At 64.3% G+C, this 55,905-nt stretch carries 52 protein-coding genes (2 of these 52 cut by a window edge); 32 read left to right on the top strand and 20 right to left on the bottom strand.

Translation table 11 applies throughout. The annotated features are described in order from the left end of the window. A protein-coding gene (locus tag BM408_RS14700) for an SDR family oxidoreductase (RefSeq protein ID WP_092130606.1) crosses the window boundary here: on the bottom strand, positions 1–619 show its 5' portion. 125 nt of this gene lie to the left of the window's left edge; the window shows 619 of its 744 coding nt (coding positions 1–619); it begins with the start codon at positions 617–619; its stop codon lies off the left edge, out of view. A gap of 102 nt (positions 620–721) precedes the next feature. Here BM408_RS14700 and BM408_RS14705 point away from each other — a divergent pair, with 102 nt between their 5' ends. From BM408_RS14705 to BM408_RS14720, 4 genes are all read left to right on the top strand, one after another. Further along, the gene (locus BM408_RS14705; protein ID WP_092130607.1) at positions 722–1,633 is read left to right on the top strand and encodes an AraC family transcriptional regulator; all 912 of its coding nucleotides are present in this window, start codon (positions 722–724) and stop codon (positions 1,631–1,633) included. Between the two features lie 78 nt (positions 1,634–1,711). Then, positions 1,712–2,014, top strand: a complete 303-nt coding sequence (locus BM408_RS14710; RefSeq protein WP_092130608.1) for a hypothetical protein — start codon at positions 1,712–1,714, stop codon at positions 2,012–2,014. Positions 2,015–2,083: 69 nt separating this feature from the next. Further along, positions 2,084–2,527: a hypothetical protein gene (locus BM408_RS14715; RefSeq protein WP_092130609.1), complete on the top strand. Its 444-nt coding sequence runs from the start codon at positions 2,084–2,086 to the stop codon at positions 2,525–2,527. A gap of 116 nt (positions 2,528–2,643) precedes the next feature. Next, positions 2,644–2,907 carry a hypothetical protein gene (locus tag BM408_RS14720; RefSeq protein WP_092130610.1) on the top strand — a complete coding sequence of 88 codons (264 nt, stop codon included), beginning with the start codon at positions 2,644–2,646 and terminating at the stop codon, positions 2,905–2,907. On the opposite strand, the gene BM408_RS14725 is transcribed toward BM408_RS14720, so the two are convergent. From BM408_RS14725 to BM408_RS22965, 7 genes are all read right to left on the bottom strand, one after another. Beyond that, positions 2,876–3,478, bottom strand: a complete 603-nt coding sequence (locus BM408_RS14725; protein ID WP_092130611.1) for a hypothetical protein — start codon at positions 3,476–3,478, stop codon at positions 2,876–2,878. The genes BM408_RS14720 and BM408_RS14725 overlap by 32 nt on opposite strands. A 24-nt stretch (positions 3,479–3,502) precedes the next feature. Beyond that, positions 3,503–4,279 (bottom strand): DUF899 domain-containing protein, encoded by a 777-nt coding sequence (locus tag BM408_RS14730; protein WP_092130612.1) that lies wholly within the window; start codon positions 4,277–4,279, stop codon positions 3,503–3,505. 32 nt (positions 4,280–4,311) lie between these two features. Continuing rightward, entirely contained in the window at positions 4,312–4,923 is a 612-nt protein-coding gene (gene gstA / locus BM408_RS14735) for a glutathione transferase GstA (protein WP_092130613.1), read from the bottom strand. Positions 4,924–5,079: 156 nt separating this feature from the next. Continuing rightward, a complete protein-coding gene (locus tag BM408_RS14740) occupies positions 5,080–5,757 on the bottom strand; it encodes a Vgb family protein (RefSeq protein WP_092130614.1) in 678 nt (225 codons plus the stop codon). A gap of 46 nt (positions 5,758–5,803) precedes the next feature. After that, entirely contained in the window at positions 5,804–7,024 is a 1,221-nt protein-coding gene (locus tag BM408_RS14745; RefSeq protein ID WP_092130615.1) for a helix-turn-helix domain-containing protein, read from the bottom strand. Positions 7,025–7,033: 9 nt separating this feature from the next. Beyond that, positions 7,034–7,882, bottom strand: a complete 849-nt coding sequence (locus BM408_RS14750; protein WP_092130616.1) for a YhjD/YihY/BrkB family envelope integrity protein — start codon at positions 7,880–7,882, stop codon at positions 7,034–7,036. Positions 7,883–7,922: 40 nt separating this feature from the next. Next, on the bottom strand, positions 7,923–8,063 hold the full coding sequence (locus BM408_RS22965; RefSeq protein ID WP_175541804.1) for a hypothetical protein: 141 nt from the start codon (positions 8,061–8,063) through the stop codon (positions 7,923–7,925). A gap of 205 nt (positions 8,064–8,268) precedes the next feature. Between BM408_RS22965 and BM408_RS14755 the strand changes: the two genes are divergently transcribed. Next, positions 8,269–8,844: a TetR/AcrR family transcriptional regulator gene (locus BM408_RS14755; protein WP_175541805.1), complete on the top strand. Its 576-nt coding sequence runs from the start codon at positions 8,269–8,271 to the stop codon at positions 8,842–8,844. A gap of 1 nt (position 8,845) precedes the next feature. Here BM408_RS14755 and BM408_RS14760 read toward each other — a convergent pair whose 3' ends face one another. Further along, positions 8,846–9,442 carry a flavin reductase family protein gene (locus BM408_RS14760; RefSeq protein ID WP_092130618.1) on the bottom strand — a complete coding sequence of 199 codons (597 nt, stop codon included), beginning with the start codon at positions 9,440–9,442 and terminating at the stop codon, positions 8,846–8,848. A gap of 106 nt (positions 9,443–9,548) precedes the next feature. On the opposite strand from BM408_RS14760, the gene BM408_RS14765 reads away from it, so the two are divergent. The 8 genes from BM408_RS14765 to BM408_RS14800 all read left to right on the top strand — a co-directional run bounded on the left by BM408_RS14765 (position 9,549) and on the right by BM408_RS14800 (position 15,277). After that, a complete protein-coding gene (locus BM408_RS14765; RefSeq protein WP_092130619.1) occupies positions 9,549–9,896 on the top strand; it encodes a winged helix-turn-helix domain-containing protein in 348 nt (115 codons plus the stop codon). A 206-nt stretch (positions 9,897–10,102) separates the two neighbouring features. Continuing rightward, positions 10,103–10,786: a molybdate ABC transporter permease subunit gene (gene modB / locus BM408_RS14770; protein WP_092130620.1), complete on the top strand. Its 684-nt coding sequence runs from the start codon at positions 10,103–10,105 to the stop codon at positions 10,784–10,786. Positions 10,787–10,803: 17 nt separating this feature from the next. Beyond that, entirely contained in the window at positions 10,804–11,553 is a 750-nt protein-coding gene (gene modA, locus BM408_RS14775; protein ID WP_092130621.1) for a molybdate ABC transporter substrate-binding protein, read from the top strand. Further along, positions 11,550–12,329 (top strand): ABC transporter ATP-binding protein, encoded by a 780-nt coding sequence (locus BM408_RS14780; RefSeq protein ID WP_092130622.1) that lies wholly within the window; start codon positions 11,550–11,552, stop codon positions 12,327–12,329. The genes modA and BM408_RS14780 overlap by 4 nt, the downstream gene beginning before the upstream one ends. 70 nt (positions 12,330–12,399) lie before the next feature. Continuing rightward, positions 12,400–13,065 (top strand): glutathione S-transferase family protein, encoded by a 666-nt coding sequence (locus tag BM408_RS14785; RefSeq protein WP_092130623.1) that lies wholly within the window; start codon positions 12,400–12,402, stop codon positions 13,063–13,065. 597 nt (positions 13,066–13,662) lie between these two features. Further along, on the top strand, positions 13,663–14,187 hold the full coding sequence (gene lspA, locus BM408_RS14790; RefSeq protein ID WP_092130624.1) for a signal peptidase II: 525 nt from the start codon (positions 13,663–13,665) through the stop codon (positions 14,185–14,187). Between the two features lie 44 nt (positions 14,188–14,231). Beyond that, entirely contained in the window at positions 14,232–14,621 is a 390-nt protein-coding gene (locus BM408_RS14795; RefSeq protein WP_254774827.1) for a disulfide bond formation protein B, read from the top strand. After that, a complete protein-coding gene (locus tag BM408_RS14800) occupies positions 14,618–15,277 on the top strand; it encodes a DsbA family protein (protein ID WP_092130626.1) in 660 nt (219 codons plus the stop codon). The genes BM408_RS14795 and BM408_RS14800 overlap by 4 nt, the downstream gene beginning before the upstream one ends. An 82-nt stretch (positions 15,278–15,359) precedes the next feature. On the opposite strand, the gene BM408_RS14805 is transcribed toward BM408_RS14800, so the two are convergent. The 3 genes from BM408_RS14805 to BM408_RS14815 all read right to left on the bottom strand — a co-directional run bounded on the left by BM408_RS14805 (position 15,360) and on the right by BM408_RS14815 (position 19,159). Beyond that, complete coding sequence (locus tag BM408_RS14805) at positions 15,360–16,886, bottom strand: DegQ family serine endoprotease (protein WP_092130627.1); 1,527 nt, start codon at positions 16,884–16,886, stop codon at positions 15,360–15,362. Between the two features lie 120 nt (positions 16,887–17,006). Further along, a complete protein-coding gene (locus tag BM408_RS14810) occupies positions 17,007–18,389 on the bottom strand; it encodes an ATP-binding protein (protein ID WP_254774828.1) in 1,383 nt (460 codons plus the stop codon). A 110-nt stretch (positions 18,390–18,499) separates the two neighbouring features. Further along, positions 18,500–19,159 (bottom strand): response regulator, encoded by a 660-nt coding sequence (locus BM408_RS14815; protein WP_092130629.1) that lies wholly within the window; start codon positions 19,157–19,159, stop codon positions 18,500–18,502. 424 nt (positions 19,160–19,583) lie between these two features. On the opposite strand from BM408_RS14815, the gene BM408_RS14820 reads away from it, so the two are divergent. Continuing rightward, positions 19,584–20,882 carry a tetratricopeptide repeat protein gene (locus BM408_RS14820; RefSeq protein WP_092130630.1) on the top strand — a complete coding sequence of 433 codons (1,299 nt, stop codon included), beginning with the start codon at positions 19,584–19,586 and terminating at the stop codon, positions 20,880–20,882. A 12-nt stretch (positions 20,883–20,894) separates the two neighbouring features. On the opposite strand, the gene BM408_RS14825 is transcribed toward BM408_RS14820, so the two are convergent. Further along, positions 20,895–22,358: a rhomboid family protein gene (locus tag BM408_RS14825; protein ID WP_092130631.1), complete on the bottom strand. Its 1,464-nt coding sequence runs from the start codon at positions 22,356–22,358 to the stop codon at positions 20,895–20,897. A 20-nt stretch (positions 22,359–22,378) separates the two neighbouring features. Beyond that, positions 22,379–23,788: an argininosuccinate lyase gene (argH, locus tag BM408_RS14830; RefSeq protein WP_092130632.1), complete on the bottom strand. Its 1,410-nt coding sequence runs from the start codon at positions 23,786–23,788 to the stop codon at positions 22,379–22,381. Between the two features lie 229 nt (positions 23,789–24,017). Between argH and BM408_RS14835 the strand changes: the two genes are divergently transcribed. The 6 genes from BM408_RS14835 to BM408_RS14860 all read left to right on the top strand — a co-directional run bounded on the left by BM408_RS14835 (position 24,018) and on the right by BM408_RS14860 (position 29,395). Further along, a complete protein-coding gene (locus BM408_RS14835) occupies positions 24,018–25,082 on the top strand; it encodes a sensor histidine kinase (protein ID WP_092130633.1) in 1,065 nt (354 codons plus the stop codon). Continuing rightward, a complete protein-coding gene (locus tag BM408_RS14840; RefSeq protein WP_092130634.1) occupies positions 25,079–25,828 on the top strand; it encodes a LytR/AlgR family response regulator transcription factor in 750 nt (249 codons plus the stop codon). Before BM408_RS14835 ends, BM408_RS14840 begins: the two co-directional genes overlap by 4 nt. Before the next feature lie 96 nt (positions 25,829–25,924). Then, positions 25,925–26,668: an FkbM family methyltransferase gene (locus BM408_RS14845; RefSeq protein WP_092130635.1), complete on the top strand. Its 744-nt coding sequence runs from the start codon at positions 25,925–25,927 to the stop codon at positions 26,666–26,668. Continuing rightward, positions 26,665–27,840: an AI-2E family transporter gene (locus BM408_RS14850; RefSeq protein WP_092130636.1), complete on the top strand. Its 1,176-nt coding sequence runs from the start codon at positions 26,665–26,667 to the stop codon at positions 27,838–27,840. The genes BM408_RS14845 and BM408_RS14850 overlap by 4 nt, the downstream gene beginning before the upstream one ends. 180 nt (positions 27,841–28,020) lie before the next feature. Beyond that, positions 28,021–28,794, top strand: a complete 774-nt coding sequence (locus tag BM408_RS14855; RefSeq protein ID WP_092130637.1) for a TerC family protein — start codon at positions 28,021–28,023, stop codon at positions 28,792–28,794. Next, positions 28,754–29,395, top strand: coding sequence for a tRNA-uridine aminocarboxypropyltransferase (locus tag BM408_RS14860; protein WP_092130638.1), 642 nt, complete (start codon positions 28,754–28,756; stop codon positions 29,393–29,395). Before BM408_RS14855 ends, BM408_RS14860 begins: the two co-directional genes overlap by 41 nt. 12 nt (positions 29,396–29,407) lie before the next feature. Here BM408_RS14860 and BM408_RS14865 read toward each other — a convergent pair whose 3' ends face one another. Next, positions 29,408–30,025 carry an ABC transporter ATP-binding protein gene (locus tag BM408_RS14865; RefSeq protein WP_092130639.1) on the bottom strand — a complete coding sequence of 206 codons (618 nt, stop codon included), beginning with the start codon at positions 30,023–30,025 and terminating at the stop codon, positions 29,408–29,410. Between the two features lie 117 nt (positions 30,026–30,142). Between BM408_RS14865 and BM408_RS14870 the strand changes: the two genes are divergently transcribed. From BM408_RS14870 to BM408_RS14885, 4 genes are all read left to right on the top strand, one after another. Then, positions 30,143–30,613, top strand: coding sequence for a group II truncated hemoglobin (locus BM408_RS14870; protein ID WP_092130640.1), 471 nt, complete (start codon positions 30,143–30,145; stop codon positions 30,611–30,613). 42 nt (positions 30,614–30,655) lie between these two features. Beyond that, a complete protein-coding gene (locus BM408_RS14875; RefSeq protein ID WP_092130702.1) occupies positions 30,656–31,024 on the top strand; it encodes a glyoxalase superfamily protein in 369 nt (122 codons plus the stop codon). Between the two features lie 12 nt (positions 31,025–31,036). Next, complete coding sequence (locus BM408_RS14880; protein ID WP_092130641.1) at positions 31,037–31,531, top strand: thioesterase family protein; 495 nt, start codon at positions 31,037–31,039, stop codon at positions 31,529–31,531. A 174-nt stretch (positions 31,532–31,705) separates the two neighbouring features. After that, a complete protein-coding gene (locus BM408_RS14885; protein ID WP_092130642.1) occupies positions 31,706–32,041 on the top strand; it encodes a hypothetical protein in 336 nt (111 codons plus the stop codon). Positions 32,042–32,142: 101 nt separating this feature from the next. Here the strand turns inward: BM408_RS14885 and BM408_RS14890 are convergent, their stop codons facing one another. From BM408_RS14890 to ppc, 4 genes are all read right to left on the bottom strand, one after another. After that, on the bottom strand, positions 32,143–40,296 hold the full coding sequence (locus BM408_RS14890; protein WP_092130643.1) for a glycoside hydrolase family 94 protein: 8,154 nt from the start codon (positions 40,294–40,296) through the stop codon (positions 32,143–32,145). A gap of 4 nt (positions 40,297–40,300) precedes the next feature. Continuing rightward, positions 40,301–40,528: a hypothetical protein gene (locus BM408_RS14895; RefSeq protein WP_092130644.1), complete on the bottom strand. Its 228-nt coding sequence runs from the start codon at positions 40,526–40,528 to the stop codon at positions 40,301–40,303. A 304-nt stretch (positions 40,529–40,832) separates the two neighbouring features. Beyond that, positions 40,833–41,246, bottom strand: a complete 414-nt coding sequence (locus tag BM408_RS14900) for a hypothetical protein (RefSeq protein WP_092130645.1) — start codon at positions 41,244–41,246, stop codon at positions 40,833–40,835. 41 nt (positions 41,247–41,287) lie between these two features. Further along, a complete protein-coding gene (gene ppc / locus BM408_RS14905) occupies positions 41,288–44,173 on the bottom strand; it encodes a phosphoenolpyruvate carboxylase (RefSeq protein ID WP_092130646.1) in 2,886 nt (961 codons plus the stop codon). 70 nt (positions 44,174–44,243) lie between these two features. Between ppc and hemC the strand changes: the two genes are divergently transcribed. From hemC to BM408_RS14925, 4 genes are read left to right on the top strand one after another with little or no spacing between them, the layout of a single operon-like run. Continuing rightward, entirely contained in the window at positions 44,244–45,242 is a 999-nt protein-coding gene (gene hemC / locus BM408_RS14910; RefSeq protein ID WP_175541806.1) for a hydroxymethylbilane synthase, read from the top strand. After that, positions 45,242–46,117, top strand: a complete 876-nt coding sequence (locus tag BM408_RS14915) for a uroporphyrinogen-III synthase (protein WP_092130648.1) — start codon at positions 45,242–45,244, stop codon at positions 46,115–46,117. The genes hemC and BM408_RS14915 overlap by 1 nt, the downstream gene beginning before the upstream one ends. Beyond that, positions 46,114–47,295 (top strand): uroporphyrinogen-III C-methyltransferase, encoded by a 1,182-nt coding sequence (locus tag BM408_RS14920; protein WP_092130649.1) that lies wholly within the window; start codon positions 46,114–46,116, stop codon positions 47,293–47,295. Before BM408_RS14915 ends, BM408_RS14920 begins: the two co-directional genes overlap by 4 nt. 21 nt (positions 47,296–47,316) lie before the next feature. Next, the gene (locus tag BM408_RS14925; protein WP_092130650.1) at positions 47,317–48,606 is read left to right on the top strand and encodes a heme biosynthesis HemY N-terminal domain-containing protein; all 1,290 of its coding nucleotides are present in this window, start codon (positions 47,317–47,319) and stop codon (positions 48,604–48,606) included. A 274-nt stretch (positions 48,607–48,880) separates the two neighbouring features. Here the strand turns inward: BM408_RS14925 and BM408_RS14930 are convergent, their stop codons facing one another. Next, a complete protein-coding gene (locus BM408_RS14930) occupies positions 48,881–52,039 on the bottom strand; it encodes an Rne/Rng family ribonuclease (protein WP_092130651.1) in 3,159 nt (1,052 codons plus the stop codon). A gap of 741 nt (positions 52,040–52,780) precedes the next feature. On the opposite strand from BM408_RS14930, the gene BM408_RS14935 reads away from it, so the two are divergent. The 4 genes in view from BM408_RS14935 to BM408_RS14950 are tightly spaced (at most 41 nt apart) and all read left to right on the top strand, a layout consistent with a single transcriptional unit that may run on beyond the window. Then, entirely contained in the window at positions 52,781–53,854 is a 1,074-nt protein-coding gene (locus BM408_RS14935) for an RluA family pseudouridine synthase (RefSeq protein ID WP_092130652.1), read from the top strand. Between the two features lie 41 nt (positions 53,855–53,895). After that, positions 53,896–54,555, top strand: coding sequence for an HAD family hydrolase (locus BM408_RS14940; protein ID WP_092130653.1), 660 nt, complete (start codon positions 53,896–53,898; stop codon positions 54,553–54,555). Between the two features lie 24 nt (positions 54,556–54,579). After that, positions 54,580–54,945, top strand: a complete 366-nt coding sequence (locus BM408_RS14945; protein WP_092130654.1) for a Rieske (2Fe-2S) protein — start codon at positions 54,580–54,582, stop codon at positions 54,943–54,945. Between the two features lie 21 nt (positions 54,946–54,966). After that, positions 54,967–55,905 carry the 5' portion of a S49 family peptidase gene (locus BM408_RS14950; RefSeq protein WP_092130655.1) on the top strand. The gene runs 120 nt beyond the window's last position, so only the first 939 of its 1,059 coding nucleotides appear in the window; the start codon lies at positions 54,967–54,969; the stop codon falls past the right edge of the window.

Raw genomic sequence — 55,905 nt, forward strand, 5'->3', positions numbered from 1 at the left:
TGCCCAGCCCGGCAAAGATGGCTTGCGCAAAGGGCGCATAGGCTTCAGGAATCAGCCCTTGCATGCGTTCCGCCCCATTGGCCGTGAAGCGTGTGTTGGGCCCATAACCCGGCTCGACCAGCTTTACACCCACATTGAAAGGCGCCAGCTCCAGCGCGAGCGATTCGGTAAAACCTTCGATTGCTGTCTTGCTCGCGGTGTAGGCCGCCACCAGCGGCATGGGCGCCAGCGTCACGGTCGACGTCACATTGATCAGCAGCCCTGACTTGCGGGCCCGGAACTGCGGCAGCACGGCCTGGGCCATGGCCATCATCCCGAAAGTATTGGTGTCGAAGATCTCGCGCACCGTGGCCATGGGCGTGGCCTCGAAGGCGCCGAAGAGGCCCAGGCCCGCGTTGTTCACCAGGACATCGATGGGCCCGGCAGCCTTGACGGCGGCGGCAATGCTGTCGGGCTGGGTCACGTCCAGCGGCAACAGGCACAGGCGCTCCGAGCGGGGCAGGATGCCTTCTTGCGGCGTGCGCATCGTGGCAATCACGTTCCAGCCCTGGGCGTGAAAGTGACGCGCGGTTTCCAGGCCATAGCCAGACGAGCAGCCAGTGATCAATACGGTTTTCATGTGCTTTCCTTGAGTCAGTGAAGTGGAGGTGCTGTACGATATCGCCGATAGTCAGGACTTAAAACAATCAATAGTCCGTATTTAGTTTGCAGGAGTCCTGTAATGGTGGATCCACTCGCAGAGGTCATCACACTGCTCAAGCCGCGTGCCGTGTACTCGAAGGTGATCAGCGGCGCCGGCGCGTGGGCCGTGCGCTATTCAGAATTCGGCCAGCCCAGCTTTTGCACCATGCTGGAGGGCGAGTGCGTTCTGGCTGTTGACGGGCAGGAGCCCATCACGCTGCTTGCCGGTGATTTTTTGCTGATGCCGGCAACCCCGGGGTTCACCATGTCCGGCGTGGCGTCCGCAGCTCCCGTGTTCAAGGATCCGAAACTTATGCCTGCGCCTGAGGGTGAAATCCGCCATGGCGATCCGGACGGCCCGCCTGATGTGCGCATGCTGGGCGGCTACTTTGCTTTTGATTCACCCGATGCGGCCTTGATGGTGTCGCTGCTGCCGGCCTTGTTGCACGTGCGCGGCGTTGGGCGGCTGCCGATGCTGGTGCAGCTCGTGAGGGAGGAGTCGATTGAAGAGCGGCCCGGCCGGGAGCTGGTGCTGGGGCGGCTCATTGAAGTGCTCCTGATCGAAGCACTGCGCGGCGCGCCCACTGAAGGCGCGCCGCCGGGGCTGCTACGCGCCTTGGCAGATACGCGGCTGGCTGCCGCGATGCGGCATCTGCACGGGGACCCGGCACGTGCATGGACGGTGCTTGAGCTTGCGCAGAAAGCGGCGCTCTCTAGGTCAGCATTCTTTGAGCGCTTTTCCCGTGCCGTAGGCTTGCCGCCCATGGAATACCTGCTGGCCTGGCGCATGGCCATGGCAAAGGATTTGCTCAGGCGCAAAGACGTCGCACTGGCCGAAGTGGCCGAGCGCGTGGGCTACAGCTCGGCCAGCACCTTCAGCACCGCCTTCAGCCGCCATGTGGGGCAGGCGCCTGGGCAGTATGCGCGCCAGCAACAGCCCGTCTTTGCGTAGCCTTCTTTGGACGCGTGGTTTTCGTGTTGACGGCTATAGTGAAGACAAGAACGCATACGCCCAAGGAGGTTCTGTGGCATGAAAGCGATACTGGTTTTTTTCAAAGCCTGGCTATTTCTCTGTTTCGTGCTTACCTTCTTTGTGGTGCCGTTCTACCTCATGGCAATCTACCCAGAAGTTCCGGAACCTTACTATCGCTTCATAGGAAGCATCGGTTATAGCGTTCTGCATGTTCCACCGTCTCCCATGGCCTTTGCATACCGGTTTGCGAGTTGCGGCTCGGTGGTGCTGATGGGAATGTTCGTTGTATGGATATGGTTACGAGACGCCAGAAAAATCGAAGGCGAAAGCAAAGACAAGGAGAAACGCAATGAAAAATGACCTGTCACTCGAAAGCAAATCAGCTTCGGCGTTCGTTCAGTTTCAATGCCTGAATGCTCAGGCCCAGGCATGAAGCCAGGCATTTATTTCACCAAAATCTGGTTCGACGACGACTTGGTCGAACTGAAAATCCAGGTGTCCGACGGACAGTCCGTGTTCGTCAATGAGGTCCATGTTGGGCACCAGCAGCTTGCAGAGCTGGTGGTGGAGCTGAATCGCTTCAAGACCCATGTTCATTGGGGCATCCACGATATCGCTTTCGGGGCGTTTGGCCCGGAGTACGCCGGCGGCGCATTTCATGCCCGCCTGCATTTTCAGGAGCGTGGGATTCTTTTCGTGACTGTTAGAAGCCAGTCCTGCTTTGAGGATTTCGGAAAGAAGAACGTCGCAAGCGAGGCGACGCTCTATTTGAGAAGCGAACCTGCATTGTTTGACAACTTCGTTGAGCAAATGGGGCAGGTGCGCGACCGGAAACGAGACGATATGCTGCTTGAGGCCATCTACTCAAATTAGCATACGCCGGAGTACATGTTATGCACCAACTCGCGAAGCAAAAAAAACCCGCCATCCAGGGATCTGTGCTTACCCTATGTCAATGCTTATCAGCGCCACTTTGAAAGCCGGGCGGCATGAACAAGGCAACGCGCTATCTCGTCGGAATTCTTGCTTTGGGATTCTTCGTCGCGGGCGTCATTGCCTTCCTGCGAACCCTGACGGGCGAGCGTATCGACTCCTATGTGTTTCCTTGCGCGCTGATCGGTGGCGGTCTGCTGGCGGGAGGTCTTGCCTGGAGCTTCGGCTCGGGCGTCGACACCGACGGAAGTTGCACCATCGAAGGCGAGGATGGCGATAACCTTTCTTTCATGGAAGGCGATGGTGACGATGCCGCTTAGCATGGCTGACCGTGCTGACGCCCAGCCAACGGGCACCGGTGCTCAGGCCACGGCAAACACTGGTAGCGACAAGGCCGGTGACGGCCAGCATTGCCGCAGTGTGAAGGCCAACGGCTGCGAACGCCAATATCAGCGGACCTGATCCGGTCATCCCCAAAGCCGATCCGTCCCCTGCACAAAGCGGAACCAGCGCCGGCACCAGCATCAAACCGGCGCCGTGCGCGGTAGACATCATGAAAGACCAGAGCGTCAGGCCGGCATGCCCCACCGGCACGCGCGCCATCTTGGGCAAGCAGCCCGATAGATGGGCAATCACTGCGGCAGCAAACAGTCCGCCTGCCAGGATCTGCAGCCATGTGCGGTCCATCGAAAGGCCCCATAGCACAGCGCCGGCCACCAGTGCAACCGATGCAATATGCCCGACCGCGATAGGCAGCAAAGCCCGCAGTGCCTGTGTACGGTCACCTGAGCGCACGCCCCAGGCGGCGGCCCAGACCCAGCCGCTGGCAGGGTTCAGCCCGTGAAGGGCTCCAACGCCGGCCACCGCCAGCCACGGCCAAAGGCTTGACATGATGGTTGCGTCCGGCGGGCCCGCTCAGGCCTTTTTGCCGCAGCACGAATCAGCTTCGGGCGCGGGGGTAAATACCGCCTGTGACTCGTAGCGGTCGTGGTGGCGCATCCACTCCATCTTGTAGAAAACGTCCTGCTCGTCGCGGCCTTTGGGTGCGAGGTCGAGCATGTTGTAGGTGCCTATCATTACCTCCACACCGCGCCCATAGGTCGAGTAGGTGTGAAAGACCTGGCCTGTGCTGTCTTTGTAAAACAGGCTGATGCCGGGCGCTTCATCGGCCGGGAAATGTTGCAGGGTGTAGTTGTAGGGCACATCGCCCTTGGCGCGCTCTTCGGGCGTAAAGCTCACGTGGAAGTCGTAGTTGAAGTCGTTGCCGTTTGATGACACCCACTTGAACTGCCAGCCCATACGCTGGCGAAAGCGTTCGATCTCGGGCAGCGTTGCGCGCGACACGGCCACGAATGTGATGTCGCGATGCTCAAGATGAATCTTCATGCCGTCGGTGTGGTCAGCCATGAAGGAGCAGCTGGGGCAACCCTGCTCCCAGCCCGGGCCGAACATAAAGTGCTGCACCATCAGCTGGCGGCGGCCTTCAAACAGCTCGGCCAGAGAACGTTTGCCTTCGGGCGTGTCGAAGACGTAGTTTTTCTCGACGTGGACCCAGGGCAGGGCGCGGCGTTCGCGGGCGATCTGGTCGCGCAGGCGGGTGAGTTCTTTCTCTTGCGCCAGCAGCGTTTTGCGCTCGGCCAGCCATTTGTCTCTGGGCACGACGGGGTGGTTCAGGGTGGATGTTTCGCTCATGGTGTTCTCCTGGGGGTGATGGGTGGTTTTTCTCAGGCGCTTGCCGGTTGCTCACGGCGCATCGCCGCCTGCACGGCCGGCCGCGTAGCGATGCGTGCCTGGAAGGTCCGCAGATTGGGGAAGGCCGACAGGTCCAGCTTGACGAACTCTGCCCAGCGCGTGACCACAAACAGGTAGGCGTCGGCCACCGTGAAGCGCTCGCCCAGCAGAAATGGCGTGCGGCCCAGCACGGCTTCCAGCAGGCCGTATTGTTTTTGCAGATAGGCCATCCGTGAGCTCCGAACGTCATCGCTGCAGGCCGGGTCGAACAGCGGCATGTAGCTCTGGTGCAGCTCGGAGTTGATAAATCCCAGCATCTCTTGCAGGCGATAGCGCGCCATGCTGCCGTTGGCGGGTGCGAGCTGTGCGTCGGGCTTCAGGTCGGCCAGGTATTGCACGACGGCGGGGCCTTCAGTCAGCACAGTGCCGTCGTCCAGCCGGAGGGCCGGCACCCGGCCTTTGGGGTTGACGGCGAGATAGTCTTCACCGTGCTCGGTGCGTTTGGTGGCCGGGTCCATCTTCACAAGCTCGATGGTGAGGCCAAGCTCAATGGCCACGATGTGTGACGACAGCGAGCAGGCGGACGGGATGTAATACAGCTTCATGGTTCACTCCTTGGCTCGATAAGCCGTTTTTGCACAGGTTTGCCTTGCATGAGTCAATGCGCTGCCCGACCCGTGCTGGTAACAGGTGCGCTTGTTCTCGGCCGGTGGGCCGAATGGGGTTTCAGCGCAAGGGCGTTGTGCCTTGCGCGCTGCGTGCTATGCCGCCTTGGCCGCTTTGGGCCGCCTGACGGCGCGGACTTTGCCGCTCTTGCCTCCGCCCGCGTAAAAAAGGTCCGCGCCGTCAGACTCCAGGCCGCTGACACCGGCGCCGTGCGGCATCTCAAGCCGCTCAATCACGGCGCCGCTCTTGGGGTCAATGCGGCGGATCTCGCTCTCATCGCCCTCCCAGGTGCCGTGCCATAGCTCACCGTCTACCCAGGTCACGCCGGTGACGAAGCGGTTGGATTCAATCGTGCGCTGGATGGCGCCTGTCTTGGGGTCGACCTGGTGGATCCTGCGGTCGCGGTACTGGCCTACCCACAGGCTGCCTTCGGCCCAGGTCAGGCCCGAGTCGCTTCCGCTGCCGGGCGCCGGGATGGACGCCACCACCTTGCCGGTGGCGGGGTCTATCTTGTCGATGCGCGTCTCGGCGATCTGGTAGAGGTGTTTGCCGTCAAACGCGGTGCCGGCGTCGCAGGCACGTTCCAGCGTGCGGGTCTGCTCGCCGCTGGCGGGGTCAAAGGCGATGAGCTTTGCGCCTGTGGCGGCCCAGACGCGCTGGCCGTCGTGCGTGACGCCGGCTACGTCATCGACGCCGGGGAAGCTGTACTCGCGAACGATCTCGGCGGGGCGCGCCTTGGGCTCGGACGTTTTCTTGATGGCCTTGCTTGTCATTGCTGCTCCTTGTGTTGCACCGTTCGTTGGTGCGATGGAGTCAACTCTATCCAATCGGCAGCGAAGCGGGGAGTAACAAGATCGTCGTGAATCCGGCCAGCGGCGGCGCCAGCCAGCGCTGCGCCCGTGCGCGGCCTATGGAGCGCACCCTTCCGTAATCCTCAAGATCGGCCAGCGCCCGCTGCACGGTGCGCTGGCTCGCTCCCAGGGCCAGCGCCAGGGCGGAGGTAGACCAGGCCGCGCCGTCTGACAGCAGCGCCACCAGCGAAGCCTGCTCACCATCAATGGGCGGCGCCAGCACGGCCACATCTCGCCCGGCCCGCGGTTTCAGGATAAAACCGCGTTCGGTGGCTTCGATGGTGGCGAGTGTTTTGACCAGCGCGCGCAGGCGGCCTATCTCCACCCTCAGGCGCGCCCTATGCGTTTCGTCAGGGCGCCGGGTGCGAAAGGCGGATTCGATCAAGGCTTCCCGGCTGATATCGCCAGGCCAGGCTTCAGCGAGTGAACGCGCCAGCGTAAACAACACAGGCCGGCGCGCCAGCGGCCGCCATTGGTCGCCTGCACCCAGGCCGCGGCGGCAGGCGTCGATGACCAGCGCGTCCGAAGCCAGGAGCGCCGAGACCTCGTCAAGGCGCAGCGCCTGTTCACCGTCGGCCGTGAGTCGCCGGGCGGCGGGGTTGTCGATGGCAGCGCGCGCTTCGGTGACTTCGGCCATCAGCGCCGGCACCTGTGCGCGCTCGGCCGCCGCATGCGCGCGCGCCAGTGCCATGCGTGCTTCGCCCACCCGCAAAGACCGCAAGGCAAGTTCAGCCGCAGTGAGTTCTGCCACGGCGCGCAGCGAAGGCGGCAGGCCGCGTGCGTCCAGCTTCGCCAGCGCCGCTGCCGCCTCGTCAAGCCGGCCCAGTAGCAACAATCGGCGCGCGGTGATCAGCCACGCCTGCAGCGCGTTGGCCGTATCGGCATGCGCCTCCAGCGTGGTAGCCGCTGCCGCCAGCGCGCGTGGTGAGCCGGCAAAGTCGCGCATGGCCATCGCCACCTCGGCCTCGGCCACCACGCAGCGCGCACGCGCCAGCTCTTCATGGGCGCCAAAGCCGCGGGCGGCGCGCTTGAGCAGTTCACGGGCGCGCGGGTGTTCACCGAGCTGCGCCATCGCGATGCCGCGCAGGGCCAGTGCCGGTGGGTCGTCGCGCAGCGCGACGCGTTTAAGGGCGCCCAGCGCATCGCCCGCAGCCAGCGCACGGGCGGAAGCGGCGATCAGTGAATCCATGGCGAAAGCTCAGGCCCGTGACAGCCGCCGCGCCGGCTGCGAACCGCCGCGCGGCAGGCTTGCGCTGAACAGCGCTGCGGCCAGCGTGACCAGCCACGAGTAATACACCCACACCAGGAAAGCCAGCAAAGGCGCGAAGGCGCCATAGATGGTGCGGTAAGTGGGCACGTTGGCCAGGTAGATCGCAAACCCGTATTTGCCCAGCTCGAATGCCATGCCGGCAAGTACGCCTCCCACGATGGCATGACGCCATCGCACAACGGTGTTGGGCACAAAACGGAACAGGCAGGCGAAGCCGATGGCACTCAGAATGGCGGGCCCCAGGTTAATGGCATGCGGCACCCAGGCAGGCCGCGCACCCATCAGCCCGCCGGAGGCCGCCACCAGGTATGACGCGGCCCACAGGCTGGCGCCTATGAGCACCGGGCCGGTGAGCAGCATGCCGGCGTAAAGCGCCAGTCGGCGCAGCACCGGGCGCGGTTTTTTGACCTGCCAGATGCGGTTCAGCGTGTTCTCCATGCTCAGCAGCAGCGACAGGGCCGACACCAGCAGCACCGCAAAGCCCACCAGTGTCAGGCCGCCGGCATTGCCCGCGAACTGCGCCAGGTGCTTGAGCACCGTCTTGGCGATGTCCGCCGGCAATAAGCCGCGCAGCAGGTGCTCGCGAATCGTGTCACCGGTGGCATGCAAGGCCGGCGTTCGTGCAAACAGCGCGAAGCTCACCGCCAGCATAGGCACCATGGACATCACCATCGTGAAGGTGAGGCCGCCGGCCGCCTGGGCCAGGCGTTCTTCCCGGCCGCGCCGCAAGAGGCGGGTGATCAGGTTGCCCTGGTTTCGGCTTGAAGTGTTTGCCATGGAATGAATGGATGTGCGCCCCGGTCAGGGCGCTCGACGTTTAGCCCAGAAGGCGAAACAGACCGTAAAGGGACAGCAGTCCCGATGTCACCAGAAGTCCGGTCTTGACCGAGCGGGCGCCGACCAATGTGCCGATGATGCTGCAAGCCAGGATGGCGCCGAGGATGTAGGTTGTTTTCATGGCCGCAATGGTAAAGCTTTGCCCGGCGTATTCGCGCAGTTGATCGACAGATGTGGGTTGAAACCGACGCTTGACGGGGCGACTTGCGCACAACTTTGCCCTTGACACCACCACTGCGTTGAAAGCCCCTGGATTCATAGAAGGGCATAGCCCTTGGGCTGGGAAGCCATCGATAGAATAAAAAAAATCAATACGGAAGATGCATTTGCCCACCGCCCACCTACTTGCAAAGCAGCCCGAACTGGTACGCCACAGCGTGCTCGACGCAGCCTTGCAGTTCGTCATCGAAGAAGGTCCGCAGGCGGTGACACTGGCCGCCGTCGCAGTCCGTGCCCAGGTTTCGCCAGAAGACCTGCAGGGCCATTTCAGCAGCAGGCAAGCGCTGCTGGATACGCTGTTTGACTGTCTTTTTCAGGACTTTGAGGGGCAACTGCAAGAAGCCATCGAAGCCGAAGAAGATTTGCCTGGCGGCCAGGCGCGCGCTTATGTCCGGCTCACCTTCAATGGCATGGGCGATACGCCAACGCAACGCGCGCTGATGTTGCTTGGGCTCAACTGGCCCCCATACGCGGCCCGATGGCGAGAGGCTTGTGCCGCGGCATTGGTAGGCGATGGAAGCGGGCGCGACAGCGCCAACAGGCGGCTCTTGTGCAGACTGGCAGCAGACGGTCTCTGGTGCTCCCAGGTGTTCGGGTGCTATGCACTGGATGAAACGCGGCAGGCCGAGATGCTTGAGCTGCTTTTAAGCCTGTGCAGCGAGGAATCCCCGCTGGCCGCCTGAATCAGGCCGGCCGCTGCGCCGTCGCCCCATCACCCGCATAAAACATCCCGCTGGGCCTGACGAAATTTCCGCCGCCCAGGTGGTGGATCGTCTGCAGGTCTGTGTTGTCATCACTGAAATGCCAGCGCCCCTGCCGGAACACACGCTCGTCGGCGGCTGCGGCCACCACTTCTGCGAAGCAGGTGTCGTAGGCGTCCTCGGTATGCGGCTCACTAATCAGCCGGCACTCCAGCCAGGCCGCGCAGCCCTCTTCCAGCAAGGGCATGCCCAGCACCGGCCCGGTGCGGGCGTTCAGGCCGTAGTGCGCAAACTTGTCGACCGTGCGGCCTGACTCGCTCCCCACTGCATGCGTCAGGCCCGCCAATGTGGTGCAGGGGATGCACACCCCGAACCCGCCGCTGGCGGCGATGAGTTCACGCGTGTAGGTTTTTTTGTCGATCACGATGGCAATGCGCGGCGGGGTGAACTCCACCGGCATCGACCAGGCGGCAGCCATCACATTGCGCGCCTTGCCGTGCGCGCTGGTCACCAGCACCGTCGGCCCGTGGTTGATCAGGCGGCTGGCGTGTGCGAGGGTAACTTCCTTGAAATGGGACATGTGGTTTCTTTCTGGATTGAACTTGCAAGCCGGTCGACGCGGAAGGCGCGCTCGCCGGGACCCTGTTATTTTGATAGTTCGGCCTTGATCCTGCACAATCCCGGGCATGAAGCCCAAAGTACAGTTTCGCCTGCGTATTTACCGGGACGACAGCATCGCCATCGGCCCGGGAAAGGTCGCATTGCTTGAGGCCATTGCCGAGACCGGCTCGATATCGGCCGCAGCCAGGCAAATCGGCATGTCCTACCGGCGGGCCTGGGTGTTGATCGACGAAACCAACAAGGCGCTCAGCTCCCCGGCCGTCACCACGATTGCCGGTGGATCGCATGGCGGCGGCACAGCCTTGACACCGGTTGGAGAGCAACTGGTCAAGCATTACCGTGCAGTCGAGAACACCGCGCGCGTGGCCGCCACTGCAGACATTGCCGCGCTGACGCGGCTGCTCGCCCCCTGAATACCGCCAACACAACGGGCTAAGCACAAGCCTGCTCGCCACCGTATAGCTGGTGGGGCGATCCTTCTGCGCTATGTCTTTATATATATAAAGAGCCCGGGAGCAGGTTTTCCGGGTTCTCCATAGAAAATCCGGGTTTACCCTGAAGCAAGAACCCGCAGCAGGTATGGGTTCGTGGCTCTATGCGACAATTCCGACGTATACGTATGGACACAACGACTTCATTGATCGCCTCGACCGACTGGTTTCCGCTGGGGCTTTCGCTCAAGGTCTCCGCGGTTGCCACGGTGCTGGCGTTGATCGTCGGGGTGGCGCTGGGCTGGGTGTTTGCGCGCAAGCGTTTCCCCGGCCATACCGTGCTGGAGGCAGTGTTCATGCTGCCTTTGGTTTTGCCTCCCACGGTGCTGGGCTACGGCATCCTCGTCCTTGCGGGCAGGCGTAGTCCGATAGGCGCCTGGCTGCGCGAACACCTGGACTACACCATTATTTTCAGCTGGCACGGCGCCGTGGTCGCATCGGCCCTGGTGGCGCTGCCGCTGGTGCTCAAATCGGCCAGCGCGGCGTTCAATGGGGTTGACCGTTCGCTGGAGGCGGCGGCGAGCACGCTGCGCCAGTCACCAATGTCTGTCTTTCTGCGGGTGACATTGCCGCTGGCCTGGCCGGGCATCCTGGCGGGAACCTTGCTCGCTTTCGCCCGCGCCATGGGTGAGTTCGGCGCTTCGCTGATGGTCGCCGGCTCGATTCCAAAACAGACACAAACCCTGTCCATGGCGATCTACGACTCGGTGCAGGCCGGCAATGACGACGTTGCGCTGATGCTGGTCATCGTGACATCCCTGATCTCTATTACCGTGCTGGTTCTGTCGAACCGGTTTTTCTCTTTACGTTAACTCCAAGGATTTGAACCATGCGTGCGTCCCGGCTCCTCTCGCTCATCATCGCGCTGGCATTGCCCTTCGCTGCTGCGGCCCAGCAGATCACCGTGTCCGCCGCGGCCAGCCTGACCGACGCCTTCAAGGAGTTGGGGCCCAGGTTTGAAGCCGGCAAGCCGGGTGCCACCGTGCGCTTTAACTTTGCCGCATCGGGCGTGTTGCTGCAGCAAATCAGCCAGGGTGCGCCGGTCGACGTATTTGCCAGCGCAGACCAGGAAACCATGACGCGCGGCGCCGACCAGAAACTGATCGACGCGGACACGCGCAAAAACTTCGCCACCAACAGCCTGGTACTCATCGAGCCGGCCAAAGACGGCGTGGGTGTCAAGAGCCTGCAAGACCTCTCGGGCCCCGCAGTCAAAAAGATTGCCGTCGGCAAGGTCGCCACGGTGCCGGTCGGCCGCTACACCAAACAGGCGCTGGATGCCGCCAATCTGTGGACCGCACTGGAGCCGAAGTTTGTGCAGGCCGACAGCGTTCGCCAGGTTTTGGACTATGTGGGCCGCGGCGAAGTCGAGGCCGGTTTTGTGTACCGCACCGACGCCGCCGTGATGGCAGACAAGGTCAAGATCGTGTTGTCGCCTGAAGGCAATACGCCAGTGTCTTACCCCGTGGCCGTTGTGGCGGACAGCAAACAAAAGGCCCTCGCCAGGGATTTCGTCAGCTTCCTGTCGACCGACGCTGCCCAGCAAGTGTTGACGAAGTATGGTTTTGGCAAGCCGTGATTGACGTCGACCTGCAGTTGTCAGTCACCGACGGGCGGCGGCGCTTCGACCTTTCCGTCACCTTTTCGACGGACGCCCCGTTTGCCGCCCTGTATGGGCCTTCGGGGTCCGGCAAGACACTGACTTTGCAGGCCATCGCGGGCTTGCTTCATCCCGCCAAGGGGCATATCAAGATAGACGGCCGAACGCTCTACGACTCGGCAGCGGGCATCCACATGCCGTCGTCGCAGCGGCGTATCGGCTACCTGTTTCAAAACTACGCGCTCTTTCCGCATCTGTCAGTCCGCGACAACATCGGCTTCGGCTTGACGACCTGGCGCCGCGGGATGGCGGAGCAGGACCGCGCCCGGGTGCAATCGCTGCTGGGGCGTTTTGACCTGGTCGCCATGGCAGACAGCCGGCCCGCAACGCTCTCAGGCGGCCAGCAGCAGCGTGTTGCTTTGGCCCGTGCCCTGGCCTGCGAGCCGCAGATCCTGCTGCTGGACGAGCCCTTCGCCTCGCTCAACCCGATGCTGCGGCAGTCGCTGCGCACAGAGCTGGCGGAGGTCAGGCGCCAATGGGGCATTCCGGCCCTGATGATCACGCACGATGTGGAAGATGTGCTCGAGCTGGCGGATGTCGCGTTTGTTTACCAGCGCGGGCAGATTGAGAAGGAAGTCAACCTGCGCACCTCCGAGAGCCGCGAATTCACCCGCGCGGAGCTGGGCGTGGAAACCGTGGCCGAAACGCCGCTTCGCCAGAAGTTACGGCGGCTCCTGCTGGGCGCCGTACCATAAGCGTCGGCCCCGCTGTAGCGTCTGCAACGGGAGTGGATCTGGACTCTGCACAAGAGGAAGAAAAATCACCATGACTCTCCCGAAACCCCCTGTTATCACCGCCTTTGAACGCTCACCCGACCGCGGCAGGGGGCTGGCGCGCGACATGCGCGTTCGCTGGGCGCTGGAAGAGGCGGGCCAGGCTTACGAGGTTCGCCTGGTGTCGTTCGCGGCGATGAAAGAGCCCGCGCACCGGGCGCTTCACCCTTTCGGGCAAATCCCGACCTATGAAGAAGGCGGACTTGCGCTGTTTGAGTCGGGGGCGATCATCCTCCATATCGCCGAGCGTCATCAAGGCTTGCTGCCCAGCGACGCGAATGCCCGCGCACGCGCTATCGCGTGGATGTTTGCCGCGCTCAACACGGTGGAGCCACCCATCATTGAGTACTCCATGGCCAGGCTGTTTGAGCAAGACAAACCCTGGTACGCGGATCGTCTGCCGGTTCTCGAAAGTCACGTCCATGCACGGCTGGGCGAGCTCTCCAGCCGGCTGGGTGATGCCAACTGGCTGGACGGTGCGTTCAGCGCCGGTGACCTGCTGATGGTGACGGTGCTGCGCAGGCTTGGCAGCTCGGGTTTGCTGGAGAAGTATCCGGACCTGTCTGCCTATGTCGCCCGAGGGGAAGCGCGGCCTGCATATCAGCGGGCTTTTGCTGCGCAGTTGGCGGTGTTCAACGGCAAGCCGCTGGCCGGCTGAAGAGGCTTGGCTCTGGGCCGGCGCAGGTCTGCTGCAGGCTGCCAATTCCGGGAAAACCGCCTGGGTTAAACTGAACCGGCCCGCCGGACAGGCCTGATAACTTTTCCCGCCGGGCGTTTGCAATGCGCCGCTTTATCTTCCTACTACTTCTCGCTGTGACCGTTTTTCAGCCTGCCTTTTCGGGCATGCCGAAGTCGGCTGCGCCGTCTGCGCATATACAGTCTGTGGAAATGAGCGGGAGTTCGAGTGTCGTCCTGGAGAACGCGGATCACGCGGCCGCGTGTTTTTCGCACGCTGAAGCAGCCAGCCCGGGTGCGCCGGCCGGTTGCAATTCAGGCCAGCCTTGTGGCCTGTGCAACATGTGCCAGGCATGCCATCAGGCGGTCATGGCTGAAGGCCAAATGTCGGCCCCGAACCACACCGCAACCCGTCTCTTTTCCCCCTCTGTAGCGTCCGGCTACTTCAGCGCCGAACGCGCGCAAAGCTTCAAGCCTCCCATTCTGTAATTCCGTGCCCGGTGCGCCTGGTTTCAGGCGTGCCCCACGCTGGCCCTGCACCTTGCCGGGGCTGGAATTCATGAATTTTCGAGCTTGAACAATGTCCCATCCCAACCCGCCTCCCGCTGATGGCCTTAGCCACAGCATCGCCGGCCCGCGCCTTGCGGGCTATTTGATTGCCTTGATACTTTTTCTGGCGGACCAGGCTGCCAAGTACTGGGTGCATGAATACACGCCGTACGCGTGGAGCCAGCCCGTCACGGGCAACTTCAACCTGGTGCACGTCTGGAACTACGGCGCGGCCTTCAGCTTCCTGGCGGACGCGGGAGGCTGGCAGCGCTTCTTCTTTGGCGGTGTTGCGCTGGTTGTTTCGGCCTGGCTGATCTTCATGCTGCGAAAGCCGCCTCCCGAGCCCGAGTTGTCGGGGTATGCGTTGATTCTCGGAGGCGCCCTGAGCAATGGCCTGGACCGGGCGTTGCGCGGCTACGTTGTTGACTTTCTGGGCTTGCATGTGCGCGGCTGGCATTGGCCGGCTTTTAACTTCGCAGACGTGGGCATTGTCTGCGGCGCGGCACTCCTGCTTTTTGCAGCATGGAAGCACAGGCCGGCGGAGGACCTGGCGTGACGGCCGTACCTCTTGCTTCAGAGCGGCAATGGAAGTTATTGACCGTGAGCTGGCTGATAGCGCTTGTCTCCACGTCCGGCGCGCTGTTTTTCAGCGAGATCATGGCGTTTGAGCCCTGCGTGCTCTGCTGGTACCAGCGTGTTGCCATGTTTCCGCTGGTCCTCATCCTCGGCGCGGGCGCCTATACGCAAGACGCCAGCAGTGTGAAGTACGCCTTGCCTCTGGCCTGCGCAGGTTGGCTGATTGCTTTCTACCACTGCCTTCTCTACGGCGGCTTCATTCTGCCGGCCATGCAGCCTTGCGGCAAAGGTGTGTCCTGCTCGGCGCAAAAGCTGGAGCTGGCCGGTTTCATCACCATCCCGCTTTTGTCGCTGATGGCTTTTTCCCTCATCGTGCTGCTTCTGCTGGCAGCGAAGAAAGACTCCCAAAAATGAACAACAAGAAACTCATCATCATCCTGTGCGGGATCGTCGTTCTGCTCGGATTCTCGTTTGGCGTATACGGCCACCTCAACAAAAAAAACGAGGCGGTCGCCCGTCTTGCGCAAGAGAACAACTCGGTTTTCAACCGCTCGCACGCGCCCATTTACGGCGCACCGGAGGCCAAGGTCCGTATCGTTGAGTTCTTTGATCCGGCTTGCGAAACCTGCCGGGCTTTCTATCCTCTGGTCAAGCGGATCGTCGATGGCTACCCAGGGAAGGTGCAGTTGGTGGTGCGCCTTGTGCCATTCCACAAAGGCTCTGATGAGGCCGCCAGAATCCTCATTGCCGCGCACAGGCAGAACCTGTTTTTCCCGGTGACGGAGGTGGTGCTGAATTCCCAGGATGCCTGGGCCGCGCATGACAACCCCAACCCGGGAAGAATCTGGGCCTTCTTGAAGGGAACCAGCCTGGATGCCGCGAAGGCCAGACAGGACACCGGTTCGTTGGAAGCCCGGGCGGTGCTTGACCAGGACATGGCGGATGCAGCCACACTGCAAGTGACCAGGACGCCGGGTTTTTTTGTCAACGGGCGGCCACTGACGACCTTCGGTCATGAGCCACTCAAGGCCATGGTGGATGAGGAGGTCAAGCGTGCGTATCCTCAATAGAGGCTAGGCAATGCGTGCCGAACAACCTTGCCCGCCGCGGCGATCAGCCGCAGCGGGCTTCTTCTGCCGCGCGGCGCCTCACTTAACCCAGATTCACCGGCACAAAAATCTTGCTGTCCCCACGCTGAATCAGCAGCGCCACAGACTTTTCCGCCTTGGCCACGGTGGCCCGCACCTGGTCGATGTTTTTCACCGGCACGCCATTGATGGACAGCAGCACGTCACCCGCCTGCACACCTGCAAGGGCCGCCGGGCCGGTGGCTTGTTGCACCAGCAGGCCGGTGTCGACGCCGGCTTCCTGTTTTTCATCGGGCTGCAGCGGGCGCAGGGCCAGGCCCAGCTTGCCCTGGTTGGGGGTGTCTTTTTTGGCGGCGGCCTGATTCGATTTCTCGTCGGCGCTGCCGAGTTTGGCCGTCAGCTCTTTGGCCGCGCCCTGACGCCACACGTTCAGCTTGATGCTGTCGCCGGGCGTTGCCAGGCCGATGATGGCGGGCAGGTCGCCTGAAGAGACGATGGGCTGGCCGTTCACGCTGCGGATCACGTCGCCGGACTGCAGGCCGGCCTTTTCGCCGGGGCCGCCTTTTTCCACCATGGAGACCAGCGCGCCTTCGGGCTTGTCGAGCTTGAAGGAATCGGCAAAGGCCTGGTTGACCTCTTGCACCGCCACGCCCAGGCGTGCGTGCTCGACCTTGCCGGTGGCGACCAGCTGGTTCTTGATGCGGGCCGCCACATCGATCGGGATGGCGAAGGAGACGCCCTGGTAGCCGCCGCTGCGGGTGTAGATCTGCGAGTTGATGCCGACCACTTCGCCGCGGGTGTTAAAGAGCGGGCCGCCCGAGTTGCCGGGGTTCACGGCCACGTCGGTCTGGATGAAGGGCACGGCGCTGTCGTCGGGCAGCGAGCGGCCTTTGGCGCTCACAACGCCGGCGGTCACGGTGTTTTCAAAACCGAAGGGTGAGCCGATGGCCAGCACCCATTCGCCGACTTTCAGCTCGCTGACCTTGCCCAGCGTGACCACGGGCAGGTTTTTGGCGTCTATGCGCAGCACGGCGACATCGGTTTTCGGGTCGGCGCCCAGCACCTTGGCGCGGTATTCACGCCGGTCGGTCAGCTTGACGGTGACTTCCTTGGCATCGCGCACCACATGGGCGTTGGTCAGGATGATGCCGTCGGGGCTGACGATAAAGCCGGAGCCCTGGCCGCGTGTGGGCATTTCTTGCACGCTGCCGCCGCGCCCGCCTTGGCGGCCCTGGCCTTGCTGGAAGCGCTTGAAGAATTCGAAGAAGGGGTCGCCCGACGGTGTGTCGTCGTTGTCGTCCTCGTCGCCCTGGGCCACGGGCGAGTCATTGCGCACCTTGGTCGTGCCGGTCACGCTGATGTTGACGACGGCCGGGCCGTAGCGTTCGGTGATCTGGGAGAAGTCGGGCAGGGCGACCGGCACGCTGGCCATGGGGGCCAGGGTGCCCGCGTTGGCGCTGATGGCCGCAGGCGAGGCGGCCGTGGCGATGGAGTGCGCGGCATTGAACGCGCTGACACCCGCGCCGCCGACGGCGCCCGCGGCCAGCAGGGCAAGAACCAACTGGGTATTTTTCAGTGCAGCGAATTTCATGAGTTGCTTCCTTGGGTTGGGGCACACCAGTGGTGCCGTTACCCACAACTATGAGGATGCTGTCTTAGGCCGGGCTTAAACCCGAATCAGAAGGCCGGACCGGCAACGGGGCCAGAAAACTCACACGCCAGGCGTGGCGGCGGGAAACCGGACTTGCGCCCTCAGCCCGCCCAGGCGCTCTGACGTGCCCAGTTGCAGCTCCGCGCCGTGCCGCTCGGCAATCGCCTTGACGATGGCCAGCCCCAGGCCGCTGCCGGTCTCGGTGGCCTCGCCGGGCGCGCCTTCTTTGCCGGCGCGGTAGAAGCGGTCGAACACGCGTTCGCGGTCGCCGGGCTGGATGCCCGGGCCGCTGTCTTCCACTGCCAGTACCGGCGCGCCGTCTTGCATGGCCAGCGACACGTCGACCCGGCCTGCGGGCGGCGTGTATTTGACGGCGTTATCCAGCAGGTTGCGCAACAGGATGCGCAGCGCTTCGCTTTGGCCGCCGACCTCAACTGCCTGCGCCGGTAGCTCGCCAGCTACGCCCAGGTCGATCTCCTTGTGGTGCGCATGCGGCAGCACATCGGACACGGCCAGCTTGACGACGTCTTGCAGGTTTACCGGCGCGGCAGCCGCGGCGCCTGCGGCGCCATCCGGCGGCCCGGCGGCTTCCTCGCGCGCCAGCACCAGCAGTTGCTCAACCAGTCGTATGGCGCGATCTATGCCCTGGTTGAGCCGCGCAATGCCGGCTTCATGGTCGGCCGGTGCGTCGCCATGGCGGCGCAGGGCCTGCGCCTGCAGCTTGAGCGCCGTCAGTGGTGAGCGCAGCTCGTGCGCGGCGTCGGCCACAAAATGCCGCTGCGCCTCAAAGGCGGCCCGCACGCGGCCAAAAAGCAGGTTGAGTTCGTCCACCAGCGGGCGCACCTCGTCGGGCAGCCCGGCGTCGGCCAATGGTGACAAATCATCGGCCCGGCGGCCGGCCACCTGGCGGCGGGCGCGCTCAATCGGCGCCAGCGAGCGGCTGATGACCCACCACACCGCCAGCATCAGCAGCGGCGTCAAAAAGGCAAAGGGCAACACGGCGCGCAGCGCCAGCGCGCGGGCGCGGGCCGAGCGCGCGTCCAGGTCCTGCGCGATCTGCACTGTTTGCAGCGCCGTCTGCAGGGTGTAGACGCGGTAGCGGTTGCCGTGGGCCTCTACGTCTGAAAAACCCAGCACCGCGCGCGGCGGCAAGGCCGAGCGGGTCGAGCGGAAAATCTGCGTGCCGTCCTGGCCCCAGATCTGCACATAAACCTCAAAACGGTCGTCGCTGTCGGCTTCGTCCAGCGGTGAATTGAGCGGAACGCCGCTGCGCAGCGAACGCGCCATCTGCTGCAGGTGCTCGTCGAACATCGCGTCGGCCTGCTGCAGCGCGCCGCGGTAGGCGGTGGCGGCTTGCAACAGTGCGGCCAGGAAGATGGCGACCAGCACAAACCAGAGCAGGCGCCCCCGCAAGGAATGGGTGGCCGCAGATTGAGCCCCCACGCTCCCCACTGCGTGTGGTTCGCTGCCCCCCGAGGGGGCGCTCCGCCTGCGGCCCGGCAAAGCCGGTTCCGCGGCTCCTGCTTGGTTGGTGTGTTGCTCTGTTGGGCGGCTCATTGCTTGGGCACCAGATAGCCTAAGCCACGGACAGTCTGGATGATGTCGTTGCCCAGCTTCTTGCGCACGCCGTGGATGTAGACCTCCACCGCATTGCTGCTGACTTCGTCTTTCCAGCTGAAGAGCTTTTCTTCAAGCTGCGCGCGAGATAGCACCACGCCCGGGCGCGCCAGCAGGGGTTCGAGCACCGCCCATTCGCGCGCTGAGAGTGATACCGGCTGGCCATTGAGGCTTGCCTCGCGCGTGGCCGGGTTCAGGCTCACGCCCTTGTGTTCAAACGCCGGTTCGGCCCGGCCGGCGCTGCGGCGTATCAGCGCGCGTATGCGGGCCAGCAGCTCATCGGTGTCATAGGGTTTGACGACGTAGTCATCGGCGCCGGCGTCCAGCCCGGCGATGCGGTCGCCCACCGCGTCACGCGCCGTAGCCACCATCACCGGGGTGGTGTTGCGGCGCGCGCGCAGGGCGCGCAGCACTTCCAGGCCGTCGCGCTTGGGCAGGCCCAGGTCCAGCAGCACCAGGTCGTATTGTTCGGTTCGCAGCGCCTCGTCGGCCATGCGGCCGTCACGCACCCAGTCGACGGCATAGTGCTCCGAGCGCAGCACCTGCAGCACGGTCTCGCCGATCATGGCGTCGTCTTCAACCAGCAATAAACGCATTAGATGGAGCCCCCACGGTCGCTCACTGCGTGTAGCTCCCTGTCCCCCGAGGGGGCCGCCCGTCCTGCGGCCCGGCAAAGCCGGTTCCGGGGCTCATGCTGGGTTGAAGGGTTCTGGGAGTGCGACAAGCGATGACGGTATTTCATCAGTGGAGGCCGCGGCTTCGGCTGGTTTGGGTTTGCTGGCTAATAAACGCACGCCTCTTTCGTCAGAGGTAAGGAGGCTTGGCTCTTTCGAAGATTATGCGGCGGCGGGCTTAGGGGGGTCTTAAACCACGATGTCCACAAGGCGGTGGCGTTTTGTCTGCAGCCCTGAAACAGCCCCGCACACTAGAATCACCGCACAACAACGGGGGAGTTGAGATGGGAGAGTTCATGCAGGTGAGGCGCTTCGGTACAACATACACCTGCGGCGCTTTTTAAACATGGCGGCCGGCAAACCCGCGGTCAAGCCGTTCTGGCACCGCCTCAACAAATTTTTCGCGTTCCCGTTTCAGGTCACGCCTTTGGCCTATGGGCTGTTTTTGGCGTTTTGCAGCCTTTTGCCAGGGGTACTCTTTTTCCTCCCGTCGGCGTTCATGTGGATTATTGTCGAGCTCGGCATCGTGCTGGCCGCAAGCCGCTACGGTTTCAAGGTCGCCGTGCTTGGTTCGCGCGGCATCGCTCGCGTCAGCGACTTTCCGCGGCATCTTGATGATGAGTGGAGCAGCCTTCCCTGGAAGCTGTTCGGTGTCTTCGTGGTGCAGTCCGTGGTTTTGGGCCTGGTGGCGTCGGTCAGTGGCAAGCTGGCCGCTGTCGTGACGTTTGTCATTTCGTTCATGCTTCCGGCGACCGTCATTGTCCTGGTGCAGTCGGGCAGCGCAATGGCCTCGCTCAATCCGGCCGCGATCTGGCGTGTCGTGCGTGTCATCGGTGCGCCTTATCTTGCGCTGTGCCTGTTCCTGTTTTTGTTGAGCACCGGTGCGCAGGTTGCGCTGGGGCTGTTGTTGCCCCTGGTCAGCCTCTGGCTGCTGGCGCCGCTGTTTAATTTTGCTTTCATCTATTTCGGATGGGTCATGGCCAGCCTGCTGGGCTATGTGATGTACCAGCACCATGAGGCGCTCGACATCGACCTGCTGCCCGGCGCCGGTGCGGACGACGCGCCGGCTGAGCGCCGCAGCCCCGAACAGATTGCGCGCCAGGAAACCGACGCGCTGGTCGCCGAGTTCGTGACCGAAGGCGATATCCCCGCGGCGCTCAATATCGCTTACGAAGACCAGCGCGCGCGGCCCAACGACGCTGCTGCGCTGCGGCGTTACCACCGCGTCCTGCTGATGGCTGGCGAGACCAAGACGCCCACGCTGCTGGAGAACGCAAAGCGCCTGATCGCGTTGTTGCTGCAGCAGGAGCTGGGGGCCGAGGCTGTCAAGACCTGGCAGGACTGCCGGACCCGTGAGCCGGCGTTTGTCCTCGAGGATGCCGGGCAGACACTGGCTTTGGCGCGCGCCGCCTGGCGCGCCGGTGACGGCCAGGCGGCGCTGGCCATGCTGCGCAGCTTCGACAAGCGGTTTCGCGGCAACGCCGCCATCCCGCAGGCGTATGAGCTCATCGCGCGGGTGCTGACGCAGGGCATGAACCGCGCCGACCTGGCCCGGCCGGTGCTGGCCATGCTGGAGTCACGTTACCCCGACAGTGAACCGACGCGCGAGGTGCGGTGGTTGTTACGCGACCAGCCGGCTGCCTGACTTCTGAGGTTCTTAGGCCTGCGCCAGCGCGCGCGTGGCCATGTCGTTGGGGGCAAGCCGCTGCAGGTGCGGCAGCCAGTACAGGGCGCGTTCGCGTTGCCCCGCGCGCAGCCAGCCCTGTGCGCAGACGCCCAGCGTGTCGGCCAGGCCTGAATGCTCGGGTGCGCTTTTGAGCAGCGCGCGGCACAGCTTGTCGGCGTCGTCGAACTGGCGCGCGCGCGTGAAGCGGCGCGCCAGCCGTGCCATGTCATCGGGTTTGAGCCGCGCGCCGGGCTTGGCCTGGTCGAGATAAGTCCGGTAGCTGGCGTGTTGCAGTTCGAGCGTAGCGTCGTCGCTGGGCGAGAGGCGGAAGATCCGGCGCGCCGCGCTGTGAAAGTCTTCGCCGGCCGGCTGCAGCCGCGCGGTGTTGAACCAGGCGCGCAGCACTTCGGCGTTGGTGGGCCGCAGCTTGGCGGCGGCGCGCCACTGCGTGCAGGCCGCGTCGAACTTCATCTCGCCCGCCAGCCGTTTCGCTTCGGCAACATGCCGCTCGAAGCCGTCGTCGGCCTGCCCGGCCGCCACGGGCGGCGTGAGTTTGCGCCAGTGCATCGCCGCGGCCATCAGCACCGCGCCGGTGATGAGCCCGCCCAGGTGCGCCATATAGGCCACGCCCTTGCCGCCGATGACGTGCTGCAGCAGCTCGTTGGCGATCCAGGCCGGCAGCAGCAGCAGTGCGGGCGCCGTGACGTAATTGAAATAGAAAAACAGCTGGTAGAAAAAGCGGATGCGGCGCAGGCGGTACATCACGGCATACATGCCCATCAGGGCGGAAACCGCACCGGAGGCGCCCAGGCCGTAGCCGCCTTGCCCCGCATAGGCCCAGCCGGCCAGCAGAGAAGCACCCAGCGCCCCCGCGAGATAAAACACCAGGTAAAGCCCGCGGCCCAGCGCGAGCTCGACTGAAAAACCAAACAGGAAGAGGAACACCATGTTGCCGATGAGGTGGCTGGTGTCGGCATGCAGGAAGGCTGAGGTGATCCAGGTCACCGGGCGAAACGGCGCGTCTTTGGTGTTGTCCTGGGCCCAGTGGGCGGTGAACGGCGCCGGCTGCATTTTTTCGTAGCGGTGCCGGTCTTGTTGCCACTGCTCATGGCCCGGGTGTCCGGCCGGGACGACGAGGCCCCCGTGCAGACGCGCCAGGAAGGGCTTTTCGTATTCGAGGCTGTCTAGCAGCGCGCCGTAGTGGCGCTGCTCTAGCATGCGCCGGGCCGCCGGCGCACGCGGAGATCCGGCCTCCTCAAGCCAGCCGACGAAAGCCGGCAGCTCCAGCGCCGGCAGGCTGCTTGAAAGATAGAATTTCGCGGCCTTGTCTTGCGCGTTTTCTTCAGCGCGCTGCGGCCCCCAGAAGACGGCCATGTTCACAAGGATCAGCAGAATCGTCAGCCACGGCGGGTTGCGCCAGGTCGGCCGGTTTTCCAGCGGAATCGCGTAAAACATGCGTCCGCCGGCAGTTCAGTTCAGGCCAGCCGCGCCCGGTGCCTTGCGATCTGCGCCTTCACCTGCGCCGGGGCGGTGCCGCCCAGGATGTTGCGGGCGTTGAGCGAGCCGCGCAGGCTCAGGCAGTCGTACACGTCTTTTTCGATGCTGGGGTTGAACTCCTGCAACACCGACAGCGGCAGCTCCGACAAATCGACCGCGTGCGAGGTGGCGGCCTTGACGGCGTGGGCCACGGTTTCGTGGGCGTCGCGAAAGGGCAGGCCTTTTTTGACCAGGTAGTCGGCCAGGTCGGTGGCGGTGGCGTAGCCGCGCAGGGCAGCCTTTTCCATGGCTTCAGGCTTGACGGTGATGCCCGCCACCATCTCGGCAAAGATGCGCAGCGTGTCTTTGAGTGTGTCGACGGTGTCGAACAGCGGCTCTTTGTCTTCCTGGTTGTCCTTGTTGTAGGCCAGGGGCTGGCCCTTCATCAGGGTGATCAGGCCCATCAGGTGGCCGACCACGCGGCCGGTCTTGCCGCGTGCCAGTTCGGGCACGTCGGGGTTTTTCTTCTGCGGCATGATGGACGAGCCGGTGGTGAAGCGATCGGGAATATGGATAAAGCCGAAGTTCTGGCTCATCCACAGGATCAGCTCTTCGCTCATGCGGCTGATGTGCACCATGGCCAGCGAGGCTGCGGCCGTGAATTCAATCGCAAAGTCGCGGTCGCTCACCGCGTCCAGGCTGTTCTGGCAGACCTGCGGCTTGCCGCTTTCATCGACCATGCCCAGGGTTTTGGCCACGCGTTCGCGGTCCAGCGGGTAGCTGGTGCCGGCCAGGGCGGCGGCGCCCAGCGGCAGGCGGTTCACGCGTTTCCTGATTTCCTGCATGCGCTCGGCGTCGCGGCTGAACATCTCGACGTAGGCCAGCATGTGGTGGCCAAAGCTCACCGGTTGTGCCACCTGCAGGTGGGTAAAGCCGGGCAGGATGACTTCCACGTTGGTTTCGGCGATGTCGACCAGGGCTTTTTGCAGGTCGGTGAGCAGCCCGCCAATCAGGTCGATCTCGCTGCGCAGCCACAGGCGCACATCGGTGGCGACCTGGTCGTTGCGGCTGCGGCCGGTGTGCAGGCGCTTGCCGGCGTCGCCCACCAGCTGGGTCAGTCGTGCCTCGATGTTGAAGTGCACGTCTTCGAGGTCCAGCTTCCATTCAAAGGCGCCCGAGTCGATTTCCGACGTGATCTGCGCCATGCCTTTCTGGATGTCGGCGTAGTCGGCCGCGGGGATGATTTTTTGCGCCGCCAGCATCTCGGCATGGGCGAGCGAGCCGGCGATGTCGGCCTGCCAGAGGCGCTTGTCAAAAAACACGCTGGACGTGTAGCGCTTGACCAGGTCGCTCATGGGTTCGGAGAAAAGGGCGGACCAGGCTTGGGATTTTTTGTCGAATTGATTCACGTCAGGCTTTCTTGTCGGGCTGTCGCCGGCCGGTATTCGGGGGCCGGATGCGCTGTTTCGGCCGTTTGGGGGCTGAAATAGCGTTCAACCCATGGCCGAATGGCCATGACCGGTGCAATACTCTTCCTTTCGATTTTATCTGCGTGCCGCAAGACCCCGGAAATCCCGGGTTCCGGCCCTCAAACGCACCAGATCACCCGTACAAGACTGGAAGAATTTCAGGCCACGCATGAAACCCGTTCCCGACTTAAAGAACTTTGGCGAATCCACCTTGCTTGGGAGCTTTATTCCGGGCGATGAAGCGCCCAGTTCACCACCCTCAGGCCGCGCCAGCATATTTGACGCCTGCCAGGTGGGGGTGGTTTTGCGTGCGGTGCTGTTTGTGGAACTGGTGGCGAGCGTCGCGGCGATGTTCGGCGCCAGTCACGTCGGGGAGTGGCTGCTGCGCTTTGCCCTGCTGACCGGCGGGATGCTGCCGGCCACGCTGGCCTGGCTTATCGCGGCATGCGCACTTAAAACCCGTCTGAACCGGCTGGCGCCCGGGTACCAATGGCTGTCCGGCATCTTGCTGGGCGCGGCGGCCGGGCTTTATGGCTGCGGCGCCCTGACGCTGATGGAGGTGTTGCAGCCGGCGCCCTGGTGGGCCAGCGCGGCGGCGGGTGCGCTGCTCTCGGCCGTGGTGCTGGCGGGCCTGTTCTGGCGCGCCAAGGCGCGCACGCCGACGGCCATTGCCGCGCGCCTGGCCGAATTGCAGTCGCGTATCCGGCCTCACTTCCTCTTCAATACCCTTAACAGCGCCATTGCACTGGTGCGGGCTGAGCCGGCCAAGGCCGAGGCGGTGCTGGAAGACCTGAGCGAGCTTTTCCGGCACGCACTGGCAGATCCCGCCGAGTCCGTCACGCTGGGGCAGGAGATTACGCTGGCCCAGCGTTACCTGGCCATTGAGCAGGTGCGTTTCGGCGAGCGCCTGCAAGTGCAATGGAGCCTGGATCCCGATGCGGACCAGGCCAAGCTGCCGCCGCTGTTGCTGCAGCCCCTGGTGGAAAACGCAGTCAAGCACGGGGTAGAGCCCAGCGCCACAGGCGCGCAGCTGAAAATATCCACCGCACGGCGCGGCAGCACGGTGGTGATCAAAGTGACCAATTCAACGCCTGCGGGCGTGGGCGAGCGCGGCCACGGGCTGGCGCTGGCCAATGTGCGGGAGCGCCTTGCGCTGCTGCATGATGTCGAGGCACAGTTCAAGACCGTCTTCAAAGACGGTGTGTTTCAGGTCCGGCTGGAGATCCCCGCATGAAGCTCAAAGTATTGGTGGTTGACGACGAAGCGCTGGCGCGGTCCCGCCTGCGCACCCTGGTGGGCGACTGCACCGCGCCGGCCGCGGTGGTGGGCGCCGAAGCGGCCGACACGGCCCAGGCCATGAAGGCGCTGCAGCGCGAGCAATTTGACGCGGTGCTGCTCGACATCCGCATGCCCGGCGCCGACGGCATGGCGCTGGCCGGCATGATCGCCGCGATGCCGCAGCCGCCGGCCGTAGTGTTTGTCACCGCCCATGCCGAGCATGCTGTGCAGGCTTTTGAGCTGGAGGCCGTGGACTACCTGACCAAACCGGTGCGCCTGGAGCGGCTGCAGCAGGCGCTACAAAAAGTGGAGCGGCTGATGCAGGCCGCGCAAGCCGCCAGGACGCCCCAGGCCGGCGCGGCCGAAGAAATGCTGATCATCCAGGACCGCGGCCGCACCGAGCGCGTGCCGCTGGCCGAGGTGCTGTACTTCAAGGCCGAACTCAAATACATCACTGTGCGCACCGCCGGGCGCAGCTACATCCTGGACGGCTCCCTGAGCGAGCTCGAAGAGCGCCATGCCGCCCGCTTCATGCGCATACACCGCAATGCGCTGATCGCGCGGCGGGCTGTGCGCGCGCTGGAAAAGCACTTTGACCCGGAAGAGGGCGAGGGCTGGGCAGTGCGGCTCAACGGCGTTGACGAGCTGCTGGCGGTGTCGCGCCGCCAGCTCACCGCCGTGCGAGAGGCTATCGCAGGCTGACCGGCCTGGTTCAGGCGCTGCGCCGGGCGCCGCGCCTTCTTTTTTCTTTTCGTCTTTTCATCTTTTCGTTTTTATTTCAAGTTTTCACCCGTACCCATGTCTAAACCAGCCGACTTCATTCAACGCCACATCAACCGTTTCAGCAACGAGCCGGCGATAGAGCAACAACTGGTGCAGGAATTTTTCAAAGGCGGGCTGGGCTTTTATGTCGACGTGGGCGCCAACGACCCGGTGCTCGATTCCCAGTCGCAGCACCTGGAGGTGTTGGGCTGGACAGGCTTGCTGGTCGAGCCCGACCCGGATTGCTGCGAGCTGCTGCGCCAAAACCGCAAAGGCGTGGTGATCGAGATGGCCTGCTCCAGCCCTGAAAACGCCGGCAAATACCTTCAGCTCAACCGTGCGGGGCCGCATTCGACCCTGGAAGACCGGCCCATCGCGCTGGGGGCGGTGGTCCGCTCCACCGTGCAGGTGCGCTGCGAGACGCTGGACACCATGCTGCGCACCCATGGCGCGCCGGTGGGCTTTGACCTGCTGTCCGTCGACATCGAGGGGCATGAGCTGGTGGCCCTGTCGGGCTTTGACTTCGCTTACTGGCAGCCCCGCCTGGTGCTGATCGAAGACCACGTCACCCACCACCAGAAGCACGCCCTGATGCGCCGCAACGGCTACCAGCTGATTCTGAGAACCGGCCTGAACAGCTGGTACGTTCCGGCGAAAGCGTCCTACACCTTTTCCTGGGCCGCCCGGTTTGAATATCTGCGTAAGTACTACCTGGGCCTTCCGACGCGCAAATGGCGCTATTCGCGCCCGGCCACAACCATGGACACGGGAAACGCATGACCGACAAAGAAGCAGCCTCTGCGCCGCCTGCAGACCCAACTCCGGTTCCGGCGCCGGCTGCGGATGTAGAGCGCGTGCTGCTTCACATGCCGGTCGATATCCGGAGCATGTCGCTGGTGGTGCTGGCGGGCCTGGCCTTTTTGTTTGTGCTGCACTGGGCCAAGGCGGTGTTTATTCCGGTGATGGTGGGCGTACTCTTCAGCTACGCGCTCTCGCCAGTGGTCAACTGGCTGGAATGCAGGCGCGTGCCGCGCTGGCTGGGCGCGGCGGTGCTGCTGCTGGCCATCCTCGGCAGCCTGGGCACGACCGCCTATTCACTCAGCGACGAAGCGGCCGCCTTGGTGGAGGCCTTGCCGGCGGCAGCGCAGAAGTTCCGGCAGGCGGTGAAAGCGCGCACTGGCCGCTCCGACAGCGCGCTGGAGACCGTGCAAAAAGCCGCCGCGCAGATCGAACAGGCCGCACAAGACAGCGGAGCGCCCAGCACCTCGCGTGGCGCGATGCGTGTGGTGATCGAGCCGTCCCACTTCAATATCAAAAACTATTTGTGGTCAGGCACCGTGGGCCTGATCGCCTTGATCGGCCAGGCCACGGTGGTGGTCTTTCTGACTTATTTCCTGATGCTCTCGGGCGACACCTTCCGGCGAAAACTGATCAAGCTGGCGGGCGACAGCCTCAGCAGTAAAAAGATCACACTGCAGGCGCTCAATGAAATCACCGGGCAGATCCAGCGCTACCTGCAGGTGCAGTTGCTCACCAGCGCGCTGGTGGGGGTGCTGACCTGGCTGGCCTTGATGGCGCTAGGGCTTGATAACGCCGCGGTGTGGGGCATTGCCGCCGCCGTGCTCAACCTGGTGCCTTATGTCGGTTCATTGGTGACTGCGGCCGGGTCGTCGCTGGTGGCTTTTATGCAATTCGGCTCGCTCAATATGGCGCTGGCCGTGGGCGGCGCCTCCATGGTCATCCACACCATTGTGGGCAACCTGCTGACACCCTGGCTTACCAGCCGCGCCAGCCGCATGAACCCGGTGGCGGTGTTTGTCGGGCTGCTGGCCTGGGGCTGGCTGTGGGGGGTGTGGGGCTTGCTGTTGGGGATTCCGATTTTGATGATCGTGAAATCGATTTGTGACCGGGTCGAAGATTTGAAGCCAATCGGTGAATTCCTCGGATCATGAGCCCCCACGCTTTTCACTTCGTGTAATGCGCTGCCCCCCGAGGTGGCCGCCCGCCTGTGGCCCGGCAAAGCCGGTTCCACGGCTCATGCTGGTAAAGATATGACCACCACGTTCGCCTACTGCGTCCGTCGTTACTCCTATGATCTGCTGTATTGAATAGATGAAGAAAGAGGTAATGCCATGATGGAACTGCTGACTGATCCGCAAATGTGGATTGCTTTTGCCACGCTGACCGCGCTGGAGCTGGTGCTGGGAATCGACAACATCATCTTTATCTCCATCCTGGTCGACAAGCTGCCGAAGGACAAGCAGGAGCTGGCGCGGCGGCTGGGGCTTTTTATGGCGATGTTCATGCGCATCGGCCTGCTGTTTTTGCTGTCCTGGATCATCGGCCTCGTGGAGCCCCTCTTCACCGTGTTCAAGGAAGAAATCTCGGGGCGTGACTTGATCCTGATCGGTGGAGGCCTGTTCCTGATCTGGAAAAGCACTGGTGAGATTCACCAGTCAATGGAAGGCGAGGAGGGGCATGCCTCCAGCACGGTCAAGGCCACGTTTACGGCTGTCATCGTGCAGATCATGATCGTGGACATGGTGTTCTCGCTGGATTCGATCATTACCGCCGTCGGCATGGTCGACAACCTGACCGTCATGATCGCGGCAGTCATCGCCTCGGTGGGCTTGATGATGCTGTTTGCGCCGGCCATCGGCCGCTTTGTGTCCGACCACCCGACCATCAAAATGCTGGCCTTGTCATTCCTGGTCGTCGTGGGTGTGGTGCTGATCGCAGAGGGCCTTGATCATCATGTACCCAAGGGCTATGTGTACTTTGCGATGGCGTTCTCGGTGGCGGTGGAGATGCTCAACATCCGCATGCGCAAGAAGAAGAGCAAGCCAGTGCATCTGAGGAACGCCTATGCCAACGGTGATAAGGCTGACGGCGACGGCAAGCACTGACGCCGAGACCTTGCCCGTGACGCGCCCGCGCTGCGCCGCGTGCCTCAGGCCGCAGAGCGCCTGCATCTGCGCATGGGTCACACCTGTTGCGCACGCGGCCGATGTGCTGATCCTTCAGCATCCGCTGGAGGTAGACCATGCCAAAAACAGCGCCCGCCTGCTGCACCTGAGCCTGCCGCGCAGCCGCATGCTGACGGGCGAAGCCTTTGATGAAGGCAGCTTGCAGGATGCGCTGAAAGAGCCGAGGTACAACGTGCTTTTGTATCCGCAGACACCGGGAGATGAAGCCCCCGCCCTGGATACCGGGCAACTCAAAGATCCGTCGCGCGTTCGGCTGGTGGTGCTGGACGGCACCTGGCGCAAAAGCCGCAAGATGCTGCACCTGAGCCCGTGGCTGCGGCAGCTGCCGCGCCTGGCGCTGGACGACGTACCGGCGTCGAACTACCTGATCCGCAAAACCCACAAGCCAGGGCAGCTCTCAACGCTGGAGGCAGCCTGTGCGGCGCTGGCGCAGCTCGAAGGCGACGCTGGGAAATACCAGCCGCTGCTCAAGGCCTTTGACGGCTTTGTCGCGCAGCAGCTGGCTTTTGTGCCGAAGTAGCGGGTCTTTGATTCAGTCGCCCAGGTCGATCACACCGGCCAGCGTCACCCCGCTGGGCGCTGCATAGTCCGCAATCACGGCGGCGCGGCCTGCCTGCGCCGAAATAGCCTGAAGCTGTTCTTTAACAAAGGCAATCGAGGGCGCGTCCAGCGCGGCGAAAGGCTCGTCGAGCAGCAATACTGCCGCCCCCGACGCAAACGCCGCCGCCAGCCAGACCTTGCGCTTTGAGCCGGTGGACAGCATGAAAAGTTTTTTGTCCCAATGTGGCTCCAGCCCCAGGCCTTCGATCAGCGGGTTTAACAAGCCGGCATCAAACCACGAGTATCGGCTGCGTACGGCTTGAAAAAACTGTGGCGGCGTGAGCTGGTCAAACGTGTCGGTGCGCGGCTCTATCCAGAACAGCTGCTGGCGGTAGGCGTCCGGCTGCTCCTTGAGAGAAACACCATTGATCCGCAATTGCCCCGAATCGGCAGGCAAGGTGCCCGCCAGCAGGCGAAGCAGGGTGCTCTTGCCACGCCCATCGCCGCCTTGCACCAGCGTGACACCCGGCCGGATTTCGCCGGACCAGTTGGTGAGAATTTCGACTTGTGGGTTGGGGTAACGGAACCATAGTTGTTCGGCAATGAGCATGGCGAGGTGTTTGATGGGTAGCCGGGTGATTGCTGCGAGTGTGAAGCGGGAACAGCGGTGATGTTAATCTGCGTTTTCCTGGAGTCACCTCTCCGTTAAATATGCAAGGGCAGCACCATGCCAGATCGCAACATCCCAAGCCTGTATGAATGGGTTGGCGGCATAGACGCCTTGACCCGGTTGACCACGCGCTTTTATGAGCACGTCAAGAAGGACGCCCTACTGGGGCCGGTCTTTGCGCATATGGATGACAGCCATCCGGCCCATGTCGCCGCATTTCTGGGCGAAGTCCTGGGTGGGCCGGCGACGTATTCCGAACAGCACGGCGGCCATCCACACATGATCCGGCAGCATCTCAACAAACACCTGGTGCAGGAGCAGCGGCGCCGCTGGGTGAGTCTGTTGCTGGAGACGGCGGATGAGCTGGGCATGCCCGACGACCCGGAGTTCAGGTCGGCGCTCGTGGGCTATCTGGAGTGGGGTTCGCGGCTGGCGGTGATCAATTCACAGCCTGGCGCCACGGTGGACGCCGATGCCCCCATGCCGCGCTGGGGCTGGGGAGAGGTCAAGGGGCCTTATATAGGCTGACCGTGGTTGATTGAATTCGAATTTGACAGGGAAATTGCACCCATGAGTTTTGGAAAAACCACTCCCATCCTCCGCATCTTTGACGAAGCCAAGGCCAGGGAGTTTTATGTCGACTTTCTCGGCTTCAAGGTGGATTGGGAGCATCGCTTTGAACCTGGCATGCCGCCCTACCTGCAAATCTCCAAGGGCGGGTGCGTGCTGCATCTGTCGGAGCACCACGGCGACTGCAGTCCGGGCGCCGCGATGCGGATTGAGACTGACGAACTCGAGGCGTATCACCAGCAGCTTTTGGCGAAGAACAACAAACACGCCCGGCCCGGCGTCGAAGTCACTGCCTGGGACAGCCGGGACATGTCGGTCCGCGACCCGTTTGGTAACCGGCTGACATTCACCAATGCCATCTACACCTGAGAAAGGTCCGCGGTGTCCGGCCTGATCCGAAACCTCTTCACGCTGCTGTGGGCTTTCTTCAGGGGTGCCGCAGACCCCGCGTCACGTGTCATCGCCCATTTCTGGATCAGCCCTCTGGATGCTGGTACGCATGTCCTGAAGAGCGACAAGTACCTGCAGCTGGCCGAAGCAGCCCAGCTGGACTATCTGATCAGGACAAAGCTGATGGGCACGCTGCTGCGCCGCCGCCTTCAGTTTGTCAACGCGTCCCAACTCGTGAAGTTTGCCCGGCCCATCCCGATGTTCCGGCGCGTGCGTGTGGAAACCGACATCGTCTTTGCGGATGAGAAGTGCGCTTGGTTTTCGCACACACTGTTTTTAGGCGGCCAGCAGCATGCCGAGGTGCTGGTGAAAATGAAGTTCAAGAAGGGCTCGCTCACAGTGCCACCTGCCGAGGTCATTGGCCGGCGCTTTGGGGCCAAGCCGCCGCACCTGGAGGCCTGGGACCGGGCGCTGGACGCCATGTGAGGACGGTTCTGGCGGTCGACCAGCACTTTGCCTTTGTTCACGAATCGCCGCGCCAAATAGAAAAATATTGACTGCAGTCAAGATTGCATTGTCAGGTGGGGGTTCGCTCTTGACCTTCGTCAATGGCGCTCCAGGGGCGCAGGTTCACCATGGGTGCTCCCGAAGGAGACACCCATGACCTCGACCCACGCGCCCTCGCTTACCAGCCTCGCTTCTCGCTGCTACCGGCTGACCGCCAGCGGCCGGGCCTGTGTGGACCTTGTCAACACCAAGGCGCAGACTGCAGGCTCGCTGTCTCGCTACCTTCACGATGTGCTGGAGATGTGCGGCACGGGGGTGTGGTTTGAGCAGTTGCAGCAGTTCATGCCGCCGCGCTCACTGGATGAATCCCTGCGTTCCTTGCTGGAGCTGGGCCTGATTGAAGCGGTGGATGCGGCTGAGGCGCCGAGCTACCAGCCGCCTGCGCGGCGGCGTACGCCGTCACGCTTGGGTGATCTGACGCGTGTTTGAGGCATTGCAGAGTGGCCGAAAGATTTTCAGTCGTAAAAATGGTGTTTCCTCTCCTTAGAAGGCGCAGGAAATTCGCTATTAAATCAATAGCGATTGACCGCTCAGGCCGGTGCGGCTTCTACCAGCAAGGTGGCTTGTAGCGGCAGCTCGGCCAGCGTCACTACCTGCCCCGGCGTGATCACGCGGTCGGGCCGCAAGCCGTCTTGCGCTGCGGGCTCAGCGCGTTGCCAGCGAAGCGTCACCACACGCTCCTGCAAACGCAGCGTGATCTCAAACGAAGGCCAGAGCGCAGGCACGCAGGGCGAGAGCGACAGCGCGCCTTGCTCAATCTTGAGGCCCAGAATGTTTTCGACCGCCGCGCGGTGCAGCCAGGCGGCTGAGCCGGTATACCAGCTCCAGCCGCCGCGGCCCACATAGGGCGCCGCGCCGTAGATGTCGCCGGCCATTACATAAGGCTCCAACTCGTAGACGGGCCCGCGCACCGGGTGCTGGCTGCGATGGGCGGGGCTGAGCGCCTGAAAGCTTTCCCATGCTGCTTCGGCGTCACCCGTGGCGGCCTGGGCCATCATGGCCCAGACGGCGGCGTGGGAATACTGGCCGCCGTTTTCGCGCACGCCGGGCGGGTAGGCCTGGATGTAGCCGGGGTTGTTTTCCGATGCCTGCAGCGGCGGAGTCAGCAGCCGCAGGAGGCCAGCCTCATGGGCTATCAATTGCTCAGTCATTGCCTGCAGCGCGGGGCCGGTGAATTCGGCGGTGGAGGCGCCCGACAGCACCGACCAGGCCTGCGCGATCAGGTCGATGCGGCATTCGGTATTGCTGGAGGAGCCCAGCGGCGCGCCGTTGTCAAAGAAGGCGCGGCGGAACCAGGCGCCGTCCCAGCCGTCTTTGTGCAGGGCCTTGATCCAGCCTTCCCGCGCGGCGATCCATGTGTCGGCGCGGGAGTTGTCGCTGCGGGCGCGGGCCAGCGGTTCAAAGTCCTGGACCACGCGGCATAAGAACCAGGCCAGCCAGACCGATTCGCCGCGGCCTTCATGGCCCACGCGGTTCATGCCGTCGTTCCAGTCGCCGGTGCCCATCAGCGGCAGGCCGTGGCTGCCGGTGGGAAGGCTCCGGTCCAGCGTGCGTGCGCAGTGCTCAAACAGCGTGGCGCTTTGCGCGCTGGTTTGCGGTGCGTAGTAGGCGTCTTCCGCGCCTTCGGGAATCGCCGGGCCGTCGATGAAGGCGACTTGCTCGTCCAGAATGCTGGCGTCACCGGTGACTTGCACGTAGTAGGCACAGGCGTAGGGCAGCCACAGCAGGTCGTCTGAGAAATGCGTACGCACGCCTTCACCGCCGGGCGCATGCCACCAGTGCTGCACGTCACCTTCGGGGAATTGGCGCGAGGCGTTCAAAAGAATCTGCCGGCGCAGGCGATCAGGTTCAATGACGGCAAAGGCCATGGCGTCCTGCAACTGGTCGCGAAAGCCAAAGGCGCCGCCGGCCTGGTAGAAGCCTGCTTTAGACCACAGGCGTGACGCCAGCGTCTGGTAGAGCAGCCAGCGGTTCACCAGCGCATCAAACAAGGGGTCGGGCGTGCGCACCTGCAGCTTGCCCAGCAGGCCGGACCAATAAGCCTTGACCTGCTCCAGCGTTTGCGCGGCGTCGCGTGTTTGCCAATTGCGGGCCAACTGCTCGGCAGCTGCCGGGTCGGCGGCGTGGCCGAGCATGAAGGTCAGTGTGATGCTTTGACCGGGCGCCAGGGTGAAGTCGCCTGCCAGCGCAGCGCAGGGGTCTGCGCCGCCGGTGGCGCTATGGCCCAGTGCGGCGGGAATCACCAGCTGGCCCGCGCTGTCGAAGAATTCGCTGCGATCGCAAGTCCATTGCAACGGGCCGGGCAAGCCGGCGACAGACAAAAAGGCCGTGTTGCCGCCGAAGCCGGCGCGGCTTTCACGCTGCTTGGCGAAGACGGCCTTGAGGGCCGGGTCGTCGGATTTCCAGGCGCGGACGGTGCGGCGCTCATGGCGGCCTGCACCCAGTTGCCATTCGACCATGGCGAGCGCGCGCAGCTGGCGGTTTTCGCTGCCCTGGTTGTGCAATTGCAGTTGCACCAGCTTGACGGGTTCGTTGATGTCGGCGAAATACGTGGTCTCTGCCTTGAGCGCGCCATGCAGCGACTCGAACGCTGAATAGCCCTGGCCGTGGCGTATGCGGCACGATGCGCCGCTGTCTGCGGCAGCATTCAAGGGGAGCAGCGTTTGCGTCTCCAGGTCCTGCAGCAGGTAGTGTTCAAAGCTGGGGTCGGTCACCGGGTCGTTGGACCAGGGTGTGACCTGGTGCAGCCGGCTGTTGACGGCCCAGGTGTAGCCGGCGCCGGCTTCAGAGACCTGAAAGCCGAAGGCGGGATTGGCGATGACGTTGACCCAGGGGCGGGGCGGGCGATGGGCTTCGTCGACCACAAACTGGAACTCGCCCGTGGCGGCGTCGAAATGGCCCTGCGGCGCCTGCACGGCGTTGGCAATGTGCGCTGCGGGCAACAAGGGCCTGGCGGGCGTGCCGGCGCGCTGCGGGCTGCCGATGGCTTGCAGCGCCGCCGCCTGCACCTCCAGCGGGCGGCCGTCGGCCGCCAGGATGACGCGCGCCAGGCCGGTAAGGGCGGCTTTCTCGGAAGGCACGATCTCCTGTTCGCGCAGCAGGAAGAAGCCGCCGGCATCGCGGCCCGGAAAACTGTTCGCCGCTTGCTGCAGCGTGCGATCGCGCAGCGCGAGGATGTCGCGCTGCAGCGGCATCAGGTAGGAGTTCACCTCGCTGTTGAGGATCACGACATCGGCGGCCAGGCCGCAAAAGCTCCACCACGGCTGGGCCTGCAGCAGCGAATGCACCAGCGCCATGCCGTTGCTGGAATGGATGAGCACCAGCACGATGGGTTTATCGCCGGAGATGCCGAAGCGCCAGAGCTGGCGCTGGTCCAGCAGGCCGCGTTCGGCCACCGGACGGGTGCAGCTGTACATCAGTGCGGTGTTGAGGTCTTGCAGCGCCGCGTTTTCCTGCGGGTCCACGCCCAGGTCGCGCAGGCGCACCTGGGCCAGCGTGGCGGCCATGCGGGTAGCGCGTTCCACATGCATGGGTTGCAGGTATTTGTCGATGCGCGCCGGCAGTTCATCAAGGCTGGGCGCGGCGGCAGTGGCAAAGCTGAGCCTGGCCACGCCACCGGCCGGAATGCGGATGCGCACGCGCAGCCCGGCCACCGGGTCAAGGCCGTTGATGGGCGAGCCGTCTTCGCCTCGCTTTTCGGTCTGCAGGGCCGGGTCTTCGGGGCCGCGATTGCGCCCGAGGAAGGTGCGGCGGTCTGCGATGAAGTCGATGGCCCGTACATTGGCCTCGGAATCGGCCAGGAAATGCGCCACCGCCATGGCCGGGTCGCCTTGCAGCCTGGCCTTGCGCGACAGCAGCAGGGCGCGCCATTCGGCATGCCACTGCGTCTGCACAAACAGGTTGGAAAAAGCCGGATGGGCCTCGTCGGCGCGCGGGTCGGTCAGCACGGCTTCGAAACACGACACGACGTCGAGCGTGATCTCGGCGCCGCAGACGTTGTGCAGGGTGACGGTGCGTATCTCGGTGTCGTCCTCGGGGCTGACGAGCACGGTGGTGCGCACTTCCAGCTCGTCCGAGGCCGCATCAAACTGCACGCGGTCGGCAAAAAAAGTGGCCTTGTAGCGCCAGCCGGGATGCAGCGCGGGGTGCAGCGTGAGCGACGAGAGCCGGTCTTGCCCCGCAGGGCGCAGGTAGAGGAAGGTGCCGCAGGCATCGCGCAGCAGGTCGTCGCGCCAGCGCGTGATGTTCCAGGTCTTGTCGCCGCTGCGCCAGCGGCTGACGCCCGCACCGTTGGCGCGCAGGGCCACGCTGTAGCGGCCGTTCGACAGCAACTGGGTGGGCTGCCAGCCGGGTGCGGCGGGGTCAAGCTCGCGTGAGTGGTAAAGCCGGTCCTGGGCCGCATCGTCAGGCTCGGGCAGCGCGCGGGGATCGGCGCTTTCGATGATCTGGCGCGGCGTTTTTTCGTGCAGCAGCGATTCAAATGCCTGCATCAGCGGCGCCGAGGAGAACCACCGGCGCGGTGCTTCATCGCACAGCACATTGCACAGCGCCACCAGTGACATGCCCTGATGGTGCGCCATGAAGGTATTGACCAGGCTGAGCGCCTGCGCGCCGGGTTGCCGTGCGACGGTGAAGTCCAGTGCATCGACAAAACCGTAGTCGCCGCGTGCGCCCCATTGCTCAAGCTGGCGCAGATTGGCCATCGCCTGCTGCGGGTCAAACTGGGTGGCCATGATGGTGGCGTAGGGCGCGACCACACGATCGGTGGGCGGTGTGCGGCGCAAGGCCAGACGCGGTACGCCGAAGGGCGAGTACTGGTAGGCCAGCGTGTGGTCTTGCGCGAAGTAAGCAGACTCTGAAACACCCCAGGGCAGGCCCTGCGCCTCGCCATAGGCCTGTTGCTCTTTAACGGCGGCCAGGCCTGAGACATGCAGCAGGCCTTCATCGGGCTCCATCATCACCAGTGAGGGCATGAGGTATTCAAACATCGAACCGGACCAGGATTTCAGGCCGGGCGTCACGCCGACGGTCAGGAAAGCACGGCCCAGCGCCTGCCAGTGGCGCCGGGGCACGTCACCTTTGGCAATCGCCAGGAAGCTGGTGAGGCGCGACTCCGATGCCATCAGGTCGTAGAAGCTCGCGTCGAGTGCCTGCTCATGCACGCGCAGGCCGATGTGAAAGAGATGGCGTTTGCTGCTGTAAAGGCCGCTGAAGTCCATGGCCATGCAGAGCTTTTCGCAGCGCTCGCCCAGTTCCATCAGGTGGCTGACTTCGGCCGGTGCCGTGCCGGGTTGCGCCGCCAGCTGGCGAAGTGACTGCGCCACCGCCAGCAGGTGGCCCGCAAGGTTGCCGCTGTCGACGGTAGAGACATAAGCCGGCAGCAGCACTTGCAGCGTGCTTGTTTCATACCAGTTGAAGAGGTGGCCTTTGTGTTTGGGCAGTGCTTCCACGGTGTCCAGCGTGGCCGCCATGCGTTTGGCCATTTCGGTGCCGGTGATCCAGCCGAATTCGCGTGCGCAGGCCGTCGCCAGCAAGTAGAGGCCGATGTTGGTGGGTGAGGTGCGGTGGGCCAGCGTGGGTTCGGGCTCCATCTGCAGGTTGTCGGGCGGCAGGTAGTGGTCTTCAGGGCCGACGCAGCGTTCAAAGAAGTTCCAGGTCTGGCGCGCCAGCTTCAGGAGGTAGTCGCGGTCTCCGGTGCTCAGCGCGCTGTGAGGCGCGCGCACAGCCGGCTTGCTGCCCCACCAGGCGATCACCGGCGCCAGGGCCCATAGCAGGAAGAGCATGGGGCCAGCCACAGGATGGGGGCTCCAGATGGCGGCGATGGCCAGCAGGATGCATGCTGCAGAGACGATGGCGTGGTTGCGCAGAAAAGTGTCCAGCGTGTATTGCGCGGAGGACTGCGCCTGCGCCGCCGTGGTCCACTGCAGCAGGCCCCGGCGGCTGACGGCCATGCGCCAGAGCGCGCGGGTGATGGAATCCAGCATGAGAGCGGCCTGCACCGCCAGTTGGCTGAATTGCCAGGCGGCCTGCGCCAGGCTGCGCCCCACGTCGCGCACGCCGACGTCAAAAAAGTGCAGCCAGGCAATGCCGCGGCGTGTGGGGATCAGCCCGGCCAATGCACCCATCAGCGGCCCGGCCAGAAACGCCATGAAGGTGAACGCCGCGGCGGTTGCAAGCGGCAAGGCGCCGGTAAACGCCACCCAGGCCAGCAGGGCGAAGCCGGCCGGCGCGATCAATGAGCGGCGCAGGTTGTCCGCCATGCGCCACAAGCCCAGGGCGTCGATGCCGAACTGCCCGGGGCGAAGCATGAGCGCGAGTAACTGCCAGTCGCCGCGCGTCCAGCGGTGCACACGCGATGCGGCGACGCCGGCGTGGTGCGGGTGATCTTCCATCAGCACCACATCGCCCGCATAGCCGCAGCGCGCGACGCTGCCTTCGAGCAGGTCGTGGCTCAGGATGGCGCCTTCGGGCAGCCGGCGGTCGAGCACGGCGTGCACTGCCTCGACATGCAGCAGGCCCTTGCCGGTGAAGTTGCCCATGCCGAACACGTCCTGGTAAAGATCGGAGGTGCCGCTGCTGTACGGATCCAGCCCGCGCTGGCCGGCAAAGAGGGTGTGAAAAACCGATCGCTCGTGGTGCGCCGACAGCGGCGTGGCTACGCGGGGCTGCAGGATGCCGTAGCCCGCCGTCACGCGCCGGGTGGCGCGGTCAACGTGAGGCGTGTTGAGCGGGTGCGCGGCAATGGACACGAGTTCGCGCAGTGAGCCCGCCGGCAGGGTGGTATCGCTGTCCAGCGTGACGACGTAGCGTGTGCCTTCGGCCAGCTTCATGTCGGCACCGGCGGGCAGGAATTCGGGCGTGGAGCGCTCGGCCAGATGGCGCAGCAGCATCTCGAGCTTGCCGCGCTTGCGCTCCCAGCCTATCCAGCGGCGCTCGCTGGCCGACCAGGTGCGCGGGCGGTGCAGCAACACAAAGCGCGCGGGCGCGCCGTGAGCCACGGGGGAGGCGGCGTTCAGGGCGCGCAGCCTGGCCAGTGCGTCATCCAGCAGGGCCTGGTCGTTGGGCGTGTGTTCGGTGTCGGCGTCGGCCCAGTCGGTGAGCAGGGCAAACTGCGCGTTGGCCTCGCGGCTGGCCAGCCAGTGCAGGTGCAGGCGGTGCGCCAGTTCGCTGTTGGCTTCTATGGACGAGAGCATGGAAGGAATCACTACCAGCACGCGGTGCTCGGGTGGAATGCCGGCATTGAAGTCCAGGCGGGCCAGCGGCTGTATGCGGGTGGATTCGGCAATCAGCCGGTGGATCAGTGCGACGACGGCTTCCGAAGCCGGCCAGGCCATGAGGAAAACCGCCACCCAGGCCTGCCAATGCAATGCCGTCAGCGGATGCACACCCCAGGTCAGCAGTGCGGCGGTGCCGGCGGCCCAAGCGGCCGCGAACAGGGGCAGGCGCCAGCTGCGCGGTGTTTCGGTCACGGCCAAGGCCCTGTGCGGACCGGCCGAAGGGCGCAGCGCGGCCTCGAGCAAGGGGCGGCCCGGGCCTATCAGGTAGTAGCCCGCGGTGCGTGCGACCATGGAGTTGTTGGGCTGGCGTGCCGCGGCCAGGACGGCTTCGGCGACGGCGCGCTCGGATTTGCCGCTTTGCTGCGCGAGGCGTTCCATGGCGCGCGTGATCTGCTGGCGCGTCATCTCGCTTTCGCGTGAGAAGCTGGGCAGGCGGCGCAGCACCTGCAGGGAGTGGCTGACGGGCTCGATCAAATCGACCCACTCGACCTGCCCGATCAGTCGCAGGGTAGTGATGATGTTGCTGACGGTCAGGTTGGCGGCTACCTGTACGGTTTGGCCTTCGCCGATCATGCCCAACGCGTCGGTGCAATGCTGCGCCGTCCAGCGTGTCAGCAGGAGGGCCGGATGCAGGTCGGGTTCTGCGCTTTCAACAGGCATGCGCTGCCACAGCTGTGTGAGGTAGCTGCGTTCCAGGCCGTGGGCCTGCATCAGGGCCAGCAGTTCGTCGAGGTCGCGCAGGCTCAGCGCGTCGGCCTTGTCCCAGGCGGCGTGGGCCACTTCGCGCGCCACCTTGTTCCAGGCGATGCGATCGGCCATGCGGCGCAGGTTTTCGAGCAGCACCACGCGCAAGGTGGTGGGCAAGGCCCACAGCTCACCCAGGTTGAGCTCGCTGACCTCTTGATACGCATGCAGGAAGGCGGTGAAGAGGACAGGGTCCAGCACGCTGTCGGTGTGCGCCACATAGGCCCAGGCAATGCCATAGACGCGCGGCAGGCCTTGCAGGGGCTTGTCGGCCAGCTTGGGCAGGTCGGCGTAATAGCGATGGGGAACACCCTCCTGGATTTGCTGAAGCTGCGCTTCGACCAGGTGGAAGTTGTCGAGCAGCCATTCGGCCGCGGGTGTGACGTAGTGGCCGCTGAGCGAGGTCAGCGCAATGTAGTCGTAGGCCAGGCGGATGGCGGCGATGTTTTCCTGAACGCGCGGAAAAAAGGGCGGGCCGGTATCGGCGCTGCCGGCGGCGCGCACGGTTTGCGCGGCAGCAAGGCTGCGGCCGTGCTCTTCAAAGCGTTGGGCGCCGAAGAGTTCGGCGCGTATGGGCTGCTGTATGTCGCTGCCGCGTGTGGCAAGGAGTTGCCGGGCGTAGGCGCTTAAAGTTTCCAGCCGTTCGATGACTGCCGTAGTCACTCGCTCAGGCTACGGCAAGAAGGGCAAAGCAGATCGCCATGATGGCGGCAACCGTGACGATGCGCGGCGACATCACGGAATGCGCGGACTGAAGGCCCGTCTGGAGGCCGAAAAACCGGCCGCGCGAATGCGCGCACTGATCCATGTGGGACGCCAGGTCGGCGGCGTCGGTGGAAACAAAATCGTCGTGAATGGCCGACGGTCTATCGGCCATGATCTCCAGGGTGGTCATGATTTTGCGCTCCGGGCTAGGCTTGTGGGGTGCACGGCGACGCGGGGTGCCGCATCGCGCCGTACTGTTTCCAATCCTAGGGAACGGCTGGGTCCGGCGCCATCGGACTAGGCTGGAGTTGGACTAGGACGCCGCCTACAGTAGGAGCTATTTTGGAATAGCCCTACCAAGCTTCGCCCGGTCTTGCTCTGGCTTTTGCGCTCTTTGCTGAGGGCGGGTGCCGGGCAACCCCCGGCAAGCAGTCCTTAGAAGAAGTCTCATCAGTCGGATAAGCCAGCGCATTGCCCGGTGCCGGCCACGGAGGCTATTTGCACTGCGCCAGAACCTCAACCTCACTCTTTACCTCAACCCCCTTGCAAAAATAATAGGGAACTGCACAGTGAAGGTATTTGCGCCCCACGTCTTTGGCGGCCGCGGTGGTCCTGACCATCTCGGGAGTTTCCGGGGCGAGTTTGACGCTGCAGGCATCGGCCTTCGCAGCAATGACTTGCAGGCATTGGTCTGGCGCAAGGTTGAATCTTTTGCGGGCATCCGTGCATTGCTTGAGCGCCACCTCGCGCCAGAGTTTCAGATGTTCGTCGCGGGGAATGGGTATGGCTTCTACGGTTTTCAGGCTGTAGCTGCCGGCGCCGGGCATGCCCTGCGCATGGCCGGCGCCGGGCGCCAGCAGTGTGCCGGTCATCACCAGGCCGGCGCAAAAAAGGAAGAAATGCTTCATGCCGACTCCTTGTCTGTATTGAGGCCCGTGAAGGCGGCCGCCTAGCCGGTGTTGCGCAGGCCGGCCGCAATCCCGTTGATCGAAATATGGATACCGGTTTGCACCTTCTGGTCGGACTGGCCGGCGCGGTAACGCCGCACCAGCTCGACCTGCAGGTGATGCAGCGGGTCGATGTAGGGGAAGCGGTGGCGGATGGAGCGCTGCAGCGCGGCGTTGCCGGCCAGGCGCTGCTTTTCGCCGGTGATCTGGCTCAGCGCTTCGGCGGTGCGGTGCCATTCGGCTTCTATGGCGGTAAAGATCTTCTTGCGCAGGCGCGCGTCGCCTACCAGCTCGGAGTAGCGCGAAGCCAGGGCCAGGTCGCTCTTGGCCAGCACCATGTCCATATTGCTCAGCAGGGTGCGAAAGAACGGCCACTGCTTGTACATCTTTTGCAGGAGTGCGAGTGCCTCTTTGCGGCTGGCCGTGGTGCCGCCCTGGTTCAGGATTTGTTCAATGGCCGAGCCAAAGCCGTACCAGCCCGGCAGCGTGAGGCGGCACTGGCCCCAGCTGAAACCCCAGGGAATGGCGCGCAGGTCTTCGATCTTTTGCGAGGCTTTGCGTGATGCGGGGCGCGAGCCGATGTTGAGCTCGGCAATCTCGCGGATGGGGGTGGCGCTGAAGAAGTATTCGGTGAAGCCCGGGGTTTCGTAAACCAGTGCGCGGTAGGCAGCCATGCTGGCTTCCGACAGCTCGGCGGCGGCTTGCAGAAAAGCCTTGGTCGCGGGCTTGGTGGGTTGCAACAGCGTGGCCTCCAGCGTGGCGGCTACCAGGGTTTCCAGGTTGCGCCTGCCGATTTCGGGGTTGGCGTATTTGGAGCCGATCACTTCGCCTTGTTCAGTGAGGCGAATCTGCCCGCGCACTGTGCCGGGTGGCTGCGCCAGGATGGCCTGGTAGCTGGGGCCGCCGCCGCGGCCTACGGTGCCGCCGCGGCCATGGAACATGCGCAGCTGAATGTTGTGTGAATTGGCCAGCACGTCGAACAGTTCAACCAGCGCGATCTCGGCGCGGTAGAGCTCCCAGTTGCTGGTGAAGATGCCGCCGTCCTTGTTGCTGTCGGAGTAGCCGAGCATGATGTCCTGCTCGGCGCCGCTGCGTTTGACCAGCTGTGCGATGCCGGGCAGGGCGTAGAACTCGCGCATGATGGGCGCGGCGTTGCGCAGGTCTTCAATGGTTTCAAACAGCGGCACCACGATCAGGTCGTTGGTGGCGTGGCTGTCCAGCGTGCCGTGCATGAGGCCGACTTCTTTTTGCAGCAGCAGCACTTCGAGCAAGTCGCTCACGGTTTCAGTGTGGCTGATGATGTAGTGGCGGATCGCCTCTTTGCCGAAGCGGGCGCGTGCCGTGCGGGCGGCTTCAAAGATCGCCAGCTCGCCCTTTGCGTGGGCCGAATACGCGCTGCCGACCACGCGCAGCGGCCGCGCATCGTTGAGCAGGCCGACCAGCAGCGTGCGTTTGGCGGCTTCGTCCAGGCTGGCGTAGTTGGCTTCGATGCGCGCGACGGCCAGCAGCTCGGCCACCACTTCTTCGTGCTTGTCAGAGCTTTGGCGCAAGTCGACCGTGGCCAGGTGAAAACCGAACACCTCGACCGCGCGGATCAGCGGGTGCAGGCGCTGGGCAATCAATGCCTCGCCGTGGTGGGCCTTGAGCGATTCTTCGATGGTGCGCAGGTCGAAGAGGAAATCTTCTGACTTGAGGTAGGCGTTTTGCGGCGCCACGGCATGGCGTGCGGCGTCGCCGCCGGTCAGGTCTTTGAGTGTGGCGGCCAGGCGGGCGTAAACGCCGGTGAGAGCGCGGCGATAGGGCTCGTCCTTGCGGTGTTCGCTGGTGTCGGGCGAGCTTTCGGCCAGCAAGCGCATGGCGGGGCTGAAGTCGACCAGCATGGCTGAGAGTGAGAGTTCGCCGCCCAGAAAGTGCACCTCGGTGAGGTAGTGGCGCAGCGCGACTTCGGCCTGGCGGCCCAGTGCGTAATTGAGCGTGTCGGCGCTGACGTTGGGGTTGCCGTCGCGGTCGCCGCCTATCCACTGGCCCATGCGCAAAAAGCTGTGCACCGGCTGGTTGCCGAGTTCGCGCTCCAGGTTGGCGTAGAGCTTGGGAATCTCTCGCAGAAAGGTGGCTTCGTAGTAGCTCAGCGCGTTTTCAATCTCGTCGGCCACCGTGAGTTTGGAAAAGCGCAGCAAACGGGTTTGCCACAGCTGCATGACGCGGGCGCGCAGCTGGGCTTCGTTGGCGGCCAGCTCGCGCGGTGTGAGGGCGTCTTTGGCGGCGTTGTGGGCCAGCGCCAGTGCCTTGATGTCGTCGCGCGCGGTAAGCAACTGGGCGATGTCGCGTTCGGCGTCCAGAATGCTTTTGCGCTGCACTTCCGTCGGGTGGGCGGTGAGCACCGGCGAGACAAAGCTGTGCGCCAGCGTGCTGGAAATGGTGCGGGTCGAGATGCCGGCCCAGCGCAGGCGGGCCAGCGCCACGTCGATGCTGCCTTCCTGCGTGTCGCCCGCGCGCTCGTGCACGGCGCGGCGGCGGATGTGGTGGCGGTCTTCGGCCAGGTTGGCCAGGTGGCTGAAATAGGTGAAGGCGCGGATCACGCTCACCGTCTGGTCGCCCGAGAGGCCCTTAAGCAGCTTTTTCAGCGACTTGTCGGCTTCCGGGTCGGCGTCGCGCCGGAAGGTGACGGAAAGCTTGCGCACCTGCTCGATCAGCTCATAGGCGGCAACGCCTTCCTGCTCGCGGATCACGTCGCCCAGGATGCGGCCCAGCAGGCGGATGTCTTCGACCAGGGGGCGTTCGTTGTCCCGTGAACGTGTGGAGGCTTTTGTGGCAGCGGCTGCGGCGGCGTCTTTGGCGCCTTCGTTGACGTTGTGTTTGACCTTCTTGGCGCGCGCGGAAGTGACCATTTCGACCCTCTAGTTCTGGAGCCTTGCATGCTAGCATTCACTTCCCCCAAGTATTACAAGCAGGTTACGAGTGTCAGCAGCGTTTCAGCCATCCAGCCCCCCTGATGTGAAGAAGGTGGTCATCGCCACCCGCGAGAGCCGCCTGGCGCTGTGGCAGGCCGAGCATGTGAAGGCGCTGCTGCAGTCGCGCCTGGGCTGGCAGGTCGAGCTGCTGGGCATGACAACCCAGGGCGACCAGATCCTGGACCGCTCACTCAGCAAGGTGGGCGGCAAGGGCCTGTTCGTCAAGGAACTTGAGGTGGCGCTGAGCGAAGGGCGCGCCGACCTGGCGGTGCATTCACTCAAAGATGTGCCCATGGACCTGCCCGAAGGCTTTGCGCTGGCCTGCGTGCTGGAGCGCGAAGACCCGCGCGATGCTTTTGTCTCTAATCAATTTGCCTCGCTGGCCGAACTGCCGCAAGGCGCGATTGTGGGCACGTCCAGCCTGCGCCGGCTGGTGCTGATCAAGGCGCTGCGGCCCGATCTGGTGATCCACCCGCTGCGCGGCAACCTGGACACGCGCCTGCGCAAGCTCGACGAAGGCCAGTACCACGCCATCGTGCTGGCCGCGGCTGGCTTGAAGCGCCTCGGGCTGGAATCGCGTATCCGTGGCACCTTTGAACCCGCCGAAATGCTGCCGGCTGCCGGCCAGGGCGCATTGGGCATTGAAGTACGCGCGGACCGCGCCGACCTGATGGCGGCGCTGGCCACGCTGGCGCACCAGCCGACCTGGCTGGCGGTGACAGCCGAGCGCACGGTGTCGCGCGCGATGGGCGGCAGTTGTTCGATGCCGCTGGCGGCTTTCACGCCCGGCGCTACCGGTGAATCCATGCAGCTCAATGCCGCCTGGGGCGACCCGGCAACGGCCGAGGCGCCGTCTGGCGCCAGCGGCCCGCTGGCGCCGCTGGTGCAAGTGAACCAGACCGCCGTCGTGCGCAACTTTGCCGAGGCGGAAGCTTTGGGCGAAGCTGTCGCGGCGCAATTGCGTGCCGGCGGCGCCGTGTGGGCCGGCAAAGCCCCGGACGCCTGATGCCGCCAGTGCCGGTGCCTCCACCTGGCGCCGCGGCCCGCGTCATCGTGACGCGGCCCCTGCAAGACGCGCAGCACTGGGTGCAGCAGCTACAGCAGGGCGGTTTTGCCGCCGAAGCCTTTCCCCTGATCGATATTGCGCCTGCTTCTGACACTGAAGCGGCCGGGCGCGCATGGGAAAGCCTGGGCGGTTACGCGGCCTGCATGTTTGTCAGCGGTAATGCCGTGGAGTACTTTTTCAGACGAAAAACGGCTGCAAGCTCCGCAGGACGGGCGCAAGAAGCTCCTGAAAATATAGCAAGCGAAAATCCGGGCCTGCCACCTTCCCTGCGTTTTATGGCGCCCGGACCGGGCACTGTGGCGGCATTGCTGGCTGCCGGTGTTCCGCCAGGGCAAATCGATGCGCCTGGCGCCGACGCCGACCAGTTTGATTCCGAAGCCCTGTGGGCCGTGGTGGGCCAGCGTGACTGGCAAGGCCGGCGCGTGCTGGTGGTCAGGGGCGAAGGCCAGGAGGCCGGGGTGTCTTCGGGCCGCGACTGGATGGCCCGCCAGTGGGAAGCCGCCGGCGCGCAGGTGGATTTTGTGGGCGTTTACCAGCGCCGTGCGCCGGTGTTTACCGATGCACAAGTCCAGCGGGCACGCGCTGCCAGCACTGATGGCTCGGTGTGGCTCTTCAGCAGCTCTGAAGCGGTGGCCAACCTGGTGAACTTGCCTGCCTTGGCGGGAGTGGACTGGCGCCGCGCGCGCGCGGTGGCCACACATCCGCGGATTGTGGAGGCCGTGCGCGCTGCGGGTTGGGGTGTTGTTGTGGCGTCACGTCCTGCCCTGAAGGACATCAGGGACACACTTGCCTCGATAGAATCTCTTTATCCATGAGTGACAGCCCCAACGCCCAGCCCCCATCCTCCACGCCAGACAACGAGCCGGTGCTGGAGCGCGCGCTGGTGCCGGTTTCCACGCAACTCCCCCCCGCAGACGCATGGCTTGTGCCCCGCAAGTGGGCGCTGCTGGTCGCGGCGCTGGCGGCTGGCGGCCTGCTGGTAAGCGGCCTGCTGTGGCAAAAGCTCGGCAATATCCAGGAAGAACTCGCCCGCCGCAGCATTGATTCGGGCGCGCAGGCCATCGAGGCACGCACGCTGGCCCGCCAGGCGCAGGAAGGCACGCGCGAGCTCTCCGCACGGCTGGCCATCCAGGAAACCCGCATCAGCGAAGTCAGCCTGCAGCGCACCCAGCTTGAAGAACTCATGCAGAGCCTGTCGCGCTCACGCGATGAAAACCTGGTGGTCGATGTCGAGTCGGCCCTGCGGCTGGCCCAGCAGCAAGCCCAGCTCACCGGCAGCGCCGAGCCTTTGCTGGCAGCGCTCAAGTCGGCCGACCAGCGCCTGTCGCGCGCTGCCCAGCCGCGCCTGAACCCATTGCAGCGCGCCATCGCCAAAGACATGGACCGCATCAAGGCCGCCACGCTGACCGACGTGCCTGTGCTGATGCTCAAGCTGGACGAGCTGGCCCGCATGGCCGACGAGCTGCCGGTAGCCAATGCCATGGTGGCCGGCACTGCGGCGCGCGTGGCGCCCACACCAGCTCCGGCCCCGGCCCCGGCCCCGGCCGCACCAGCGCCTGCACGCGCCAGCAGCGCGGCGGCGGCTGAGAGCAAGCCCTCCATGCTGGTTTTTGACAAGCTGTCGCTCAGTGGTTGGTCGCAGCGCACCATGGACACCCTGCGCGAAGAGGGCCGCAAATTACTGCGCGTGAGCCGCATCGACCAGCCTGAGGCGGCCTTGCTGTCGCCCGAGCAGTCTTTCTTCCTGCGTGAAAACCTCAAGCTGCGCCTGCTCAATGCACGCCTGGGCTTGCTCTCGCGCCAGACCGATTCGGTGCGCGCGGACCTCGCCAGCGCCAGCGCCTGGCTGAACAAGTATTTCGATCCGTCTTCGCGCAAGACCCAGACCGCCGCGCAGCTGCTGGCGCAGGTACAGGGCCAGCTCAAAACCAGCGAGCTGCCGCGCCTTGACGAAACCATGGCCGCGCTGGCCACGGCGGCCGCGGGCCGCTGAGCAAAAAAGCAGGACACAAGCATGCGCGCCGCTCTCTGGCTGTTGGCCCTTTTTGGCGTGGCGGTGGCCGTGGCCCTGTTCGCGGGCAACAACCAGGCCGTGGTCACCATCTTCTGGCCGCCGCACCGCGTCGATATTTCCTTCAACCTGGTGGTGCTGCTGCTGGCGGGCGTTTTCATGGTGCTGTACCTGGCGTTGCGTGCGGTGTCGGCCGTGTTCTCGCTACCGGCTGAAGCCCGCCGCTGGCGCGCCCAGCAAAAAGAGCGCGCCATGTACGGCGCCCTGATGGATTCGCTGGCACACCTGCTGGCCGGCCGTTACATCCGCTCCACCAAATCAGCACAAAACGCGCTGGCGCAGGAAAAAAGCCTGGGCCTGCTGGCCGACCAGACTGGCCACGTGACCGGCCATAGCGCCAGCCGCGGCAACCAGCTGCGCTCGCTGGCCCACCTGCTGGTGGCCGAGGCCGCGCAGTCGCTGCAAAACAAGAGCCTGCGCGACCAGCACCTGCAGCTGTCGCTGCAGAGCTCGGCCCCGCGCCATGCGCAAGAGGTGCGCGAAGGCGTGCAGTTCCGCGCGGCGCGCTGGGCGCTGGACGACCGCGATGCGGGCGCCGCACTCGACTGGCTGGCGCAGCTGCCGCAAGGCGCGTCGCGCCGCACGCTGGCCCTGCGCATGAAGCTGCGCGCCTCACGGCAAGCGCGGCAAACTTCGCAAGCGCTGGAAACCGCACGCCTGCTGGCCAAGCACCGCGCGTTTTCGCAAGCGGCGGCGCAAAGCATTGTGCGTGGCCTGGCGCTGGAGCTGCTCAACGACGCGCATGACCCCGCTCAATTGCAGCAGGCCTGGTTCTCGCTCGACGAAAGTGAACGCGCCATGCCCGAGCTGGTGGTGCATGCCGCCTCGCGCCTGATGGCGCTGCACGGCGACCCTGAACTGGCACGCTCTTGGCTGCTGCAGGTCTGGGACCGCATGATGCAGCCGCGCTCGGACTTGGGCGACAACCTGCGCATCAAGCTGATCACCGTGCTGGAAGCCGGCCTCGATTCGATCGACGCCGCATGGCTGGCCCGCATCGAAACCGCGCAACTGAGCCGCCCGCGCGACGCCAATCTGCAATACCTGGCCGGCATGGCGTGCCTGAGCCGCCAGCTCTGGGGCAAGTCGCGCCAGTTGCTGTCGCAGGCTGCGCCGGCCCTGCAGGACGTGACGCTGCACCGCAATGCCTGGCGTGCCCTGGCGCTGCTGGCTGAGCAGCGTGAAGACGAAGCGGCCGCCGCGCAGGCTTACAAGCGGGCTGCGCAGCTTTAATCGCCTGGCTCAGGGCCTTTAACGGCTGCTTGGGTCCTCGCCGTGGCCATTGCTTAGCGCGCAGCACCGCTGAAAGACAGCTTTCTCGCCGCCTCTCGTCGGGCGCGACACGACTGCCCATGGCAAGGTGCCCGGCACGTCCTCAGGCTTCGTCACCAGCTGCTTCTTTGTGACTCCCGTGTATCGGCGGTGTGAATCCCGGCGAGGCAAAGAAAAAGGCCCGCATGTGCGGGCCTTTTTTATGGGCTGCCGCGCGTGCGGCAGAGGTCGGGGCTTACTGGCCGGCCGATTGCTCAAAAGGCAGCTTCACGGCGCCCAGATCGCGTTTGGTCTCGACCAGCACCAGCGGGCCTTCGTCGGCGACCACCAGGGGTGGGCGCTCACGCGGCACGTGCACCGGTTTGACTTCGGCCGCGATGGCGGCTTTGGCTTCGGCGATCTTGGCGGCGTCGGAATTGACCCACTGCAAGCCTGATGCCTGTGCGACCTGAACCAGGTCCTGCAGGGGCAGGTCATAGGCCTGAACCTTGGGCAGGCTGGCAGCCACGGGTGCGGCGGCTGGAGCCGGCGCGGGGGCTGGCGCTGCTACCGGTGCCGGTGCGGCAACGGCGACAGGCGGCACGTAGACAGGCGCGGGCGCTGCTACGGGGGCAGCAGCAGCCACTGCGGCATCTGCTACAAATTCAGGAGCGGCTTGCGGGCGCTGCTCCTGGGCTTGCGGCTGATTTGGCTCCGAGAATTCGCCTTGGGCGGCGCTTGCGCCGGCCTCTAGAGCTTGCTCGTTGCGCTCACCGTTTTCACCACGTTCGCGGCGGTCACGGCCATAACGGTCGCGGCTGCGGCGTTCGCGCGGCTGGCGTTGTTCGTCGCCGCCCTGGCCGTTTTGCGCCGGTGCGATCACGTTGCCGGCTTCGTCCAGCACCGGGGCTGCCGCGGCTTCAGGGTTGAAACCTGCTGCGCCTTCGGCATTGGCGTTCTGGCCTTCTGCGCCTTCAGGGCGGTCACCGCGGCGGTCGTTACGGCGGCCGTTGCGGTCGCCGCGTTCACGGCGGCCTTCACCACGTTCACCGCGCTCACCACGCGGCTCACGGTTGCCTTGTGGACGTTCACCGTCTTGCGGCGCGCGTTCCTGGCGCGGCTCAGCAGCTTCACCGCCCATGGCGGCAGCCATGGCAGCCTGGTTGGCCAGTGCGAGGTCCTGCTCGACGGCGTCGCGCTGGATGCGCTCGCCGCCGCGTTCACCACCACGTTCGTTACGCTCGCCACGTTCACTGCGCTCGCGGCGGCCGCGGCCTTCGCGGCCGGCGTTTTCGCTGCGGGGCTGGTCACCGGCGTTGTCGGGACGGGCTTCGCCACGGGTTTCACCGGCTGCGCGTTCCTGGCGGCCGCCTTCGTTGCGGCCTTCGGGGTTGCGCTCGCGGCGTTCGCCGCCACGGCCTTCATTGCGGCCTTCGCCACGGGCTTGGCCCTCTGGGCGTGGTTCGCGTCCTTCGCGGTTCTCACCGCGGCCTTCACCGCCACGGCCTTCGCTGCGGCCACGGCCGCCACGGCGGCCGTCACGGCCTCCGCGTTCACCGCCGCGGTCAGAACGCTCACCGCGTTCGCCGCCACGGCCGTCGCGGCCTTCACGCCGGCCTTCGCCGCGTTCGTCTTTTTTCACTTCCTTAGCGGCAGGCGCCGGGGCGGGTGCTTCCGCGCCGCCGAACAGGCTCTTGATCCAGCCGAAGAAGCCTTTTTCTGCAGGCGCTGCGGGAGCTGCCGGTGCGGTGCGGGCCTGGGGCTTCGCTGCCTGCGGCACAGGTTCCGGCTTGGGCGGGGCCACTGGCGCGGGTGCATCGGGCAGCACGCCCTTGATGACGGGTTCCTGCTTGTTGTGCTTTTCCTGGCTGCGGCGGGTGACGGTGGTCGGGTCCTCGATTTCGTCGGCCATCTTGTAGCTGGCGGCGATGTTGTCCAGGCGCGGGTCGTCGTGCTTCAGGCGTTCCAGGCGGTAGTTGGGGGTTTCCAGCGTCTTGTTGGGCACCAGCAGCACGTTGATGCGCTGCTTGACTTCGATCTTGGCGATTTCGGAGCGTTTTTCGTTCAGCAGGAAAGACGCCACATCGACCGGAACCTGGCACAGCACCGAGGCCGTGCTGTCCTTGAGGGACTCTTCCTGGATGATGCGCAGGATCTGCAGCGCCGAGCTTTCGGTGTCGCGGATATGGCCGGAGCCGCCGCAACGCGGGCAGGGGATGGATGCGCCTTCGGACAAGGCAGGGCGCAGGCGCTGGCGGCTCATTTCCATGAGGCCGAACTTGCTGATGGTGCCGAACTGCACGCGGGCGCGGTCCTGGCGCAGCGCATCGCGCAGGCGGTTTTCGACGTCGCGGCGGTTGCGCGACTCTTCCATGTCGATAAAGTCGATGACGATCAGGCCGCCCAGATCGCGCAAACGCATCTGGCGCGCGACTTCGTCGGCGGCTTCGAGGTTGGTGCGGGTGGCGGTTTCTTCGATGTCGCCGCCCTTGATGGCGCGGGCCGAGTTGACGTCGACGGACACCAGTGCTTCGGTGTGGTCGATGACGATGGCGCCGCCGGAGGGCAGCTGCACGGTGCGGGCGTAGGCCGATTCGATCTGGTGCTCGATCTGGAAGCGGCTGAACAGCGGTGCGTCGTCGCGGTAGCGTTTGACGCGGTGCTCGTGCTCGGGCATCACGTGGGCCATGAACTGCTTGGCCTGCTCGTAGACGTCGTCGGTGTCGAACAGGATGTCGCCGATGTCGCTGTTGAAGTAGTCGCGGATCGCGCGGATCACGAGGCTGGATTCCTGGTAAATCAGGAAAGCGCCCTTGCCGCCCTTGCCGGCGCCGTCAATGGCGGTCCAGAGCTTGAGCAGGTAGTTCAGGTCCCACTGGAGCTCAGGCGCGCTGCGGCCGATACCGGCGGTGCGGGCAATGATGGACATCCCGTTGGGATATTCCAGCTGGTCCATGTTCTCTTTGAGCTCGGCCCGGTCTTCGCCCTCGATACGGCGGCTGACGCCACCGCCGCGCGGGTTGTTGGGCATCAGGACCACATAGCGGCCGGCCAGGGAGACGAAGGTGGTGAGGGCTGCGCCCTTGTTGCCGCGTTCTTCTTTTTCGACCTGGACCAGCAGTTCCTGGCCTTCCTTGATGACGTCGTTGATGCGCGCCTGGCTGACCGGCACGCCCTGGGCAAAGTATTGCTTGGAGATTTCCTTGAACGGCAGGAAGCCGTGGCGGTCTTCGCCGTAGTCGACGAAGCAGGCTTCCAGCGAAGGCTCGACGCGCGTGACGACGGCCTTGTAGATGTTGCCCTTGCGCTGTTCGCGTCCTTCAATTTCAATTTCGTAGTCGAGGAGTTTTTGTCCATCGACGATCGCCAGACGGCGTTCTTCCGCCTGTGTGGCGTTTACCAGCATCCGTTTCATGGGTAGCCTTCCTTATCGTTCTTCGTTTTTGATGTTGTCTCAAAACACCAATCAACATGCCCAAAATGGGCCAACGACGCCGGAGGGACGCGGTGCGAACGTGGAGGAATTGCCGGAGAGCTTTTGACAGCGCGCGGCCAACCGAAATGAATCGGTCAGCGACGTGGTCTGGGCGTAGGCGCGTGGATGGAGCGAGCAGGGGTCAAACGGGTGGGTGCTACAAAGAAAGTAGCTGCTTGCGCCCACTGTACAAGGGCTGGCGGCTGATTTATGCCGAAAGCAGGGCTCACGAATTCCGTGAAGCGCTGCAGGCACATATAAATCAGACTGACCAGTGTTGTCATCAGAGGGCTACCCGTTAAGGACTTGATCTCGGCTGGATCCGCATGCAGCCCTTTGTGCACGATGTTCGCGACGGGGGCTGCACACATTGTATTCCGTAGTTGTGTTCGCAAAACGTCGACTCGTCTACCGTGTAATACGCCTGCCGCGAGGTGCCTGGCACTCGTCGCTTGCGGGCAATTACCGGCGTGGGCATCGACCTTCCAGCGAGGCTGCTTGCTTGCCTTTTGAGGGCGGGGGACCTGTGTGGACTAAACTCCAGACAAATCAACCACTTACAGCGTATCGCTAGTGAAACACATTATAGGGGCAGCGACAGGCAAGGCAAGGAGACCGGGGAAAACACCAGTCCGCCCGCCTGCGGCCGCCGTGAAAGCACCCGGGCCCAGGCCCGAACCCATGCGCCCGGCGCCCGCCCAGCCCGTGGCGGCCCCACCGGCGCCCCAAGCCACTTTGGTGACGGTAGACGAAGACTACGCCGGCCAGCGGCTGGACAATTTTTTGATCCGCCAGCTCAAGGGCGTGCCCAAAACCCACGTCTACCGCATCATCCGAAGCGGTGAAGTGAGGGTTAACAAAGGCCGGGCGCAGGCCGACACGCGGGTGGAAGCGGGCGATATCGTGCGCCTGCCGCCGGTGCGCACGTCCGAACGGGCCGGGCAAAAGGCTGAAGCCATGGCGCAGGAAATCGCCCGGCACGGCGCCAGCTCCACCACGGGTGGCTATGCCCCGTCCCGCGAATTTCCCATCCTGTTTGAAGATGACTTTGTGCTGGCCATCGACAAACCGGCCGGCGTGGCCGTGCACGGCGGCAGTGGCGTGAGCTTTGGCGTGATCGAGCAGTTGCGGATGGCTCGGCCGGAAGCTGATTTCCTCGAACTGGTGCACCGGCTGGACCGCGAAACCAGCGGCATCCTGCTGATTGCCAAGCGGCGCATGGCGCTCAAGCTGCTGCAAGAACAATTCCGGGAGCGTGAAACCGACAAGGTCTACCTGGCGCTGGTCAGCGGCGACTGGCCGGCCAATCACCGCGTGATCGACAAAGCGCTGCACAAATACCTGCTGCCCGACGGCGAGCGGCGTGTGAAGGTGGTGCCCAATGAGCATCCCGACGGTATGCGCTCGGTGACGCTGGTCAAGGTGAAATCGGCCTTTCCCGCCAGCCCGCTGGCGCCCGCGACACCTTTTACCTTGCTGGAAGTCACCATCAAGACCGGCCGCACACACCAGATCCGCGTGCACCTGTCCAACGAAGGCCACCCGATTGCCGGGGACGACAAATACGGTGACTTCGAGTTGAACCGGGCCTTGCAGAAGTCTGCGGCCGGTGCGGTCTCGCTCAAGCGTATGTTCCTGCACGCCTGGAGTCTGAAGTTCAACCATCCCAAACTGCGCAAGGTCGTGCACTTGCAGGCGCCCTTGCCGCCCGAGTTGCAGCAATTTTTGCCCGCAACGCCTGAGGACATGGCTTAACGCTGCTGCAAGGTGGCGCCACCCCGGGTGACAATAGGCCAATGCGAACCCGAAATTTTGATTTGATTGCCTTCGACTGGGATGGCACGCTGTTTGATTCGACCAAGATCATCGTGCGCTGCATCCAGGCCGCGGTGCGTGACGTAGGCGGCACGGTGCCGACCGACAAGGAGGCCGGTTACGTCATCGGTCTGGGGCTCATGCAGGCGCTGGCCCACGCAGCGCCCGATGTGCCGCCTGAAAAATACCCGCAGCTTGGTGAGCGTTACCGCCACCATTACACAGCGCACTTCAACGACCTCAGCCTTTTTGAAGGTGTGCTGCCTTTGCTCGATGCGTTGAAGGCGCGCGGCCACCTGCTGGCAGTGGCGACCGGCAAGTCACGCCGCGGGCTTGACGAAGTGCTGCGCACGGTGGAACTCAAAGGCGTGTTCGACGGCTCCCGCACGGCCGATGAAACGGCGGGCAAACCCGATCCGCTGATGCTGCGCGAATTGATGGCGGAGTTTGACGTAGCCCCTGCACGGGTGTTGATGGTGGGCGACACCACACACGACCTGCAGATGGCCGTCAACGCCGGGTGCCCCAGCGTGGGCGTGAGTTATGGGGCGCATGAGCCGGAAGCGTTCACTGCGCTGTCGCCGCGGCATGTCGCGCATTCGGTGCAGGAGTTGCACGACTGGCTGCTGGCCAACGGCTAGACACTAGGTCCAGGCGATCACAGAATGGATGAACGGCTGGCCCTGTGCAATACCCGCGACCTGCTCGAGGGCGGGCTGGCGGTGCCGTTCGATGTGGTTTATGCCGGGCAGACCTGCCGTGCGTTTGCCGTGCGCTTTGAAGGCATTGCGCATGCTTACCTCAACCGCTGTACACATGTTGCGATGGAGCTGGATTGGCAGCCTAACCGGGTATTTGACGACCAGGGGCAGTGGCTGTTATGCGCCAGCCATGGCGCCGCCTACCGGCCTGACACCGGCCAGTGCGCAGGCGGCCCGTGCCAGGGCGGGCTGGTCAAAATTCAACTTTCAGAAAGCGAGGGGGTTGTTTATTGGCATTCTGCTTACAACCTGAAGCCGCTACAGTTCTAATACCTCTCTAAACTAGTGAACATGAACGATCCTCACCGCCCCGACCCCCCGATGGACCCAGATTTGTTGCGCGAGTCGGACTTTCGGCCCAACCAGCCCGAATCCCTTCCTCCCCATACATCCTCGAAAAAATCCGCAGCGGACGCCGCAGGCGCCCCCGGCTGGGAGCGTGCCACGCTCGAGAAACTGGCGTTTGCATCACTGAATGAGCAAAAGGCCACGCGCCGCTGGAAGACCTTTGTGCGCCTGGCCTGGCTGGCATTCTTTGTGGCGCTGGTCTGGATGGCGCTGCACCGCGGTACACCCGCCAGTGATGCGACCGTGCCGCACACGGCCGTGGTTGAAATCAAGGGCGAGATCGCCGCAGGGGCCGATGCCAGCGCCGAGTTCGTCAATGCGGCGCTGCGTGCGGCCTTTGAAGACGATGGCGCCAAGGCCGTGGTGCTGCTGATCAACTCCCCCGGCGGCAGCCCTGTGCAGGCCGGCATGATGAACGACGAAATCCTGCGCCTGAAGGCCAAACACAAGAAGCCGGTTTACGCGGTGGTGGAAGAAACCTGCGCGTCGGCGGCGTATTACATCGCTGTCTCGGCCGACAAGATTTATGTCGACAAGGCCAGCATCGTCGGCAGCATCGGTGTGCTGATGGACGGCTTCGGCTTTACCGGCCTGATGGACAAACTGGGCGTGGAGCGCCGCTTGCTGACAGCCGGCGAAAACAAGGGTTTCCTCGACCCGTTCAGCCCGCAAAGCGAAAAGCAGCGCGTGTTTGCACAGACCATGCTGGACCAGATTCACCAGCAGTTCATCACGGTGGTGAAGGCCGGCCGCGGCAAGCGCCTGAAAGAGACGCCTGAAATGTTCAGCGGCCTGTTCTGGAGCGGCCAGCAGGCAGTGGAACTCGGCCTGGCCGACCAGTTGGGCAACCTGGACTACGTGGCGCGTGAAGTGGTGAAAACC

This window comes from Polaromonas sp. YR568 (assembly GCF_900116715.1).
In the GTDB taxonomy this organism is placed as follows: Bacteria; Pseudomonadota; Gammaproteobacteria; order Burkholderiales; family Burkholderiaceae_C; genus Polaromonas.

Coding starts and splice junctions, on each gene's coding strand:
- BM408_RS14895 (WP_092130644.1), bottom strand. CDS start 40,528: ATGACCACCCTGGAGATCATGGCCGATAGACCGTCGGCCATTCACGAC.
- BM408_RS14705 (WP_092130607.1), top strand. CDS start 722: ATGGTGGATCCACTCGCAGAGGTCATCACACTGCTCAAGCCGCGTGCC.
- BM408_RS14710 (WP_092130608.1), top strand. CDS start 1,712: ATGAAAGCGATACTGGTTTTTTTCAAAGCCTGGCTATTTCTCTGTTTC.
- modA (WP_092130621.1), top strand. CDS start 10,804: ATGCGTGCGTCCCGGCTCCTCTCGCTCATCATCGCGCTGGCATTGCCC.
- BM408_RS14870 (WP_092130640.1), top strand. CDS start 30,143: ATGCCAGATCGCAACATCCCAAGCCTGTATGAATGGGTTGGCGGCATA.
- gstA (WP_092130613.1), bottom strand. CDS start 4,923: ATGAAGCTGTATTACATCCCGTCCGCCTGCTCGCTGTCGTCACACATC.
- BM408_RS14945 (WP_092130654.1), top strand. CDS start 54,580: ATGGATGAACGGCTGGCCCTGTGCAATACCCGCGACCTGCTCGAGGGC.
- BM408_RS14900 (WP_092130645.1), bottom strand. CDS start 41,246: ATGAAGCATTTCTTCCTTTTTTGCGCCGGCCTGGTGATGACCGGCACA.
- BM408_RS14820 (WP_092130630.1), top strand. CDS start 19,584: ATGGCGGCCGGCAAACCCGCGGTCAAGCCGTTCTGGCACCGCCTCAAC.
- BM408_RS14715 (WP_092130609.1), top strand. CDS start 2,084: ATGAAGCCAGGCATTTATTTCACCAAAATCTGGTTCGACGACGACTTG.
- BM408_RS14865 (WP_092130639.1), bottom strand. CDS start 30,025: ATGCTCATTGCCGAACAACTATGGTTCCGTTACCCCAACCCACAAGTC.
- BM408_RS14760 (WP_092130618.1), bottom strand. CDS start 9,442: ATGTCCCATTTCAAGGAAGTTACCCTCGCACACGCCAGCCGCCTGATC.
- BM408_RS14725 (WP_092130611.1), bottom strand. CDS start 3,478: ATGTCAAGCCTTTGGCCGTGGCTGGCGGTGGCCGGCGTTGGAGCCCTT.
- BM408_RS14920 (WP_092130649.1), top strand. CDS start 46,114: ATGAGTGACAGCCCCAACGCCCAGCCCCCATCCTCCACGCCAGACAAC.
- BM408_RS14915 (WP_092130648.1), top strand. CDS start 45,242: ATGCCGCCAGTGCCGGTGCCTCCACCTGGCGCCGCGGCCCGCGTCATC.
- BM408_RS14765 (WP_092130619.1), top strand. CDS start 9,549: ATGAAGCCCAAAGTACAGTTTCGCCTGCGTATTTACCGGGACGACAGC.
- BM408_RS14940 (WP_092130653.1), top strand. CDS start 53,896: ATGCGAACCCGAAATTTTGATTTGATTGCCTTCGACTGGGATGGCACG.
- lspA (WP_092130624.1), top strand. CDS start 13,663: ATGTCCCATCCCAACCCGCCTCCCGCTGATGGCCTTAGCCACAGCATC.
- BM408_RS14930 (WP_092130651.1), bottom strand. CDS start 52,039: ATGAAACGGATGCTGGTAAACGCCACACAGGCGGAAGAACGCCGTCTG.
- BM408_RS14860 (WP_092130638.1), top strand. CDS start 28,754: ATGCCAACGGTGATAAGGCTGACGGCGACGGCAAGCACTGACGCCGAG.
- ppc (WP_092130646.1), bottom strand. CDS start 44,173: ATGGTCACTTCCGCGCGCGCCAAGAAGGTCAAACACAACGTCAACGAA.
- BM408_RS22965 (WP_175541804.1), bottom strand. CDS start 8,063: ATGAAAACAACCTACATCCTCGGCGCCATCCTGGCTTGCAGCATCATC.
- BM408_RS14815 (WP_092130629.1), bottom strand. CDS start 19,159: ATGCGTTTATTGCTGGTTGAAGACGACGCCATGATCGGCGAGACCGTG.
- BM408_RS14855 (WP_092130637.1), top strand. CDS start 28,021: ATGATGGAACTGCTGACTGATCCGCAAATGTGGATTGCTTTTGCCACG.
- BM408_RS14805 (WP_092130627.1), bottom strand. CDS start 16,886: ATGAAATTCGCTGCACTGAAAAATACCCAGTTGGTTCTTGCCCTGCTG.
- BM408_RS14885 (WP_092130642.1), top strand. CDS start 31,706: ATGACCTCGACCCACGCGCCCTCGCTTACCAGCCTCGCTTCTCGCTGC.
- BM408_RS14800 (WP_092130626.1), top strand. CDS start 14,618: ATGAACAACAAGAAACTCATCATCATCCTGTGCGGGATCGTCGTTCTG.
- BM408_RS14935 (WP_092130652.1), top strand. CDS start 52,781: ATGCGCCCGGCGCCCGCCCAGCCCGTGGCGGCCCCACCGGCGCCCCAA.
- BM408_RS14745 (WP_092130615.1), bottom strand. CDS start 7,024: ATGGATTCACTGATCGCCGCTTCCGCCCGTGCGCTGGCTGCGGGCGAT.
- BM408_RS14840 (WP_092130634.1), top strand. CDS start 25,079: ATGAAGCTCAAAGTATTGGTGGTTGACGACGAAGCGCTGGCGCGGTCC.
- BM408_RS14720 (WP_092130610.1), top strand. CDS start 2,644: ATGAACAAGGCAACGCGCTATCTCGTCGGAATTCTTGCTTTGGGATTC.
- BM408_RS14825 (WP_092130631.1), bottom strand. CDS start 22,358: ATGTTTTACGCGATTCCGCTGGAAAACCGGCCGACCTGGCGCAACCCG.
- BM408_RS14845 (WP_092130635.1), top strand. CDS start 25,925: ATGTCTAAACCAGCCGACTTCATTCAACGCCACATCAACCGTTTCAGC.
- BM408_RS14875 (WP_092130702.1), top strand. CDS start 30,656: ATGAGTTTTGGAAAAACCACTCCCATCCTCCGCATCTTTGACGAAGCC.
- modB (WP_092130620.1), top strand. CDS start 10,103: ATGGACACAACGACTTCATTGATCGCCTCGACCGACTGGTTTCCGCTG.
- BM408_RS14925 (WP_092130650.1), top strand. CDS start 47,317: ATGCGCGCCGCTCTCTGGCTGTTGGCCCTTTTTGGCGTGGCGGTGGCC.
- BM408_RS14785 (WP_092130623.1), top strand. CDS start 12,400: ATGACTCTCCCGAAACCCCCTGTTATCACCGCCTTTGAACGCTCACCC.
- BM408_RS14730 (WP_092130612.1), bottom strand. CDS start 4,279: ATGAGCGAAACATCCACCCTGAACCACCCCGTCGTGCCCAGAGACAAA.
- BM408_RS14750 (WP_092130616.1), bottom strand. CDS start 7,882: ATGGCAAACACTTCAAGCCGAAACCAGGGCAACCTGATCACCCGCCTC.
- BM408_RS14835 (WP_092130633.1), top strand. CDS start 24,018: ATGAAACCCGTTCCCGACTTAAAGAACTTTGGCGAATCCACCTTGCTT.
- BM408_RS14740 (WP_092130614.1), bottom strand. CDS start 5,757: ATGACAAGCAAGGCCATCAAGAAAACGTCCGAGCCCAAGGCGCGCCCC.
- BM408_RS14850 (WP_092130636.1), top strand. CDS start 26,665: ATGACCGACAAAGAAGCAGCCTCTGCGCCGCCTGCAGACCCAACTCCG.